The organism is Brucella sp. HL-2 (genome assembly GCF_025846885.2).
GTDB classification, from domain to species: Bacteria; Pseudomonadota; Alphaproteobacteria; order Rhizobiales; family Rhizobiaceae; genus Brucella; species Brucella quorumnocens.
Genome location: NZ_JAOYTK010000001.1, coordinates 1 through 56869 on the forward strand (window position 1 = coordinate 1; position 56869 = coordinate 56869).

Below are 56869 nucleotides of genomic sequence, written 5' to 3' on the forward strand. Positions count from 1 at the left end.
TCAACTGCAATCTCGTCAAAAGGGTTCATCGACATCTTCACGTTCGATAGCTCAACGCCCGAACCATCACCCTTAACACGGATCTTTACGTTGTAATCTACAACCCGCTTTACTGCGACAAGGACTTTCATCCGCGATTACCTCTTCAATGACTTTTGCGGCACGACTATGCCGCCGTGAATCTTTGCCCGCATGTCAGAATCCGACATGAAAACGTTGCTGACAGAAACGCCGCGAAACCAGCACTCCCCCGCAACATCAGGAACCGGCACGAAACCTAAAGACGGTTGACGTGCACGTCAATCGCGGATGGGCGGCAATATCGATTTAAATGAATTTATTCTGACAGATAGTCATTCCGTTTTTGCACTAACGTTTGTCAGGTCTCGTCTTGTTCGTCGGATGCCCTTTGATACTTTTCTTTTACGCTCATCTCCTCGCATTTTCGTGGCGTTTACAAGCCCGGACTCATGCGCTAGGAGAGCCGTGTAAACATCCGGTCGCAGCCTACCCGGTCAAAACAAGGACTCAAACTATGAAGACGCTTGTCATCTGCTCCGGCGGATTGGACTCCGTTTCGCTTGCGCATAAAATCGCGGCGGAACATCAACTCACTGGCCTCATCTCCTTCGATTATGGCCAGCGGCACAAAAAAGAACTGAACTTTGCGGAAGCCTGCGCAAAGCGGCTCAACGTGCCCCATCAGATCATCGATATTCGCCCCATTGGCGCGAGCCTCACCGGTTCGGCCCTGACAGACGATATCGATGTGCCCGACGGTCATTATGCCGAGGAAACGATGAAAGTAACCGTCGTTCCCAACCGCAATGCCATCATGCTGGCCATCGCCTTCGGTGTGGCAGCAGCACAGAAAGCCGATGCCGTGGCGCTTGCCGTTCACGGTGGCGATCATTTTATCTATCCCGATTGTCGTCCTGGATTTATCGACGCTTTTCAGAGCATGCAAAACCATGCGCTGGAAGGTTATGCCGATATTCGGGTGCTTGCGCCCTATGTGCACAAGTCAAAAAGCGACATCGTTCTTGATGGTGCAAAATACCGAGCGCCATTTGAAGCGACATGGTCCTGCTATAAGGGCGGCGAGCATCATTGCGGGCGTTGCGGCACCTGTGTCGAACGTCGCGAGGCATTCCATCTGGCTTGCATCAACGACCCCACACACTATGAGGATGCCAACTTCTGGCGCGCAGCAATTGAGAAGAGGAACGGCTGATGTTTCGCATCACCAAGGAATTCCATTTCTCCGCTTCGCATCAATTGACCGAACTTCCCGCCGACCATCAATGTGCGCGGCTGCATGGGCACAACTACATCGTTGAAGTCGAACTCTCCGCCGCCGATCTCAACGCATATGGTTTTGTGCGCGATTATCACGAGTTGGCCCCACTCAAGCGCTATATTGATGATGAACTCGATCACCGCCATCTCAATGATGTGCTCGGGCATCATCGTGTGACGGCGGAGTTTCTGGCGCGCCATCTTTACGACTGGTGCAAGGTCCGCTGGCAGGAAGTCACAGCTGTAAGGGTCAGCGAAACGCCAAAGACATGGGCAGAATATCGGCCCGAGTATCGGCCATGAAGACCGATACCGAAATCCGCATCAGCGAGATATTCGGTCCAACCATTCAGGGCGAAGGCTTGTTGAGCGGTGAACCGACTGTTTTCGTGCGCACGGGCGGCTGCGACTACCGCTGCGCATGGTGTGACAGTTTGCACGCTGTTGAAAGCCGCTTTCGCCATGACTGGAAACCGATGAGCGTTGATGCCATATGGCGCGAAGTGACGACACTTTCAGGTGAAAAGCCAATAACAGTGTCACTTTCCGGCGGCAACCCAGCCATCCAGCCTTTGGGACAGCTGATCGATCTTGGTCACGCACAGGGTTATCGCTTTGCACTCGAAACACAGGGATCGGTAGCAAAGGACTGGTTTTCCAGGCTCGATACGCTCGTTCTGAGCCCAAAACCGCCTTCAAGCGGCATGGAGACGGATTGGGATGCGCTTGCCGCTTCCATCGATGCGGCAGGCTCAAAGCCAAAGACTGTGCTTAAATTCGTTATCTTCGATGATGCGGATTATGCTTTTGCAAAAGCTGCATCGGCTCGTCATCCGCATTTGGCAGTTTATCTTCAACCAGGCAATCACACGCCGCCGCCGCCCGAGGATGACGATGCACGGATCGATATGGACGGCATCATGCGCCGCATGGAATGGCTGATCGACAAGGTGATGCAGGATCGCTGGTTCGAGGCGCACGTCCTGCCCCAGCTTCATGTATTGATCTGGGGCAACAAACGCGGCGTTTAAAAATCAGCGGTTAGCGCCGGGCACCCACAGCACATCACTCGCGCCGTTATCATTGACGGCGCGGGCGGCGACAAAGAGGAAATCGGAGAGGCGGTTGATATACTGCAGCGCTTCTTTCGAGACCACCTCGCCCTCAGTCTTTGCAAGCTGTACCATCAGCCTCTCAGCACGACGCGAAACGGTGCGTGCCAGATGCAGTGCCGCAGAAGCAGGCGAACCACCCGGCAGAATGAACGAACGCAGCGGAGGAATATCCGCATTCAGATAATCAATATCTGATTCAAGCCGTGTAACCTGCGATGCAGCGATACGCAGCGGCTCATAAGCAGGTGGCTGACCGTCATCGGGCGTTGAAAGATCGGCACCAAGATCGAACAGGTCATTCTGGATGCGCATAAGCATCACATCGATATGCCCATGCTCTGCACCAGTCGTATGAAGCCGAACCAGGCCAATACAGGCATTGGTTTCGTCAACCGTGCCGTAGGATTCAACGCGCAGATCGGATTTCAGCCTGCGCGGACCCGAGGTCAGGCCTGTTGTCCCATCATCGCCTGTGCGTGTATAAATCTTGTTGAGTTTGACCATTTTTACTGCCCACTCGTCTGGCGCGCGAAATAAACGGCTGCGACGATCAGCACGATCGCGACGAACTGCAAAAAGACTCGCAGCTGCATCATTTTGTTGGAGAAGTTGCCGTCACCGCCGCGCATCATATTACGCAGGCCGATAATCAGCACAATTGCCACCGCGAACATGGCCACCATGGCCGCAGCCTTGAACAGAAAGTCCATTTATTTCTCTCCCATAATCCGCCATCTCTGTTTTTAAGACTGGGCTTGTTTGTTTCAAGACTGGTCGGACAGCATTCGATAGAGCCAGCGCGACGGCAGCAGGCGTCGTGCCAGAATACCCAGTTTCGCAGGTCGTGTAACCGCGTAATGCGGACGCGGCTTAGGCGCCTCCAAAGCATGCACAAGTACCGCGTAAACCGCCTCTGGGCCAAGCTTGTTTTTAGACTTCGTACCGCCATCATCGAGTTTCGCCATCTGACGCTGATAAAGCTCGCGATGCACGGAATGCTCGAGATCAATATTGGCGCGCGCATGCATGGCTGCATTATAGGTGAACTGCGAGGCAATCGGCCCCGGTTCAATCATCGAAACCTCAATACCGGAGTCTTCCAGTTCCATCCGCTGCGCGAGCATCAAACCCTCAAGCGCAAATTTCGATGCCACATAAGCACCGCGCCATTTCATCGGCACAAGCCCAAGAATGGAAGAACAATGCACAATGCGGCCATACCCCTGTGCCCGCATCACTGGAACGATACGACGTGTCAGATCATGCCAGCCGAAGAAATTTGCTTCAAACTGCGCACGTAATGCTTCAACCGGCAGATCCTCAATTGCCCCCGGCTGCGCATAGGCACCATTGTTGAAAAGAGCGTCCAGCTTGCCATCCGTCGCACGCAAAACTTCATCGACCAGCACTTCAATCGACTGCGGCTCGGTGTAATCAAGATAGAAAGCCTCAAGCCCCTTGGCTGTGAGTGCCGCAATATCTTCATCCTTGCGTGCAGTCGCAAACACGCGCCATCCGGCCTTATGCAAAGCCTCGGCACAATAGGCACCGATACCGGAAGAGCAGCCGGTGACGATAATGCTGCGCTTTTCGCTCTCTGGAGCCATCAACCTGTTCCTCGCGGTCGCGTTTTCGCAACAGTGCTTGATTCGTGCCCGGTTTAAAATCGCTACAGCATCGGCCATAAAATCGGAATCAATTTTATGGAAGCACGATGCGTAGATTCAATAGCACAGAGCGACCTTTGTGAGCCCAAAGAGGGCGCGAGGCGCTCTATGCCCTTGCAATGTCGAATCTAATACTAGATTTAAGGGCGCTTGGGTCGTTTGTCGGTTTACCGAAGGGAAAAATCTGCGGATGCGAAAAATCAGACGTTTTATCCGTCAGATCACTTTCGATGTTTATGGGCATTTCAGCACAGACGATGGCTGGGCATTCGCCTCGCATATCGCCCTTTCAGGCCTTATGGCTCTGTTCCCGTTTCTGATCTTTGCAACCTCACTCGCCAGCTTTCTCGGCACTAAAGAATTCGCCAATACGGCGGTACACGTCGTTTTTGACATGTGGCCATCCAACATTGCCGGCCCTATCGCCAATGAGGTGACGAACGTTCTGACAGTGCAGCGCGGTGGATTGTTGACGGTCAGTGTGATCGCTGCCGCCTATTTTGCCTCCAATGGCGTGGAAGCACTGCGCATGTCACTCAATCGCGCCTATCGCGTAACTGACCAGCGCTCGATCATTTTCTGCCGCCTGCAAAGCCTGGGCTTTGTACTCCTTGGCACAATCAGTCTCATGGCGATCAGCTTTCTGCTGGTTCTGGCACCGCTAGCCGTGCGCCTTGCCGAGCAATGGTTTCCAGATATCGCACCCTTCACAGGCACGATTGCAATATGGCGCTATACGATTGCCGTGATTGTTCTGGTGCTTGCGCTCTTTATCGTGCACATCTGGTTGCCTGCCGGGCGCCGGCGTCTGAGCGACATTCTGCCGGGCATTGGGATCACACTCGTTGCATGGCTTGCTGCCGCAACCGCCTTCGCAAAGTATCTCGAAACATTTGCAAGCTACGTCACCACCTATGCGGGCCTTGCCTCGATCATGGTGGCGATCGTCTTTCTCTACATGCTCTCGGCCATCTTCATCATCGGCGCAGAAATCAATGCCGCGATCATGAATTTCCGCAAACGCGAGCAGCAGCCCGATCTTATCGACGCAAAGTAGTCAGAGCCACGCCGAACGTGGTTACCACCATGCCTGCAATCTGGATCGGGCCAAGCGTTTCACCGAAAATCAGATAGGCCATGATCGCAGCCGTACCTGGTACGAGATAAAACAGCGATGCCACCTTCGACATGGCACCTTCGCGGATCATCACCAGAAGCGCCAGAATGGCACCTATGGAAATGGCAAGTGTCAGCCAGACCAACGCAAAGATAAGCTCCGGCGACCAGATCATCACGCGTGTTTCAAATGCGAAAGCCCCGATCGCGGTCAAAGCCGCTGCTGCGATATATTGCACAGCAGTGCCAGCCTTAAGATCGCCTGCAGTTCCAAAGCGCTTTTGCCAAACCGTACCTGTGCTGATAGCCAGAACAGCCACAAAGGCCGCGAACAGGCTTTGCGGATCAACGCCATTACCGGCAGAAAACTTCGGCCAAACCACCATGGCAACGCCCAGAAAGCCAACGAGAAGGCCCAGCCATTGCCGCCCGCTCGCACGCTCTCCCAGAAGAAGCGCTGCAATCAGCGTGGTCAGCATGGGCTGCAGACCTGCAACAAGTCCGGACATGCCTGCGGGCAATCCGTGATGCACAGCCCAAAAAAGCGCTGAAAGATAAACGCCATGAATAAGGCAGCCGGTAATGGCGGCGTGCATCAAAACCTTGCCTCTTGGCCAGACGCTGTGGCTTGCCGATGCCCAGAGGATCATGATGGTGGCTGCAATAGAAAACCGCACCGCCATGAAAGTGAACGGCTCCGCATAGGGCATGGAGAGCCCGGCACCGATAAAGCCGGTAGCCCAGAGCAGGACAAACATGATGGGAAAAAAGCGGGTGGCCATGACAGAGTCTTTCTTGTTTGCGGCCTGCTCTAATCTGGTTGGAGCCATTGTGCCATCACATAAATCTGATTGCTGCGATCAATTTGCCAAATGCGTCTCATCGACTTATGAAACGGCATGGACGCTCAAAACGACACAATCCGCATTCTCGTTGATGCCGACGCCTGCCCGGTGAAGGCTGAAATCTATCGTGTTGCCGAACGCCATGGCTTGCCCGTGGTTCTCGTCGCCAACAGCTATATCGCCATCCCGCGCGACGCAGAACGCGTTGAGCGTGTGGTGGTTTCCGACAAGCTTGATGCAGCCGATGACTGGATTGCAGAAAATTCCCGACCGGGCACGGTTGTGATCACTGCGGATATCCCGCTCGCGAGCCGGTCGATTGCAATGGGTGCGGCGGTTATTGCGCCTAATGGAAAAGTGCACACGACAAGCACCATCGGCAATACGCTCGCCACCCGTAACTTGATGGATTCGCTGCGTTCCGCAGGCGAAATCACGCGTGGCCCGGCACCATTTTCACCAAAAGATCGCTCGGCATTCTTGTCGGCGCTCGAACTGGTCATCGTCCAGCTCAAGCGTTCGGGATTCAAATCAGCTTGACCGTATGGAAGCGGTCGCAATGCCGGCACCGACGAGCATCGTTCCGCCAGCACGGTTGAAGATGCGCAAGGCACGCTCATTTGCAAAGAAGCGCCGCGCCCGTGTGGCGACCAGCGCATAAGCGAAGGCATTGAGAAATGCGAGCACGAGGAACGTGCTTTCAAAGACCAGCATCTGCGTCATGAAAGCGGCATGGGGGCTGAGGAACTGCGGCAGGAAAGCCACAAAAAACGTGATGCTTTTAGGATTAAGTGCTGTCACCAGCCACGCATGGAGCAGCATTTTTACTGGCTTTACCTGATCATGTCGCGCTTTGGCGTCCATGGTTCCGCCAGCGCGAAACAGCTTTATGCCGAGCCAGATGAGATAGGCAGCGCCAGCCCATTTGACGGCGGTAAAAATCGTGGCTGATGCTGCAAGCAATGCACCAACCCCCAGCATTGAAAGCGTCATAGCGGTGAAATCACCAAGAGCGACACCGATAGCCATAGGAAGTGCTGCTTTCCAGCCTTGCCCAAGCGCATAGGACACTACCAGCAAAACCGTGGGTCCCGGAATAATAAGAAGCACGACAGATGCGGCAGAAAATGCCAGCCAGACTTCAACGCTCATGAGCAACTTCCTCTCTCTTAAAAAGAGGAAGCCACTGAATGCGATACTTGTCTATCTAAAGTTTCTGCGCAGCCTCGATCAGCTTGATTGCGTCGGGACTATCCCAAGGCGCAGGCCCGTTCATGGAGGCAATCTGACAACCTTCCTTATCGACCAGCAGTGTCACCGGAAGGCCAAATGCCAGATTCTTGCGCTTCAACTCATTGAAGCTCGACATGGTCGCGTCACGGTTCAGGCTCAGGCTCTTGATGCCGATCTCTTCAAGAAACTTTTTCGGCTTTTCGTCGGAACCTGTATCGATATTGATGGCAACGACATCAAAATCGCTGCCGCCCTTTGCTGCCTGAAGATTGTCGAGTTCCGGCATTTCTTCACGGCATGGCGCACACCAAGTCGCCCAGAGATTAACAAGAAGCGTTTTGCCCTTATAATCACCAAGCGTCATTTGTTTGCCGTCAGGTCCGGTGAAAGCGATATGGGCAACCGAAATCGGCTTTTCCGCCGCACGCATGGCAGCGACACTTCCAGTTGCGGCGGCATCAAGGCTCTTGAGCGAATCTGCTTTCAACGCACATTGTGCGGAAGCCTCATCACTTTGAGCAGAAACAGAGCTTGCGGCTGAAACATTGCTATCAGATGCATTGCCAGAAGGCCGTTCCATCACGTATACCGCCCCGATACCGGCAATGACACCGGCAAGAGCTGCAAGAAGGACGATCTTCCGATTTCCTGGCTTTGCCTTATCGTTGTTTTCTGCCATCTCGCGTCACTTTTCCTTAAGTCATGTATCCGAGGCATACGAGCATGAGCGAACAAAAATCAAGCAATCAGATGTGGGGCGGCCGTTTTGCCTCAGGACCCGATGCGATCATGGAAGAGATCAATGCATCGATCGGCTTTGACCGCAAGCTCTATGCGCAGGATATTCAGGGCTCGCTCGCCCATGCTGCCATGCTTGCAAAGACTGGCATCATTGCGGCAGACGACCATAAAAAGATTGAAGAAGGCCTGAAAACCATCCTCAAGGAAATCGAGGACGGCAAATTCACCTTCTCGCGCAAGCTTGAAGACATTCACATGAATATCGAAGCGCGCCTTGCCGATCTGATTGGCGCATCTGCAGGGCGTCTGCACACGGCTCGCTCGCGCAACGATCAGGTGGCGGTTGATTTCCGCCTCTGGGTCAAGCAGGAAATGCAGAAGACCGCTGTGGCTCTTAAAGGTCTGATCGAAGCTTTCCTTGAGCGTGCAGAAGAACATGCCGCAACCGTCATGCCGGGCTTCACGCATCTTCAGACAGCGCAGCCCGTGACTTTCGGTCATCATTGCATGGCCTATGTGGAAATGTTTGGTCGCGATTTATCCCGCGTGCGCGATGCGATTGAACGCATGGACGAATCGCCTTTGGGTGCGGCAGCGCTTGCTGGAACCGGCTTCCCGATTGATCGTCATATGACGGCGAAAGAACTCGGTTTCCGTGAGCCAACCCGCAACTCGCTCGATAGTGTTTCCGACCGTGACTACGCTCTGGAATTCCTGTCACTCGCAGCCATCTGCGCGGGTCACTTGTCACGCCTTGCCGAAGAAATCGTCATCTGGTCGACGCCACAGTTCAATTTCGTTCGCCTGTCCGATGCCTTCTCGACCGGCTCGTCGATCATGCCGCAGAAGAAAAACCCGGACGCGGCCGAACTCGTCCGCGCCAAGACCGGCCGTATCAACGGCTCGCTTGTTGCACTTCTCACCATCATGAAGGGTCTGCCGCTCGCCTATTCCAAAGATATGCAGGAAGACAAGGAACAGGTTTTCGACGCTGCTGAAAATCTGGAACTCGCAATTGCTGCAATGAGCGGCATGGTGCGCGACCTAACCATCAATGTTGCAAGCATGAAGAAGGCCGCAGGCTCGGGTTATTCGACCGCAACCGATCTGGCTGACTGGCTGGTGCGAGAGCTTGGCCTTCCATTCCGCGATGCTCACCACGTCACTGGCCGCGCCGTGGCTCTGGCTGAAAGCAAAAAGGTCGATCTCTCGAAGCTTTCGCTTGAAGACCTGCAATCGATCAATCCGGGCATTACCGATGCGATCTTCGGTTATCTGACGGTTGAAAAGTCAGTCAAGAGCCGCCAGTCCTTCGGCGGAACCGCGCCCCAGGAAGTGCGCCGTCAGATCCGTTACTGGAAAAAGCGCATCACCAAGGCATAAGCGATACGATCTTAGTGACATCACTCTTGAAGGAGTGATTTCACTTTCAGATATTTTGGGTTAGACCTGACCCATAGTACAAATTCCGGGAACCAAAGCTGATGACAGGCCGCTCCGCCACTTCCTCCGTGCTTCTGATCGTAGCCCTTGCAGTCACACTTGCTGCTTGCGGACGCAAAGGCCCACTTGAGCCACCGCCTGCGCAGCTCATCACCAATGAACAGGGCCGCACAGTCGAGAAACCGAAGGAAGACAAACCCTTCATCCTCGACAAAATTCTTTAGTTCACATTTCGATCTGATTTTTACAGATCGGCGCTCTAAAGTCTTTTACACAAAGCATAATTTTATCGATCCTCGTTTCACAGGGGTCCAATTATGCTCTAACCTCTGATCAAGCTGGGACTGTTTCCCGTGAATCATTTTGAATATCGCGACGGCGTTCTTCACGCTGAAAACGTAAGCCTGCCTGAAATCGCTAAAGAGGTCGGCACGCCTTTCTATGTCTATTCCCGTGCCACCATCGAGCGCCATTTCCGCGTCTTCAGCGAAGCTTTTGCGGATATGGAAACGCTGGTGACCTATGCGTTGAAAGCCAATTCCAATCTGGCGGTTCTCAAAACCCTCGCCAAGCTTGGCGCCGGTGCCGACACGGTTTCCGAAGGTGAAATTCGCCGTGCGCTGGCCGCAGGCATTCCGGCAAACAAGATCGTGTTTTCAGGCGTTGGCAAAACGCCGCATGAAATGGATTTCGCGCTCGAAGCTGGCATCTATTGCTTCAATGTCGAGTCCGAACCTGAGCTGGAAATTCTTTCAGCGCGCGCCGTCAAGGCTGGCAAAGTTGCATCTGTATCCTTGCGTATCAATCCGGATGTCGATGCCAAGACCCATGCAAAGATTTCGACCGGAAAGTCCGAAAACAAGTTCGGCATTCCACGCGTCAAAGCCCGTCAGGCCTATGCACGTGCTGCAAGCCTGCCCGGTATCGATGTGGTCGGCATCGATATGCATATCGGCAGCCAAATCATTGATCTCGAACCTTTCGACAATGCTTTTGCTCTGATGGCTCAGATCGTGAAAGAACTGCAGGCCGACGGTCATAATATTCGCCATGTCGATGTCGGTGGTGGTTTGGGCATTCCTTATCGCACCGATAACAACCCGCCGCCACTGCCGGTGGCCTATGCAGAAATCGTCGCAAAACATATCAAGCCGCTGGGCCTCAAAACCGTGTTTGAGCCGGGTCGACTGATTGTCGGCAATGCCGGTCTTCTGATGACGGAGGTGATTTTCGTGAAAGAAGGCGATGCCAAGAACTTCGTGATCGTCGATGCGGCAATGAACGATCTCATTCGCCCGACCCTTTACGAAGCTTTCCACGACATCAAGCCAGTCAAAGAAACCAAGGATAACGCCCCACGCATTCGCGCCGACTTTGTCGGCCCTGTTTGCGAAACGGGCGATTATCTCGGCCTTGACCGTGAAGTGGCGAAGCCTGCTCCAGGAGATCTGATTGCTGTTTGCACGACGGGCGCCTATGGCGCAGTTCTGTCGAGCACCTACAACAGCCGCCTTCTGATCCCCGAAGTGCTGGTCGATGGTGATCGCTATCACGTCATTCGTCCACGCCGGACCTATGAAGAACTTCTTGCGCTCGATTCCGTGCCCGAGTGGCTATAAAATAGGGCTTAAGCCTCGTCTTTGCCATGATGCGTGTTATTCTATGAACAATCCATAGGCGTTACACGCATCAGAAAGTCCAGATGACACAGCAGAAAAAAAACAGCGAAGACTTGCCGATCCGCAAGCGCGATGCGTTTTTCCGCCTGTTTTCCGGCGAAGGTGCTGCTTTGCGCCGCCTTCACCTGAAAAGCTTTCTGACGATCAGCTTCGAGAGGCTCTGGCCTCTTTTGCTTCCCCTGATTCTGCTGATTGCCCTTTTTGCAAGCCTGAGCTGGTTTGGACTTTTTTCGCTGATGCCACGTTGGCTGCATATCGGCGTACTGGGGCTCTTTGCTCTAGCTGGTCTTGTTGCCCTTTATCTGCCTTTCCGTTTTCGCTTACCCAATGAAGACGACATCACGACTCGTATTGAGGACGTGAACGGTCTGATCCACGAGCCGCTGGCAGTCCAAACCGGACAAATGGCAACTGGCACCAACGATCCCTTTGCTGTCGCTCTTTGGCAGGAACACAAGCGCCGCATGGCTGAGCGCCTGAAAAACCTGCAATCAGGCTTACCACGTCCGCACATTCCAGAACGTGATCCATTTGCGCTCCGCTCTATTGTTGCTCTGCTGTTTGTGACCGCTTCCGCTTATAGTCTTAGCCCAAACAGCGGGCGCATTGCCGATGCGTTTCATATCCGCGCGGGTAGCCCTACAGCCGTTGCACGCGTCGACGCCTGGGTAACGCCGCCACGCTATACCGGCCGTGCGCCGGTGTTTCTGAGCACAACCATTGATGAAGCGAATGTCGGAAAACCGATCACCGTTCCGCAAGGCAGTATCGTCAATATCCGCGTTATTGGCGGCAGTTCGGAACGATTGACCACAACGGATTCCACCGGCCATCGCAGCGAGATACAACCCGTCGCACCTCAGAACGAGCCTAAAGAGGGCGAGACGGTTGCGACAGAGCAGCAGGCACTTGTCGATGGCAGCCGCAACTTCCGCTATGATTTGCAACAGGACCAGACGCTGAGCTTATCCGGCACCGATGCGCGCTGGACCTTTGCAGTCACACCAGACAATGCGCCGACCATTCGGTTTACCAAAGAACCGGGCCATGCGCTAAATGGCACGTTGCAGCTTTCCTATGAAATCACCGACGATTACGGTCCGGCCAAGGCCTATGGTGAAATCGTTCCTCTCGATATGGATCACGAAGACGAGGAAGTCGCCCCTCTCTACGATGCGCCGGATCTGCCGCTCGCATTACCGCGTCGCGGAACGAAAGAAGCAACCACTGCCAAAGATCTAACCGAGCATCCGTGGGCTGGTCAGGAAGTGGCGCTCACGCTTGTTGTGACAGATGCAAACGGCAAGTCTGGTCGCAGTGAAACCAAGATCATGAAGCTGCCGGAGCGCCCCTTCTCCAATCCGCTTGCAAAAGCTGTTGTGGAGCAACGGCGCATACTCGCATTCGATGGCACCCAGCGTGACCATGTCCGGGACATGCTTTCGGCCCTCATGCTGCGCCCCGAGGAAACGATCAAGAACAGCGCCCATTTTCTGGGTCTTGTGACGATCGGCACGCGACTTCGTCTTGCGACTGGCGACGATGCGCTGCGCGATACAGCGGATTATATGTGGCAGGTAGCACTTGGCATTGAAGACGGCAATTTGTCGGCAGCTGAGAAGCGTCTGCGCCAGGCACAGGAAGCGCTGCGCAATGCGCTGCAGAATGGCGCTTCGCAGGAAGAAATTGCTAAACTTTCCGCAGAACTGCGCAAGGCAATGCAGGATTTCCTGCGTGAATTTGCCCAGCGTCAACAGCAGAATCCCAATGCTCGCAATGCGCCTCTCGATCCAAATGCACGTGTGCTGACCGAAAAAGATTTGCAGCGCATGATGGATCAGATTGAAAATCTGGCACGTCAGGGATCGCGTGATCAGGCGGAACAGCTTCTGTCGCAGTTGCAGGATATGATGAATAATCTGCAACAGGGCCAGCCGGGGCAACCGAGCCAGCAAGGCCAGGGTCAGGGGCAGGCCAATCAGATGCAGCAGCAGATGAACAAGCTCGGCGATCTGATGCGGCGCCAGCAGCAGATGATGAACGAGACTTTCAATCTCGATCAGAAGATGCAGCAGCAGTATAACAACAGCGAAGGCGAGTTTGGCGACGAAGACCAGATGCCGGGCGATGATGGCACGATGGGGCGCGGTGAATCACAACAAGGTGAATCACAGCAGGGCGAATCGCAGCAAAATGGCCAGCAGGGCGGAACACCGTCCGAAATGGCGGAGGCCATGCGCAAGCTTCAACAGCAGCAGCAACAGCTCCAGCAGGAATTGCAGAAGTTCAACGAAGACCTTAAAGGCATGGGCATAGATCCTAATCAGGATTTCTCCGACGCGGGGAAATCGATGGGCAACGCCGCCGATGCGCTTGGCCGTAGCGAAGGCTCGGAAGCGAGCGATCAGCAGGGTAGCGCGCTCGATGCTCTACGCCGGGGTGGCCGCGACATGATGCAAAAAATGCAGCAAGCCATGGGTCAGGAGGGTCAGGGACAAAGCGGGCAGAATGGCCAGAACGGTCGCGATCCGCTTGGCCGCCAGCAAGGCAATGGCATGTCAGACGAAGATGGTGTCAAGATTCCGGGTGAAATCGATATCCAGCGCGCCCGTGAAATTCTCGATGAAATCCGCCGCAAGCTTGGCAATGCACTGACGCCACAGATGGAGAAGGAATATCTCCAGCGCCTCTTGCAGTTCGACTAGAGCGCATCCCGAAAAGTGTGAAACGGTTTTCGGACAAAGATGCGCGTTAAAACATATATTAGAGCCAAAAGTGCGAAGCGGTTCTGCGTAAAAATGCACGTGAATATCGCGGTCATTCCTTCACATGGCCCACATAGGGCAGCTGCCGGAACGAATGCGCTACGTCCATACCGTAGCCGACGACAAAATAGTCGGGGCATTCAAAGGCAACAAAATCCGCATTGAGATCAACCTTGCGACGCACGCTTTTGTCGAGCAACACAGCAATGCTGACGCTGCGCGCACCGCGCTCTAGCATCAGTTCACGCACGAATTTGAGCGTCTTGCCCGATTCGAGAATATCGTCGATCAGCAGCACATCGCGATCATGCACATCGCTGTCGATGTCGCGCAACAGGCGCACTTCGGTGCTGGTCGTGCCCTTGCCGTAGCTTGAAACGGTGATGAATTCGACATCCGGTTCAACTCCGGCATCGTGCATCGCACGAATGAGATCAGCTGCGAAAATGAACGAGCCTTTAAGGATCGAAATCGTCAGCAGATTATGAAACTTGTGGCCGGCGATATCCTTCGCAAGCTCGAGATTGCGCGCGGCAATTTCTTCCGAGCTGAACAACACATCGATTGTTTTGCCGCCGACTTCAGGCATCTACCGCTTCTCCTGCTAAATAAGCCTAACATAGCTTTGAAAGGCACGCTCTATATCATGCTTTCAGAGAAATGCACCATTTTGGATTGTACCCTTCCAGAACAATCAAACGAAGCATAAGCATTTGCCATTTCATTGATTTGTTATAGCGTGGCCATCATGCATCCAGACATTATCGAACTGCGCTCCTTTTACGACACAACGCTTGGCCATTTGACCGAGCGATCCATCCGCATGGCGCTGGCCGCACTTTGGGGACGTGTGCCGGGTGAGCGGCTTATTGGCCTTGGTTATAGCCTGCCCTATCTGGATCGTTTCAGCACTGATACGGAACGCAGCTTTGCCTTCATGCCTGCCGGGCAAGGCGCGACAGCCTGGCCCTCCTCGGAAAAATCGACAACGGCCTTGGTTTTTGATGAAGAACTGCCTTTGCCTGATTCCTCCATTGATCGCATTCTGATGGTCCACGCTCTGGAGTATGCAGAAAATGCCGCTGAAACACTTAAAGAGATGTGGCGGGTGCTTGCACCGAACGGCAGGTTGGTGATCGTGGTGCCAAACCGGCGTGGCGTCTGGGCACGTCTTGACCGAACACCGTTTGGTAGCGGTCGCCCCTATAGCCGCACACAGCTGACGGCCTTGCTGCGCGAAGCCAACTTCACCGTGAACACCATCAGCAATGCGCTGCACTTTCCACCTGTAAAGCGTCGATGGATGATGCGCCCCTGTATGGCGATTGAAGGTTTGGGGCGGAAGCTCTGGCCGCTTTTTTCAGGCGTTCTGGTGGTGGAGGCACAGAAGCGGCTCTATCAGGGCCTGCCCGTCGCCCAGCGCTCTTCGCGGCGTGTCTTTGTGCCTGTGCTTGCACCGCATGGCTCGCCGGTCAGCGGCTTGAGAAAAGCCTCATCAAAAGAACTCAAAAAATAACTCTGCAGCCTTTCGAGCCAAGGTTTTTCTCGACTTGAACGCGGCGGCGGTTTATGCCCGCTGCGTAACCTTAAACACAGTCCTTTTGGCGGAGCCAAAATCATGACCAATATGCAGAACCTCTCCCGTCCCCAGCCCAAGGCAGGCCTGCTCGATATCGCAGCCTATGTGCCCGGCAAGGAACATGTTGAAGGCGTCGCAAAGGTCTATAAGCTCTCATCCAACGAGACCCCCATCGGCCCCAGCCCCCATGCGGTCGAGGCCTATCGACACTGGGCCGAGCATCTCGCGGCATATCCCGACGGTCAGGCCATAGCGCTGCGTGAAGCAATCGCTGAATCTCAGGGCCTCAACATCGGCAACATCATCTGCGGCAATGGTTCGGATGAACTACTCGGCCTCATCTGTCAGACCTATCTGGCACCGGGCGATGAAGCGATCATCACTGAACATGGCTTTGCGGTCTATAAGATCCAGACGCTGGGCGCAGGCGCAACACCTGTAACCGTCAGGGAAAAGGACGAACGCATCGATGTCGATGCTATCCTTGCTGGTGTTACACCGCGCACCAAGATCGTGTTCATCGCCAATCCAGCAAACCCGACCGGCACCTATCTGCCGTTTGAGGAAGTGCGTCGCCTCCATGCTGGTCTGCCAAAGCACGTCCTGCTGGTGCTTGATGCTGCTTATGCTGAATATGTGCGCCGCAACGATTACGAATCTGGCCTTGAACTGGTTTCGTCCAACGAAAACGTCGTAATGACCCGTACCTTCTCGAAGATTCATGGTCTGCCGGGTCTGCGCATCGGCTGGATGTATGCACCACTGCACGTCATTGATGCAGTCAACCGCATACGCGGCCCGTTCAACATGAACTCGGCGGCGATTGCTGCAGGTACGGCCGCAATCCGCGACCGCGCCCATGTCGTGAAATCGGTTGAATATAACGAGAAGTGGCTGTCGTGGCTGACCGATGAATTCACCAAGCTTGGGCTTCGTGTCACGCCATCGGTAACGAACTTCCTTCTCATGCATTTCCCCGACGATGCTGACCATTCGGCAGACAAGGCGGATGAATGGCTTTCCAGGCGCGGCTATATCCTGCGTCGTGTCGGCGGCTATGGCTTCCCGAATGCGCTGCGCATGACGGTGGGCACTGAAGAAGCCAATCGTGGCGTTGTGGACGCTCTTACCGAGTTTTTGAAATAAGACGATGTCCACAATCCATTTTGATAAAGTCGCGCTCATCGGTATCGGCCTTATAGGCTCATCGTTGGCGCGCGTTATCCGTCGCGAAGGCTTGGCCAGTCATATCGCCATCGCCACGCGCAGTGCCGAAACATTGAAGCGCGCCGAGGAACTAAACCTCGGCGACAGCTATTCAACCGATAGTGCGGAAGCAGTCAAAGATGCCGATCTGGTCATCGTGTCGGTGCCGGTCGGCTCGTCTGGCACAGTTGCCAAGCAGATTGCAGGCAACCTGAAGCCAGGCGCTATCGTCACCGATGTCGGCTCGACCAAAGCATCGGTCATTGCGCAGATGCAGCCGGTGCTGCCGGAGAATGTGCATTTCATTCCGGGCCATCCACTGGCAGGAACTGAATATTCGGGCCCTGATGCAGGCTTTGCTGAGCTGTTCACCAATCGCTGGTGCATTCTTACGCCCTTGCCCGACACCGATCAGGCAGCCATCGATAAGCTTTCTGCCTTCTGGACGGCTTGCGGTTCGCGTCTTGATCAAATGGACCCTCAGCATCACGATCTGGTGCTGGCCATCGTCTCGCACCTGCCGCATATCATCGCCTATAATATCGTCGGCACAGCCAGCGATCTGGAACAGGTGACGAAATCAGAAGTCATCAAATATTCGGCTTCCGGTTTCCGTGATTTCACGCGTCTGGCTGCTTCCGATCCAACCATGTGGCGTGATGTCTGCCTGCACAACAAGGACGCGATTCTTGAAATGCTGGCACGGTTCTCGGAAGATCTGGCATCCCTGCAGCGCTCAATCCGCTGGGGCGACGGCGAGGCTCTGTTTGACCTCTTCACCCGCACGCGTGCTGTGCGTCGTGGCATTATCGACGCGGGTCAGGAAGTCGATGCGCCGGACTTCGGTCGTCAGGCAGCCGCACATCCAAGCGAACAGAAGTAGGAACTAGTGGTCTGATTCCGACATTTGCATCCCTCGGATACAGGCATTGGACAAATGTCGGAATCAAGAAGACCACTAGCAAGTCTATGAATCTAGTGGATTTTTCGAATTTGACGTTTGAAACAGCGTATGTGTCACTTGGGATTAAAACGTCAAATTCAATCCACTGGGCTTTATAGGCTGGGCACTCGACCGAGCGGAATAAATCCAGCACTAGCTCTTCCCTTTCGAACGGCAATCTCAATAACGGGATTGCCGTTTTCGTCTTTCGGCATAGCGGAAAGAGCAAAAAGAACGGTGGCGATATTGCCGCCCTGCTCAGGGAAAACCGTCTGTCCAGCCTGTGCGAAGGATTGCGGATTGATCATCGTAACCTTCAGGTCCGCATCAATCTCCCCTTCCATATCGACCGAAAACGGACCCGCGACCGAAAGCACTGCCCCGTTTGGCATAGACAGGAATGCTTGATTGATCACACCGTTATGACCGCGCATCCGTTCATTGAATTGCGAAGGGCTCGGCGCGAGGAAGGTTGCAGCATCGGCAATCTCTATATCGACCAGTCCGTCAATCTCGGGGCTTTTGGCATTGCCAATCACATAGGGTTCAAGCTTTAGGGCTGCAAAGCGTCCATTGATCTTGAGTTGGTTGTCTTCGCTGCTCATGCGGAAGTTCATCTGCTCAAGCTTGCTGACCAGCTCTGTAGTTGTCGTTTCCGTGCGCACACCGACGCTGACGTCCCGCGCATTCAACTCGATCTCGGTCGGAAATGGACGTGCGAGACGCGTGTTGGAGGTGAACTTGCTCCAGTTGACCTCAAGAGGCTGGATACCGGGAAACTCGACAAAGGCCGGGCCAGATAATTCGTTGCTCAGCGAACGTGGTGCATAAACCGGAGAACCTGACGTAAAGCGGCCTGCACGCAGCGACATGCCTTCGGAAGGCTTTCGCCATGAAATGCTGGCGCAAACCACATTTACGCGCAGCGGATAACCGCCGGTATGCAGGTTTTCGCATTGAACACCGATCCCTTGCGATGCAAGCTTAGCCATATCGGCCTTAGCGCGCGCTTCGACCTTGTCCGCAACGTAGAACCAGCCGGCCGTATAGGCTGCAATAAGCACCAGAGCGATAACCGCGATGGTAATTGGGCGCTTTCTGGATTTCACGGGTTCAATTCCAGCATGCGCCATTGAAAAAGCCTCTTTCAATCAGATACTTGGTTGCGTTGACAAAGCACGGGGCATTTTCGGGCCCAAACCATCATCATCTGTTCTGCTGTCCCCAACAGGTGGCTATATTATGGCAGGATTGAGTCTTGTGAAGTTCCGTCGATCAAAAAATGCGGGATATCCTGAGATTACCGATAAAAACTCGCCATAATTGAACATATATTGATTCCCATCATGACAAGGCGCACTGACGATCAGCTAATGAACGACTTCTGGGTATTCGGTTACGGCTCACTCATGTGGCGGCCCGGTTTTGCCCATGTCGAAACCATGCGCGCGCGCCTGCATGGATATCGTCGCAGCCTTTGTATTTATTCCCATGTCCATCGCGGAACGCCTGACCATCCTGGCCTTGTGCTGGGTCTGGACGCTGGCGGCTCCTGCCTCGGCATCGCCTTCCGTGTACCCGGCGATATGACAGACGAAGTCATGGTCTATTTGCGCGAACGCGAAATGTCCAACCAGGTCTATCACGAAAAATGGCTTCGCCTTCGGCTAGCGGACGGGCGCGATGTGCAGGCTGTAACCTATGTCGCCGACCGACGGCATATCCAATATGCCGGTTCGCTCAAAGCCGAGGATGCTGCAGCAATCGTTGCTTCCGCACAGGGCGATTCCGGTGCCAATGTTGACTATGTTTCCAACACGCTTGAGCATCTGCGCAATATGCGTGTGCGGGATCATGCGCTTGAACATGTCAACGATCTGATCTGCAACAAAGTGAACAGGCAAAAGCACGACGCAGCCTGATCAACTCTGTCTGGATCGACGAAAGTGATCGACCAGTGCCTCTTTGCCGTTCACGATCATGATGCCCGTTATCACAAATGCCGTGCCCACCACGAAACTGATTTCAATCGGCTCACCCAAAATGATCGCGCCAAAGATCACTCCGAAAGTGGGTGTCATGAAGGAGAGCGAACCCAGTTGGGATGCGCGGTAAATCCGCAAGAGCTGAAACCAGATCAGAAACACCGCAAAAGACACAATGACGGACTGAAACGCGAAGCTGCCCATCAGCATAGTGGTCCAGTTGATCTTCACTTGCCCCATGAGGAATGCGGCAACCGACAGGGTCACGAAGGCGGTTAGAAGCTGATAGAGCAAGGTCTGCTTCGCTGGCAGTGCTGCAAGACGTGAACCACGCACCACAACAGTCGTTGCGCCCCACGCCACCCCCGCGAGCAGGCAAAGCCCATCGCCAATAACCATGGCGTGGAAATCACCATGGACGGCCTCACCACGAACAAGGAATGCTATCGCGATGCCTGCAAAGGCAATGCCGATGCCGCCCCATTGTATGGTCGTCAGGCGCTCTGATGGCACCAGAAGATGCAAACCGAGTGCCGCGAAGAGTGGTGCCGTATAAAGCAAAACCACGGCATGAGCGGCTGAGGTTAGTCGCAACCCCTCCCCTAGAAACAGATATTCAAGCGCAAACAGCAAACCGACCAGCAGACCCGGTTTCCAGATCCCATTGGTAATGGTCAATGTTTCACGCCGCGCGATCATAATAGCGGCGATTAATGTAGCCCCTACGCCCGACCGCAAAGCGATCTGGAACAATGGCGAAATATCCGCAGCCGTCAATTTCAACAGCACCTGCTGCAAGCCGAGGCTGATACCAACAAGAAGCATCATTCCAAACGCGTGCGTGTCGACGGGCTTACGCTCCATTGTCCGAATCCTCGTGATTAATCCGAACAATGGGTGTACGCTTGTCATGTATAGAGCATATAGCTTGAAACTGACAAACCTTAGCGCAGGATTGCCATAATGGCGGTAATAGCTCTCGAAGCCACGCATCAACCTCCCTTCACGGAAACCTTGCCGGAGCGGCTGTTCTTTCGAACAGCCTGCATGCCACCGGCTGCTCGCTATCCCATGCATCGCCACGATTGGGGAGAGTTCGTCTATTCCTTCACTGGAGTAATGGAAGTGCGTATTGGCGACAGCCATCTGCTCGCCCCGCCGCAATATGGAATATGGCTTCCACCGCATATCGAGCATCAAGGGCTCAATCGTCAGGAAGTATGCTACTGCTCGCTCTATGTGACCGAAGAGCTTTGCGCCGATCTTCCAGCCAAGGCCTGCGCGCTCAACCTCAATCCACTGATCCGCACTTTGCTTGAACATCTGCGTATGAAGAAGCCATCGCAACCACAGCAACCGCAGGAAACACGACTGCTGCATACGCTGCTCGACCAGCTGGCGATTGCTCCATGTGCGGGTTCCTATCTGCCTTCGAGCACGGACCCAGCCCTCCAAAAGATATTGTCGATCCTTGAAGATGATCCAAGTGACAATCGCACCCTTCACACTCTTGCGAAGATCGCTAATACGTCCGAAAGAACGCTGATGCGTCGCTGCAAACAGGAGCTGGGCATGAGCTTCCCTGAATGGAAACAGCGTTTAAGGACGTTGAAAGCCATGCCGCTGCTCGAAAAGGGGGCAAAAGTCGAACATGTGGCGCTTGACCTTGGCTATGCCAGCGCATCGGCTTTCATCGCCATGTTCCGCAAATTGATGGGTATCACCCCCGACGAATATCGCAGGCAAATCGGTGCCTGAACGGACATAGCGAAAAACTCTAGCGGCAACTGTAGCAAACTGCCCCTGATTTCTCCTGCAAGCAGACAGGAGATATTAAAGTTGCATTGCTTGCACGGCTTGCCCTTGTTCTTGCCCAAAGCAACCGCTACATCTCGGCTAAAGCATCGCTCCGGAGCCTGCCTGGATTAGGACAGTACGATGCAAAGATTCAAAGGGTTGGAGCGGTTTTCCTGGGTCAGTTTAAGATCTGTGCCGCTCCGATTGCCAAGGAGACCTTTATGATCGCATTGTTTCGCACCATTGATCTGGCGCTCGATATCTATACTTGGATTATTATCGCTAGTGCCGTTTTCTCATGGCTCTATGCGTTCAACGTCGTCAATTCTTCCAACCGTTTCGTGGCTTCAATCGGCGAGTTTCTTTATAAGGTAACTGAACCGGTCCTGCGCCCGCTCCGCAATATCCTGCCCAATCTCGGCGGCATCGATATTTCGCCTATCGTCGTCCTGCTGATTATCTTCTTCATCCGTCAGTTCATGTGGACGACGCTGCTTCCTGCACTTCTGTAAGAAGCCCATACCTAACCAGACAAACACAAACGCCCGGACTTTCATCCGGGCGTTTTTGTTTAAACATATAAGGCAGATTACTTGCCCTTGGCGCGTTCAATCGCTTCAACGATGAACTTGCGTGCGTAATCTTCATCGCCCCAGTCACCGATCTTAACCCACTTGCCGGGCTCCAGATCCTTGTAGTGCTCAAAGAAGTGCGCAATCTGCTTCAAGGTGATTTCCGGAAGATCGGAATAATCATGTACCTTTGCATAACGCTGTGTCAGGTTTGGCGAAGGAACTGCAATGATCTTCTCGTCCTTGCCGGAATTGTCTTCCATGACCAGAACGCCGATTGGGCGAACATTGATCACGCAGCCAGGAACCAGCGGACGAGTGTTGCAAACCAGAACGTCAATCGGGTCGCCATCTTCCGAAAGTGTGTGCGGCACGAAGCCGTAATTACCCGGATAGGTCATAGGAGTGTAGAGGAAGCGGTCCACAATCAGGGCGCCAGCCTTCTTGTCCATCTCGTACTTGATCGGCTGTCCACCGACCGGCACTTCGATAATAACGTTGACGTCTTCTGGCGGATTGTTGCCGATGGAGATAGCATCAATATTCATGATGGGTCCTTTCGTGTCGCGCTCTGATAACGGGTTTCATGTTTCCGCGCAAGAAAAACGAAAGTTCAACAAAACGCGACGAATTGTCGTTCTCTTGAATGGAATAGAGCGCGATCAGGTTATTTGTTCGTTTTAGTGATTATTCACCCAGTTCTTTCAGCCGTTGAACAGCTGTTGGTGGCATGGGCGGCGCGTTGGTGTCGCGACTTGCTGCTACCAGAAGTTCGTCACAGGCCGTTTCCGTTGTATCGATCAAGCGACGTAAGAATTCTTCCTTCTCGAGTCCTGCCGGAATAAGCGGCAGCACACGGCAACGAATAGTTCCCGGAAAACGCAGGAACTTACGACGTGGCCAGTAAAGCCCGGCATTGTGCGCTATCGGCAGAACCGGAAGGTTCAGCGCTTCATAGAGATGCACGATGCCATATTTATACTGCGGTGGTGCGCCCGGCGAACGGCGCGTTCCTTCAGGATAGATGAGAATCTGCCGACCTTCGGCAATGGCCTTCTGCGCGCCTTTCGTAATGGAATGCAGCGCCTTGACGCGCGACCCGCGATCAACTGGGATCATTTCCATCTTCGCGACATACCAGCCAAAGAGCGGTATCCGCATCAGCTCACGCTTGAGGATCAAAACCGGATCATCGAGCTGCGGCAAAAAAGCATAAGTGTCCCAGGCCGACTGATGCTTGGGCGCCACGATATAAGCACCCTCAGGAATATTCTCTAGGCCCTCAATCACATAATCGGTGCCTGCAATGTATTTCTGAAGCCACAAGTTAACCCGTGCCCAGGTTTTGGGAACAATCCAGGCCTTCTTGCGGGGAAGCAGAAAATAGAACGGCGTATAGAGGATCATTTGCACGAGAGTGCCGATGTAGAAGGCGATATTGAACAGAATGGAGCGCAGATAGAGAAGCATCGTATCGGCGAAAACCTTGGTTATGCCTGTTCAACGCATCAGTTTGAGGCGAATAGATCAGGTAAAAGAAACTGGGAGCTTTTCCAAGAAAGCAGCGGCACCGATATATCAGGAAGCTGAGCATTTTCCATAAGGAAATCTCAACGCCCGACGATCAATTCAGCGTCACTTTATTAGGAGGATTCGAATGTGCTTCCGAAAATCTTGGCTCCCCCAACGCGAAGAGCAGCCCCCAGATATTTGACATATTCAATGAAAAGAACCCTGAGCGTATCGCCTTCTGCCACCCAGCTATGAGCGCGCTTTTCGCCATTCACCACAGGATAAGGCACAAATTCTACATCCTGCATCCGGTATGACATCTCAAGAATGCTGCGCGGGATATGGTAATTATTGGTAACGACGATCACACGATGATAGTTGTTTGCGCGGATCCAGCGTTCGCTTTCAGTCGCATTTCCCACTGTATTGAGCGCGGAACGGTCAAGATCGACGCAACAGTCGAACAGGCTTTGTTCGGTATGTGTGGCACGTTGTAGCGATTTTTCCGTGGTGGACGGATGAACGCCACTGATCAACAAACGCTTGCCCTGTTTTCCTTTTAGAAGATCAAGCGCTGCCTGTATGCGTGACTGTCCGCCTGTCAGCACGACAATCGCGTCAGCAGGCTCACCCAACACAGGCGACTGCATACTGGTTACCTTCTCGCTGAAGGCCACAAAGCCAATCAGAAAGGCGACAAGAGCCAGAAAAAGCACAATGGAAATAGGCTGGAGTCGTCGAAATACACGCATTAGGACAGACCATATGAATTTACCAACGACCAAGGCAAGCAGGGATGGCGAAAGTACCGACGGCGCATCCGTTGTGCGGCTGCGGCGCCACACCACAGCGCCAATATGCGCTTCGGCCTTTGCTTCTCTGCCTGCCACTGCATCAACGCTTTCCGAACGCCCCGCCGATACCGTTTGCTGAACCTTGCGTTCACTCACCTTGTTATCATAGCCATCATTGCGGCGATAACTCGGAAAGTTGCCGGAAATTCGTGATTTCCGATCGGTATTAGCAAATAAAGCGGTCATTCGGCCCGTACTCCCGGGCCATCCATCGTAGAAAGCTGGCGAATAACCGTCAGACGGCTTGTGAGCATCGTCAGCACACTCACCAGAATGATGATCGCAGCCGCGCCAATATAGCCGTCACGTCCAATGGCAAAATTGCCAAACATCGCAGCGGCCTGATCCGCAGCCGGTGTCCCCATATGTCGCGACGCCCACCATGAGAAGACGAAAAACACAAACATGGCAGCCATGCCACCAAACAGCGCGCCTTTAAGAGCTGTGCGGAAGAAATGCCATTCAAATTCGCGCGCGACGAATTTCGATTCTGCGCCAATGAAATGAAGAACCTCGATGATATGACCGTTACCGGACATGGCGCCCCGGGTGGCAAAGATAACTGTCAGAACGGTTGCTGCCACCACAAGCGACAAGACGCCTGTACCAATCAGCACCGTCGTATTGGCCATCGAAACAAGTCTGTCGACCCATGTGCGATGGTCGTCAAAACTTGCGCTCGGAATGGCGCGGGTAATTTCAGCGCGCATGGTTTCAAAATCCGGCGGTGTGTTCTCGTCGATGGTGACAACGACCAGACGCGGAACCGGCAATTCATCAATGTTAAGGCCACTGCCAAGCCATGGCTCAAGCAAGCGTGCGGTCGCATCCTTGTCGATGATGCTGGTATCTTTCACGCCCGCAAAGCCGCGCGCAATGCCGCTCGCGTCCTGCAGTGCCTTGTCCATATCAAGTCCGTCAACCGGACGGATTTGGATGGTCGCCTCGCGCGCAATCTGGCTTTGCCATTGTGCCGCCGAAGCACGCACCAAAGTCACGCCACCAAGGGTGAGACAGGCAAGAAATGTCATGATCGCGATCACAATCACCAGCGCCGTACCCGTCACGCTTCCATCAGGCACGATTGGACTTGGACCTTGCCGCTTCCTGCGTTTACCGATGCGGACCATCAGCATATCCTTGAGGTCTTCAAAGCGTATGTACAGGTCGTCCATGACCTTCCGGAGAGCACTTTGCCAGTCTTTGTCAGCTTCAATCATAGATGTCGAGCCGCCCATGTTCGAGGACCATGCGCCGTGCATTGACCTGGTCCATCAAAGAAAGATCATGCGTCGCAATGATGACAGCGGTGCCTGAGCGGTTAAGCTCGGCAAAAAGCCGCAACAAGCGTTTCGCCAGCGGCGGATCGACATTGCCTGTCGGCTCATCCGCGAGCAGCAGTTCGGGTTGGTCGATCAATGCGCGTGCGATGGCTGCGCGCTGTTTTTCACCGCCAGAAAGTACCGGCGGCAGCACATTCATACGGTCGCCAAGCCCGACCCAGTGCAGCAGTTCCTCAACCTCATGCCGATAAGTCGCCTCTTCCTTGCCACGTACACGCAGCGGAAGCGCTACATTCTCATAGGTCGTCATATGATCGAGCAGCCGGAAATCCTGGAATACAATCCCGATTCGCCGACGCAAAAGCGGCACTTCCTTATGATCGAGCCGCGCAACGTCCTTACCGAAAATATTGATCAGCCCGCGCGTCGGCTTCAGCGCCATAAACAGCAGACGCAGCAATGATGTCTTGCCTGCACCCGAGGGGCCGGTCAGGAACTGGAATGAGCGCGGCGGAATATGAAAGCTGACATCCTTGAGGATCTCTGGCCCCATTCCATATCTCAGGCCGACATTCTCGAAACGTATCACCGGTGTGCTTCTCTAAATTGTCCGCATTCCGATTGGGGCTACGGATGAAATCGATATCAAGATGACCTTTAACCTCCATGGTTAATGTGAGGTTAATGTGCGGTTATTTCAGGCACAATCATCTATAAAAATTGCGCGAGCATTGTGTTTTTATAACGCAGAACATTCAGGCAATTGTTGGAATGAGCGCAACAAAGCCCGCTGCGATCCGACAAGTGCCAAATCGGCTGCATCCTGATTGAAAAAATTAAAGCATGTGAGCCACAAAAGAAAAACGGCTTTGCTTATCGAAATTATTAAAAAACAAATAGTTAGAGCGGCTCTAACGATTTACTCTGAATTGGAACCGCTCTAACGTGAACGAATGCTACTCCCAGCAGCCGAGATTGCGGCCTTTCAGATTGTGGGAATCGATATCAGTCACGAGGCGCGCATCTTCACGCAGCAGAACCATTGTCGTGCGCTGCTTGAGGTCGATCCTTTGCCAGCCGGCACATTCCTTCGGCATAGGCGGAGCGCTATCGATCCTGACGGTTTCAGACCATGCTGTGGCCGTGCAACCGGATAATACCGCACCAACGGCGACGACCATCACGGATTGCAGAATCGACCTGCATGTTCGCGCCTCAATCTGAATATTCAAGGCTGGCAACTCCCTATAATGCCCCACGAAACACCCACTTTGCCGAGATCGTTCTCATCGCAATTATTTGCATGAACAAGTTTCTTATAACGCGCGTGGCGCTGCGGCCGCAATATACAAGACAAAACCAAGCATGATTTAAATTAAGGCCAAAAAGCGTCCAATTTATGGGCTTTTCGGGTCGTTTTGAAAGTTTGGAACCATTTAAAAGAACATTCTAATACAAATTGAAATCAACGTGAAATTTACTGTGATCATTGCAATATCTGACAAATATCACAATCCTATCGCCCAATTATGCACGATTGATGTAAGAAAAACTCGACTGTATATTTAGTCATCTGATTCGCACTGGCATTTATCACTACACCAACACTGGGGACTTCCATGTTGAACAAACTGTCTGCGGAATTTTTCGGAACATTCTGGCTCGTCTTCGGTGGTTGCGGCAGCGCGATCTTCGCTGCGGCCTATCCTGAATTGGGCATTGGCTTTGCTGGCGTTGCTCTCGCCTTCGGTCTGACCGTTCTGACGATGGCTTATGCCGTCGGCGGCATTTCCGGCGGCCACTTCAATCCAGCCGTCTCGCTCGGCCTTCTGGTTGCCGGACGTTTCCCAGCAAAAGACCTCATTCCTTACTGGGTTGCACAGGTTCTTGGCGGCGTTGCTGCGGCAGCGGTTCTTTATCTCATAGCAACTGGCAAGACTGGCTTCACAGCGGGTGGCTTTGCATCCAACGGCTATGGTGAGCTATCACCCGGCGGCTATAGCCTCACAGCGGCATTGATTGCTGAAATCGTACTGACGGCGTTCTTCCTCATCGTCATTCTCGGTTCGACTTCATCAACCGCACCATCGGGCTTTGCACCGATTGCCATCGGTCTTTCTCTGACCCTGATCCACCTGATCTCGATCCCGATCAGCAATACATCGGTCAATCCAGCCCGTTCTGCAGCTGCGGCCCTGTTTGCAGAAACTGGCGCTCTTGGTCAGCTCTGGCTGTTCTGGGTGGCTCCACTTGTTGGTGCAGCGATTGGCGCCATCATCTGGAAAGGTCTGCTCGGTAAAGACTGATCAGCAAACACAATACACAATCATCGAAAAGGCCGGTTTATATCGGCCTTTTTGCTTTTTCCGATCAGTAACAGACGGAAAATACTCCGCTTATGTTGCAGAACCGTGGGATTCTCCAAGAAAAAGTGATCATTGCCCGCTAAAAATTGCGGTAAGAAGAAATTCCCTTTTACAGATGTCCTGAGCAATGTCCCCCAGCACCGATGCTTCCCATGCGGACCGCTATGCCGCATTCCGCCATACTTCATTCAAAAAATATTGGGCCGCACGCTTTCTGAGCGCGTTCGCTGTCCAGATCGTTAGTGTTTCTGTCGGCTGGCAAATTTATGATCAGACCCGCGATGCTTTCAATCTCGGTATGGTCGGGCTGGTACAGTTCCTGCCCGCATTGCTGCTTGTGCTGTTCACAGGTGCCGCAGCCGATCGCTTTGGCCGACGGCTCGTCATGGGGCTTTCGCTCATTCTTGAAAGCGTGGTCACAGCAATATTGCTCGTCCTGACGCTCACCGGACTGTTTGAACCGCTGACCGTCTTTGCAGCCTTGCTGATCTTTGGCGTTGCTCGCGCGTTCCTCGGACCATCGTCTGCCTCCCTCGTGGTCAACCTGGTTCCGACTGAGGATTTCGCCAATGCCGTTTCTTGGAATGCATCGGCATGGCAAGTGGCGACCATTGTCGGCCCGGTTGCAGGTGGATTGCTCTATGGCGTCTCACACTTCGCTGCCTATAGCGTGGCGACCGTATTCCTGATCGCTGGTTCTATCCTGATCTTCTCCATCCCGAAGCCCAAACAGCATACAACCACAGAAGAACGCTCGCTCTCCACCATGCTTGCAGGCTTCCGCTATATCTGGAAAGAGAAGATCGTTCTCGGTGCCATCTCGCTCGATCTCTTTGCGGTTCTGCTTGGGGGCACTGTTGCGCTTCTACCGATCTATGCGCGCGATATTCTCGACCTCGGCCCTTGGGGGCTTGGTCTTCTGCGCTCCGCTCCAGGCATTGGTGCCGTTCTCACGGCAATCTGGCTTGCTGGCCATCCGATTCGCGATCATGCCGGACGTGTAATGTTCGTCTTTGTCGCTCTGTTCGGCTTGTTCAACATCATCTTCGGCGTTTCGACACTGACATGGCTTTCGATCGTCGCTCTCGCCTTGGCGGGTGCTGCTGATATGATCAGCGTCTATATCCGTGAAACCTTGATGCAGCTATGGACGCCCGACCATGTGCGCGGTCGTGTCAACGCGGTCAACATGGTGTTTGTGGGCGCTTCAAACGAGTTGGGTGAATTCCGTGCTGGCTTGATGGCTGCCGCCATTGGCGCAGTTCCTGCGGTGGTGATTGGCGGCGTTGGGTCGATCGCCGTCGCAGCGGCCTGGGCCGTGATGTTCCCGCAATTGCGTAAAGCACGCAATCTTCAGGGCAGAACTTGATTTCTGAGCGTGTCAGACCTCTGGCACGCTCTTATTGGCTGCATGGACACGCGCTTCGATCATATTGCGATCTTGTTCGGTGATGCCAATGAGATGGGCAATGCGCCACATCACATCGGCTTCCACTTCACTGACGATCCCATCCGCGTAAACAAGCTCCCACATTAAGGCCACGAAATCGACGCGGGCCTGATAATCGAGATGGCGCTTCAGCACGGAAGTGAAATCTGAGAGGCTGATCGATTCCTGATCAGCTTCTTCCGCAGCCTTGATCAGTTTTTTAAGCGCATCGCCTTTGAGGCCATATTTCTGCGAAAGCATAGCCGAGAGTTTTGCGCGCTCGCTTTCACGCGTTTCACCGTCCGCATCCATGATGTGAAACAGCAGGGCAGCCGCCGCAAGTCTTGGATCGGTATCGGAAAATTTCTCGCCACGCTCACGAAAACCGTTGCCCGGCAATTCTTTCAGAAAATCCAGCAAACGCTCGAACATTCACCCTCGCCACAGAAACACTTATGCATCGGCAAGCCGACGCTCTTTAGAAGCATTGAAAGTAGCGAGCTGGTCACAAGGCACAAGACAACAAACTGACTTAGCCGCGTTTCAACAGCTCAAGGCGGTGTCGCCGTGGTCTTTAGGCAACATTTTGCCCCCCTGAAAGCACCGAAAGTGCCCGTGTTTATCATATCGGCGTTACGCACTCCGTCTTCCCATCAAAGCTGAATCATAAATCAGCCAGTGAACGGATTTCCCAACGACGGCGGTTTCCACATTTCAGACTAATGCTTTAGAACAGTCGCAGCCCGTTCTGTGTCTTCTGGGATGACTTGCTTTCATCCACACCGGGATCATCGACAATGATATGCGCTGTGCGGTTTTTCACAGTGTCGGTATCGTCTTCAGCACGTTCTGGTGAAACGGCATCAATCACAGCTGACTTTTCGACCTCAGCGATTTTTGGTGGCGACGGTGCGGTTTTCACCTTTACCGGCTCGGCTTCCGGCACAACCACTTCCGCCTCGACAACATCTTCGAACTTTGGCTGAGGTTTTATCTGAGGTTTCTCCACCGGCACGATTGCCCGGCTTTCCCCAACGTGATCAGCCACCGCTTTAGCGATTTCCGGCTTTCCCACTTCGATCAATGGCGAGAGCTGCTCGACTGGCACTTTCCATTCAAAGCTGTTGAGACGACCTGTTACCGGAGACACCGGCGACCATTGCTCAGAAACATAACCATCTGCCGTCCATGCAGGATCGCGCGGCGCTTTAACAGCCTGCGCAAGCCACTGCCGTACCTTGCCCTGATCGCCTGTCTCAGCCTCTTCAATGTCCGCAAGCAGCAGATAACCGCTTTCACGCGGAGAGCCACGCAACACCTGTTCTGCATTGTCACGCGCAAGACGATATTCACCTGCCTCGTAAGCAGCACGCGCCAGTGCCAGACTGCCTTCAGCATTGTTTGAACGCAACGTCACCAGATGTTTCGCTCGTTTCAAACGGTCCTGCACCGTGTCGCCTGCGCGACCATAAACATAGGTCGAGGCAATATCAGGATGCGGTGAACGCTTCCACGCGGCTTCAAGAATTTTCGAGCCTTTGCGTACTTCGCCGTCGGCAAACAGCGCGCGTGCAGCAACAATGGCCGCAGGCACAAGTTCAGGCGCAAGCTTATTGGCTTCAAGCGCGATGGCCTTAGCATGTGCATGATCCACATCAACCGTCGCCATCGCCTTGGCTGTGAGAAGCGCTGCGCGCTCCTTCTTCACCACATCTTTGCTGTGAGCGAGTGCCTGTTTACGGGCATCCACCAATTTCAATGCACCGTCCCAATCGCCTTCAGAGCAAAGCTGGCCCATGACGGCAGAGGATGCCCATTCAAGCTGTGGTGCGTCTTTTGCAGCTTCTGCCGCATAATGACGAGCGGCCTCGCGCGCGCCGACGCGTTGCGCTTCGATATAAAGACCGCGCAGACCAAGCAGCTTGGTTTCCGGGTCTTCAATCATGGCTTCAAAGCCCTTGCGGGCGTCATCGGTGCGGCCTTCGAGCATTGCTGTCTGGGCTTCAAGAAGCTTGATCAATGGCTCCTGATCAGAGTTCAAAAGCTTGGCTGCTTGCTTGTTCATGCGGCGTGCCGCTTCCGCGTCACCTGCACCGGCCGCAATCAATCCGGTCGACAGGGACTGATAACCCCGGTCGCGTTTGCGGGCACGGAAATGACGGCGCAGTGTATAAGGCGACTGGATGATGCTCTTGATGAGCCACCAAAGGATCAGAATAACAGCAACAATCGCCACCACACCGGCAGCGGCCGTGATCAGCGGCACATTGTAATGATTGCCTGCAAAAGTGACGTCGAGCTCACCCGGACGATCTGCGAGCCACGAAAAGCCAAATCCAAGAACGACGACAATAGCGAAGTAAAATATCACACGCAGCATGGACGACGCCTCCTTAGTTTGGCGCCGTGGCGTCTGTTGCGGTTTTTGGCTTGAGGCTGTCGGTCACAAGACGCTGGATCAATGCATCGGCATTGTGCCGCGCTTTCATCTGGCTTGCGAACTCTTCTGACGCAGCCTTCGCATCAGCAGGCAGCTGCTCCCATTCGGAGATTGCCCGTTCAAGATCACCGGCATGAAGTGCCGCCTCCATACGTGCTGTGGTGGGGCCAACGCCGATGCCGCTCACATTTCCCGCGACAGGGCGCACGCTAACGAGACCTTTGGCGCTGGCCACCAGTTGATCCCAAACGCCTGCATCGGCAGGTAGCTTGTTTTCTGTGGCGATTATGTTGTTTGCAACAGGCCCGAACCATGCGTTGAGATCGGCAATGGTCGGAACACCTCTATCAGCAAAACTACGCAATCCTTCGACCGACTTATCCTGCTGTGCCACAGATGCATAAGTCTCAAGTTCGGCCTTGAACGAACCACCGCGATCAATCGCTGTCTTCAGTGCATTGGCCGCAATAAGCGCCGATGCATCGGGTTGGCGCGCACTCTCGCTCACCTTGTCCTGAAGCGAGACGAGTTTTTGCTCAAGGCTGGAGATCGTGCCGCTATTGCCCGAAACTCCCGCTGCGGCCTGATCGGCCTGATTCTTCGCATCACTCAGTTGCTGCTCAAGCGATACGAGACGTTCGGTCAACGCTGAAACATCAGCGGGAGCAGAACCGCCTTCCCCTGCCTTTGGCAGCGCCGCAAACTGCTGTTGAATTTCGGTGAGGCTTCCGGCAACAGCTTCCGCTTTGATTTCTGCCGCTTCGACATTCTTCTGCAAATCGGCAAGTTGCGTCTTGCTGGCATCATCCAAAGGCGCTGGCGCTGGATTGGTACGCAGATCCGCAATCTGTTGTTCCATACGCGCCAATTGTTCGGCAGTTACGCGAGATCCCGGCGAAGGCACCACATTGCCCCATTGCAAAGCAAGAAGTCCCCCAAGAGCGATCACGCCACCAGCGACACCCGCCAGAAGATAAGCGCCGCTTGAGCCAGATTTCTTTTCCGACACTGGCGGCACTGATGCAGTGGTGCGCGGGGCTTCCCTCGAGCCTTCAGGCTTAACACCGGCTCTAAAGGGAGGCTTTTCCACTTTGGATTCAAATTTTGGAGTAGCAGCGGCGGCGGGTTTTGGATCGGTCATCTTCGAGAAATCCCCTACTGGCTCGGCTGCCGGTGTCGCCTGAAGTGTCGCCTGTGGTTTTGCCGCTTCGTCAACGCGTTTAACATCTGACGGATCGAGATTGATCGTCACGGGCTGACGGGCCGGTTTGGAATGTCGCGGAGTGCCGGATTTCGCCATGGGTCCTCTCGTAGTGCAAAGAATGTCTCTAAAGCTTATCAGATAAAATCACGAGATGAAGGAAGGTTGCGCGCAAAAGAGTCAAAGTTTGGAAAACAAACGAAAAATACCGCTCTCATCAGGATGATCCGCAATCAGTGCCTGCGCGCGCCATTCCTCTGGCAAGCAATCGGCAACACGCCCCGAAATGCATAGAAACCGCGTTTTTACGTCAAACTGCGCGCCAGCTTTCTGCATCAGTTCAACAAACAATTTTGCAGCGACAGCAGAATAAACCAGCACCGCGACAAAAGGACCTTTGTCGAGGGCGGTTTTGATTTCATTGACTGAATAGTCGATTGTCTCGATGCCATAGACATCGCGGACTATCATAGTAAGGTCCGTCTTCGACACCTGATGTTCGAAGACGGGCTGGCGCACAAGTCCTGCGAGATAAAGAACCTCTGCGCCTTTCGGCAAAACTTCCGCCATCTTCGCAGCCAGGCGTACAGCATCACCGCCGCCTTCAATCACAGTCCGAAAACCTGCTTCCTGTGCGGCACGCGCTGTACCCTCACCAACAGCAAACAATGGTAAAGTTTTCAACGGTTGAAGTTGTTCATTTGGCACATGCCGAAACGCATTGGCACTCGTCACGACAAGCGCGTCAAACAGCTGATTCTTGATCGAAAATTCAAGCGCGACCGTACGGCTAACCGGCAGAGAAACAGGCGAAAACCCAAGATCGGCAAGCTTTGCCGCCGTCAATGACACCGACGGTTCTGGCCGTGTGATCAAAACACGCCCCCCGGTCATAGTCTTCCGCTGTTCCGCCAATGTTACTCCCAACCCTCAAAGAACTTTGCACCGGCCTGCGCACGCACGCGCTTGGCCGCATCCGATCCAAGTTCAGCGGCATCGGCGGCAGAACCTTCTGCCGTCACTTCATGCGCCTCGCGACCATCAGGTGTCAGGATAATTCCACGGAAAGAGACTTTGTCGCCGTCAACAATCGCAAGGCCCGCTATCGGCGTTCGGCAGGAACCATCAAGGGTCGCCAGAAATGCGCGTTCACAGGCAAGTGCTACATGCGTGTCACGATGCGCCAGCGGCTTCAGCAATGTATCGATCTTTTCGTCGCCAATACGGCTTTCGATGCCTATAGCGCCCTGCCCGGGTGCAGGCAGGAAAGTTTCAGGGTCCAGAATATCGGTAATCACATCGGCGAGGTCCAGTCGCTTCAATCCGGCACAAGCGAGCAATGTGCCATCCACTTCGCCTTCTTCAAGCTTGCGAAGACGCGTCTGGACATTGCCACGGAACATCACCACTTGAATGTCAGGACGCAGGCGCTTGATCATTGCCTGACGACGCAGCGACGACGAACCCACAACCGCACCCTGCGGCAGATCGAGAAAGCGCTTTGATGTGCGGCCAACAAAAGCATCACGCGGATCTTCGCGCTCAAGAAATGCAGAAAGATGAAGACCTTCCGGCAGAACAGTCGGCATATCCTTGGTAGAATGGACAGCAAGATCGATGCGACCATCTTTCAGTGCCGCTTCAATCTCTTCGGTAAACAGGCCCTTGCCACCGATCTGCGACAAGGAGCGATCCTGAATGCGATCACCAGCAGTGGACATTGGTACGATTTCGATGGCGTCTTCGGTGAAACCATGCGCTTCAATCAGCCGGGAGCGTGTTTCATAGGCCTGAGCGAGAGCAAGCTTGCTGCCCCGAGTGCCGATCTTCAAGCTGCCAATCTTCAAGGATGCTGTTTGCATATCGTGCCGTCCATGATACCGGGTTTCCGGAAAATATTACGTGAAATTATGAGACAGGCAGGGTCTAACCGCAAATGCGCATTCTTGGAATAGAGACAAGTTGCGACGAAACAGCCGCCGCCATCGTTGAACGCGACGATAACGGTAAAGGCCATATTTTGTCCAATGTGGTGCTCAGCCAGATCGCCGAACACGAACCCTATGGCGGCGTGGTGCCAGAGATCGCCGCACGCGCCCATGTCGAAGCGCTTGATCAGCTGGTAGAACGCGCACTCAAAGACGCCAACCTAACTCTCGATGAAGTCGATGCGATTGCCGCAACAGCCGGTCCCGGTCTCATTGGCGGGTTGATTGTCGGTCTGATGACCGCCAAAGCCATGGCCATGGCTGCAAACAAGCCATTCTATGCGGTCAATCATCTGGAAGGCCACGCGCTTACCGCACGATTGACCGACAATCTTCCGTTTCCCTATCTGCTACTCTTGGTTTCCGGTGGCCACACGCAAATGGTTCTCGTGCGTGGTTTGGGTGATTATTCGCGCCTCGGCACGACAATCGATGATGCGCTAGGCGAGGCCTTCGACAAGACGGCCAAATTGCTCAGCCTGCCTTATCCGGGTGGTCCTGCTGTTGAACGCATGGCATTGCAAGGCAACCCCAAGCGTTTTCCATTGCCAAGGCCGCTTAAGGGCGAAGCACGGCTCGACTTCTCCTTCTCGGGCCTCAAGACCGCTGTGCGCCAGACCGCAACAGAGCTGGCTCCGCTTTCTGATCGGGACGTGGCCGACATCTGCGCATCTTTTCAGGATGCGGTCGCAGACACTTTGTCGGATCGCGTCAAGCGGTCGCTGGAACGGTTCAAGCAAGAGTTTCCCGACTGCGCAACACCTTCCCTGATCGTTGCAGGCGGTGTCGCCGCCAACAAGACATTACGCGCGTCGCTTGAAGCGCTTTGCAGCAAGTATGGTTTCAGCTTCATAGCGCCTCCGCTCAATCTTTGTACCGACAATGCGGCGATGATCGCCTGGGCAGGTGCGGAACGTGCCGCAACCAAGGGCCCCGATTCGCTCAGTCTCGCACCACGCTCGCGCTGGCCACTTGATGAGAAATCTGCGCCCATGTTTGGCACGGGACGTCGTGGGGCAAAAGCATGAGTGAGCGCGCTAAGATTGCCGTCCTTGGTGGCGGCGCATGGGGAACGGCACTTGCAGCCATGGCAGCCATCAGCCGCCACGATACATGGCTTTATGCCCGTGATACCAAAACGGTTGAACATGTAAACAATGAGCGCCGCAACCCTGCTTATCTGGGCGAGATCGAATTGCCGGAAGGCATTCGCGCGAGCACGGACGCCAAAGCGGTTTTCCAAGATGCCGACATCGTTCTAGTCGTTGTACCGGCACAGGTAATGCGTAAAGGGCTGCAGGAACTAAGCCCCCTTATTCCGCAATCAGCACCCGTCATTCTCTGCGCCAAGGGCATTGAGCGCGAGACCGGGCGCCTTATGTCGGAAGTGGTGGCTGAAGTTCTGCCCAATCACACAATAGGCGCTCTTTCCGGCCCGAGTTTCGCAACCGATGTGGCGCGAGGCCTGCCAACAGCTGTGACTATCGCTTGCGAAGATGCTGCGATTGCAGACCAGCTTGCGGCAACGCTTTCCGGCCCAGCTTTTCGCTGCTACTCCACCACGGATCTCAAGGGCGTTGAAATCGGCGGTGCGCTTAAAAACGTTCTGGCTTTGGCCGCAGGCGCTGCCATCGGGCGCGGCTATGGTGCCAGCGCTCAGGCAGCACTCGTAACCCGCGGCTTTGCCGAATTGCGCCGTGTTGCGCAGGCTATGGGTGCAAAGCCTGAAACCATCATGGGGCTTTCAGGCCTAGGCGATCTGATGCTGACCTGTTCTTCGTCACAATCGCGCAATTATTCATACGGGCTTGCTATCGGTCGCGGTGAAGACCTTACCAATCGTCCACTGGCCGAAGGCGTGGCTACAGCCCCAATCGCTGCCGAACTCTGCAAAAAACATGAGGTCCCTGCCCCGATTATAACAGCGGTTGCAGCGCTTCTTGCTGGAAAAATCACCATCGATGAGGCCGTGATGGCCCTTCTCAACAGACCACTCAAGACCGAGGATTAAGGCATTTGAGCCAAAAGTGCGAAGCGGTTTTGTGTAGGATAATGCTCAAACAAAAAGGTTAGCGAACGATGCTTTTTGCTCTTCTATGCAACGACAAGCCCGACCATCTGCAGGTGCGCCTTGATACGCGCCCGGCCCATCTCGACTATCTCAAGGGCCTTGGCGATGGATTGAAATTCGCAGGCCCCTTCCTTGGTGAAGATGGCAAACCAAATGGTAGCCTCGTTGTCGTTGAAACAGCGGACAAGGCAGAAGCCGAAAAGATCGCCGCCAATGATCCCTATGCGCTGGCAGGCCTGTTTGCCGATGTGGCCGTTCGTCCATGGAATTGGGCCATCAACAATCCCGCAAACGCTTGAAGGTAACATGATGGCTTACTGGCTGTTCAAGTCCGAACCGTTCAAATGGTCATGGGAAATGCAGAAAGCCCGTGGCGAAAAAGGCGAGCAGTGGGACGGCGTGCGCAACTATCTGGCACGTAACAACATGCGCGCCATGAAAATTGGCGACAGAGGTTTCTTCTACCATTCCAACGAAGGTCTGGAAGTGGTGGGCATTGTCGAAATCTGTGCTCTTTCGCATCCTGACAGCACCACCGATGATCCGCGCTGGGACTGCGTGGATATCAAGGCTGTGCGCGATGTGCCGAAGCCCGTCACGCTGAAAGATGTGAAAGCCAATCCAAAGCTCGAGAAGATGGCGCTTGTCACTTCCATGCGCCTTTCGGTTCAACCAGTGACCGAAGACGAATGGATCGAAGTTTGCCGCATGGGTGGGCTGGACGCCAAAGACATCTGATGCATGTCTTTCTCCCAAAACCGGTTTCCACTTTTGGGAGACATGCTTGATGCTTGATCCGGCAAAGAAGGGCGCGCGCGATTTCATACTGGCCAATACTGGTCTGCAAACGCCGCCCCATGTGCCGGAAATCCAGCTCTATCTGGCCGACGAAGCTCACGACCTCTGGCATCGAACCGAGGAAGAACTGGCAACCATCGGCCTGCCGCCTCCCTTCTGGGCTTTTGCCTGGGCGGGCGGTCAGGGCGTTGCCCGCTATATTCTCGACCATCCGCATGCAGTCGCAGGCAAAACCGTACTGGATTTCGCATCCGGCTCAGGTCTTGTTGCCATTGCAGCAATGAAAGTGGGCGCTACAAGGGTTTTAGCTTCAGACATTGATCCTTTTGCGCTTCCAGCCATCGAAATCAATGCAGCAGCAAACAGTGTTGTCATCACACCGACACTCATCGATTTGATCGATCAGGATCACGGCTGGGACGTGGTGCTTGCGGGCGACGTGTTTTATGACAAACCGCTCGCTGATCGTCTGACCCCATGGTTTTCAAAGCTCTCAGCTCGTGGTGCCCGCATCATCGTCGGTGATCCCGGCCGCGCCTATCTGCCGAAGGAGCGGCTCGAACAGCTTGCCGTCTATACGGTGCCTGTCACGCGTGCGCTTGAGGATGCAGAGGTCAAGCGCACGACGGTCTGGGCATTTATTTAGCTAAGCAAACCTCTTTGCACCCGCCACGCACAGCACAACTACACCAGCGGTCAACACCATGCCCATGCTCACCGGTTCACCGGCAATGGATGCGGCCAACATCAAACCGAAGAACGGTTGCAGCAACTGAAGCTGTCCCACTGCCGCAGCACCGCCCTGTGCAAGCCCGCGATACCAGAAGAAAAAGCCTATCAGCATCGAAAACAGCGTGACATAGGCAAGCCCGCCCCATGCCATCGCACCGATACCGGACCAAGTTTCAGGACGCGTCAGGATGCTGAGTGGCATCATCACCGGCAGTGAGAAGACCAGCGCCCAGCAGATCACCTGCCAACCACCCAGCCTGCGCGAAAGGCTCGCACCTTCTGCATAACCAAGTCCACAAACAATGATTGCACCGAGCATCAAGACATCGCCGAGCAGTGAGGACTGGCTGCCTTGCCCATAAGCGTAGGATGCAACGATGAGGCCCCCTGCGACGGAAAACAGCCAGAACAGAGGGCGCGGATTTTCACCACCGCGCAGCACGGCAAACAAAGCCGTCGATAAAGGCAGCAGACCGATAAAGACAATCGCGTGAGCGGACGTCATATGTTGCAGCGCAATGCCTGTCAGTAACGGGAAGCCAACCACCACACCAAGCGCTACGACGATCAGCGAAATAACGTCATTGCGACGCGGGAAAGGCTCACGGAAAGCGAGCAGAAGTATCAAGCCCAGAAGACCTGCAATCGTCGCTCGTGCCATGGTCAGGAAGGTCGGGTCGATATCGATTACCGCCAGACGTGTCGCAGGCAACGACCCGCTGAAAATGAGAACCCCCAGAAATCCGTTAATCCAACCCGCTGTCTTGTTCATTGTGTCTTTTCGATCTTTTGCAATTTTGTATAGATGATTCCGGTACAGTGCCGTGAAATTGGCCAAATAATCAGAGACAATTACCGGACAATTTTGGTAAACTGTACTGATACGAAGGATGGTACAGATGATTTCGACGGGCCTTTTGCGCAGTCTTGAGGCTGTAGAGGCCGCCTATCTCGGCGGACAAAGCGAGCGCAGTGATGAAAAAGACACGACAGAGAAGATGTCGCTCGTTGAAAAGGTCATGACCATCATTCGCGACCGTATTGCGGCCATGAGTCTGGCGCCTGGTGCACGACTGCCGTCGATCCGCCGTTTGGCTGAAACCATGCATGTGTCGAAATCAACCGTTGTCGAAGCCTATGATCGTCTGGTGGCGGAAGGTATCATTCAATCGCGCCGTGGTGCAGGTTTCTATGTTTCCGAACGCGCACGCCAGCCTTTCACCGTGGCGGCAAACATGCCCCAGCAGGACCGGCAGATTGATCCTTTCTGGGTCATGCGGCAATCGCTTGAAGCTGACAGCGAGACTTATAAGCCGGGTTGCGGCTGGCTACCCGATGAATGGCTGCCCCTGGAAGGCATTCGTCGCGCCATGCGGGCGATGGCACGCGATGAGAACAGCAATCTCACCACCTATGGTGAGCCGCTTGGCTTCCGCCCTTTGCGAAACCATCTGGCACGCAAATTGTCCGAACAGGGGATCGATATGTCCAGCGGGGATATATTGCTGACCGATTCCGGCACCCATGCCATCGACCTCATCTGCCGCTTTCTGTTGCAGCCCGGCGATACAGTGCTGGTGGATGATCCCTGCTATTTCAATTTTCAGGCGGTGCTTCTCTCTCACCGGGTAAAAATCATAGGTATTCCCTATACCCATAATGGCCCAGACCTTGAGGCCTTCGCCAAAGCTGCAGAAGAGCAGGCGCCAAAGCTCTATATTTCCAATGCCGGGCTACACAATCCAACCGGCGGCACCATGACGCCCGCCATTGCACACCGACTGCTCAAGCTTGCAGAAATGCATGACATCACGCTGGTCGAAGACAATATTTTTGGCGATTTTCATCCGTCTCCCACGCCATTGCTTGCTGAACTCGACGGCTTTGATCGGGTACTGCATATCGGCAGTTTCTCGAAAACTCTCTCGGCTGCGGCACGTGTTGGCTATATTGCCGGTCGTCGTGACTGGATCGACGGCCTGACCGATCTCAAGCTTGCCAGCACATTTGCGGGCAACACGGTTTCAGCACAGATTGTGCATTCTCTTCTCACCGATGGCACTTATCGGCGCCACATCGATGGCCTGCGTGCAAAGCTTGCAGATGCCATGACCATGGCTGCCAAAAGGCTCAAGGTGACAGGGCTTGAACTCTGGACCGAGCCGCAGGGCGGCATGTTTCTCTGGGCACGATTGCCCGAAGGGATGGACTCCGGCCAGATCGCGGCTTATGCGCTCAAAAAAGGTGTTCTGCTTGCACCCGGCGATGTGTTCAGCCCATCACGCAGTGCAACCCGCTATCTGCGTTTCAATGTTGCGCAATCGATAGAGCCCTATATCTTTGCCGTTCTGAGCGATGCGATGCGCGAAGCATCAGCATGATTGCATTCACCCGCTCACATCGAAAACAACTTCAACCAAAAGCAATGCAGTCAGTTGACCCGTGAAGGATATACTCGCCCCCTGTCTTTGAGGAGAGACATCGGGAGGGATAAACGTGAATACACACCCAACAGGGATGGTGGCCAGTCCACGTCCCGAAGATGAAAAACTATCTGTTGCGGCCAATCTCGCTTATGGCTTCCAGCATGTTCTGACCATGTATGGCGGCATCGTTGCGGTGCCGCTCATTATCGGTCAGGCGGCGGGCCTCAGCCCCAGTGAGATCGGTCTGCTGATTACCGCCTCGCTGTTTGCGGGCGGTGTGGCAACCGTTTTGCAAACCATCGGCATTCCGTTTTTCGGCTGCCAGCTTCCGCTGGTTCAGGGCGTATCATTCGCCGGTGTCGCAACAATGGTCGCCATCGTCACATCTGCCCAAACAGGAGAAGCCGGGCTTCAAGTGGTACTCGGTGCGGTGATGGCTGCATCTCTGATCGGCTTTCTCATTACGCCGATATTCTCGCGCGTCACACGCTTCTTTCCACCGCTTGTCACCGGCATTGTGATTACAACCATCGGCCTCACATTGATGCCGGTTGCCGCACGCTGGGCAATGGGTGGGAACAGCAAAGCGCCAGACTTCGGCAGCATGGGCAATATCGGCCTTGCCGGGCTTACGCTTCTGATCGTGCTGCTGTTGAGCAAGATCGGCAATGCCACGATTTCACGCCTTTCAATCCTGCTCGCCATGGTTATTGGTACGGGCATTGCTTGGGCGCTCGGCATGACCGATTTTTCCCGTGTATCTGAAGGGCCCGTGATGGCACTGCCTGAGATCTTCCACTTTGGATGGCCGATTTTCAGCATTGCTGCGACACTGTCGATGTTCATCGTCATCATCGTTACGCTGGTGGAAACATCTGCCGATATTCTGGCGGTAGGCGATATTCTGGAAACCAAGGTCGATTCGCGCCGTCTGGGCGATGGTCTGCGTGCCGATATGGCATCAAGCATTCTTGCACCTGTGGTCGGCTCGTTCACACAAAGTGCTTTCGCACAGAATGTTGGCCTTGTGGCCGTAACCGGTGTGAAAAGTCGTTATGTGGTGGCAACGGGTGGTCTCATTCTGATCACGCTGGGTCTTCTGCCTGTGATGGGACGCGTGATTGCCTGTGTGCCGCCTGCGGTGCTGGGTGGTGCCGGTATCGTGCTGTTTGGTACAGTCGCTGCAAGCGGCATCCGTACGCTTTCAAAGGTCGATTATCAGAACAACATCAATCTGATCATTGTGGCGACCTCCATCGGTTTCGGAATGATCCCGATTGCAGCGCCGGAATTCTACCATCAGTTCCCGGCTTGGTTTGAAACCATTTTCCATTCAGGTATCAGCTCCGCCGCTTTGATGGCAATCGCACTCAACCTGATGTTCAACGAATTCAAAGGCGGCAATTCAGACCAGATGTCAGTTTTTGCTGAAGGCACCGAACGCATCATTCGCCACCATCAAATCGCAGAGCTGCATGACGGCGATTACATCCTCAATGGTAAGCTCTACGATGCCGAGGGCAATGAAGTGAAGATCGTGCCTGCGGCGGCGCACTAAAGCATTTGTGCCAAAAGTGCGAAGCGGGTTTGCGTTGATAATGCATAAGATAAAAATTAGAGCGCATCGCGCTCTAATCAGCGCAGGACGCGGATAACAGTTCTGTTGGTCAAATGCGGCAAGAGGCGCGCCATGTCGGCGCGCTTCAATGCTATACAGCCTTCAGTCGGGCTGAAGCCTGAACGACTGAGATGGAAGAAAATCGCGCTGCCGCAGCCACGCCTGCGCGGGTTGATGTTCCAGTCCATGACAATACAGACATCATAGACATCGTCATTGCGCCACATGTTCTCATGACTTGCCTTGAAGGGCAGATTGACGGGACGATTATAATTGGCGTCATTTGGCGCATCGCACCAGCCATCCAGTTTGCGGACACGTCTCAAGGGCAGACGGGATAAAGGCAGCTGCCCTGCATCGCCGCGTCGATAGCCGTAAAGCAATCGCATGGACGAAAGCGGCGTTGCGCCGTCGCCCTCGCGCTTAAAAGCACTGATTCCCCCCTTGCCAAGCGCACATTCGAGCACCAAATTGCCAGCAGCAAGCAGGCCGCGCGTCTTATGGCCGGGCTTTGCCCGTACGTCGATGATGCCAATTCCGCGGCTTTTTTGATTTCTGGTCAAGCCTGCCTCCTCAAATGCTGACTGCTTGAAAACTTTTGGTGCTATACCCGAAAAGCTCTCGCGTTTTTTCACGGCTTCAACTTATCGCCATTAAATGTCATAAAACACGAACAACTATTTGAATCAAAGAGTAACGAGGACAGGCATGACAGGTCGTACAATACTGGTTGTGGACGATGACGAAGATCTCCGCTCCATCCTCGTCGAACAGCTGGAGCTGTGCGAAGAGTTCCAGATCGTTCAGGAAGACAACGCCACAAAAGGCATTCAGACCGCTCGCAATGGCGTCGTCGATTTGCTGATCATGGATGTCGGTCTGCCGGATATGGACGGTCGCGAAGCGGTAAAGCTTCTGCGCAAAGGCGGCTTCAAGGCCCCGATCATCATGTTGACGGGTCACGATACGGAATCGGACACGATCCTCGGCCTTGAATCGGGCGCGAATGATTATGTCACCAAGCCTTTCAAGTTTGCTGTACTCCTTGCTCGTATCCGTGCGCAGTTGCGCCAGCACGAGCAGAGCGAAGACGCGACTTTCATCGTCGGACCTTACACCTTCAAGCCGGGCCAGAAGCTGCTTCTCGATGAGAAGGGCAGCAAGATCCGCCTGACTGAAAAGGAAGCGGCGATCATCAAGTATCTCTATCGTGCAGGTGACAAGGTTATCGGCCGCGATGTGCTGCTTGAGGAAGTGTGGGGCTATAATTCCGGTGTCACGACCCACACACTGGAAACCCATGTCTACCGCCTGCGCCAGAAAATCGAGAAGGATCCGTCAAATGCGTCGCTTCTGGTTACAGAAAGCGGGGGATACAAACTTGTCCCATGATGGACAGCGCCTGATGCGGGTGTATTGACAAGCTATGGCGCTCGATGACGATATTCGCATTCTCGGCTCAGTAGGCCTGTTCGAGTCATTCACTCCCGAACAGTTGCGTCTGCTCGCCTTTGGAGCAGAACGACTGGTGCTGCGCGCCGGTCGTGAGCTCTTCCGCGAAGGCCAAAGCGCTGACTGCGGCTATATCGTCGTATCTGGCAACATCACCTTGTTTCACGATGCAGACGAAGGGCGGATCACGATCCGCCCCGTCGGCCCCGGCGCGATGCTGGGCGAAATGGCGCTGATTGCGCAAACCACACGCCTTAGCGGTGCCATGGCTGAAGAGGAGACGGAAGTTATCCGCATCAGCCGCGCCATTTTCCGGCGCATTCTGGAAGAATATCCGGAAGCTGCAGCCTCGCTGCATGCACATATCAGCCAAAATCTGCTGCAATTGATCAGCGATATTGAAAAAGTGGGCCCGCGCCTTGGCGGCGACGACTAAAGCGCGGCGCGCTTTAAGTCTTTATTTATACGCATGTTTTTATCCCGAAAGTGAGAACCGGTTTTGCGTGAGGATAATGCGTAGAAACAACAGTTAGAGCGGTTCCAACGATTCAGTCTTAACCGGAACCGCTCAAATTATAACTGTAGCTCCCGCTCGATGCCGATGGCGTCAAGGAAGGCCTGATCGTGGCTCACCAACAGCAACCCGCCCTCATAGTCATTCAAGGCCGCTTCCAGCGCTTCTGTGGAATCGAGATCAAGGTGGTTGGTCGGTTCATCGAGAATCAACAGTTCAGGTTTGAGCGTACCGCCCAGAACACAAGCAAGAGCTGCGCGTAGCGATTCGCCACCGCTTAAGCCTCCTGCAAGACGCGATACACTTTCACCACGAAACGAAAACCGCGCAAGTGCTGCATGGGCATCATTATCGCTGGCCCCTTTGTTTAATCGTCGGAAATTCTCATAAAGCGTCGCATCGCGATCTATCAGGCTCATCTGCTGATCAAACATCGCAATGCGCACAAAGCGCCGGATCTCCCCCGCAATGGGTTGCAAATCCCCGGTAATCAAACGTAACAACGAGGTTTTGCCTGCACCATTTGCGCCACGAATGACGATACGCTCCGGTCCGACAATCTTGAGCGAGAAATCATGAATGACCGGGTGTTCCCGCACCGGCCCGCCAAAAACGTTCTGCATTTCCAGAACCACACGCCCGGAGGGTGAAAGCGATGCCTCGATGTCAAAACGCATGGGCTTGACGCGTTCGGCCTTTGCTTCCGCTTCGCGCAACTGGTTTTGAGCACGATCTGCATTGCGTTCAGCAAGCACATCGCCGCGGCCGCCGGTTTTCTGTGCACGATCCTCTCGGGCATCAAGCAGCAACTTGCTCATGCCTGCATCAGCACGCGACTTGCGCCCTCGTGCATCGCTCTTCGCCTGCCGTTCTGCAGCTTCCTGCGCCTTGAGCCTGACCTGCTTTAAATCGCGCTGAGCAACCTCCAGATCGCGAGCAGCCCCTTCCCGTTCCTGGTCCTTGCGTGCGTGGTAAAAATCCCAATTGCCTCCATAGAGCGTTAGAGCACCTTGCGAAAGCTCAGCTATCGTATCAATGGTCCGCAACAATTCACGATCATGACTGACGACGACTGCAGCGCCCTGCCACTTTGCAAGCATGTCGGCTACTGCCTGACGCCCATCACGATCAAGATTATTGGTCGGTTCATCCAGCAATATGAGATCGGGTTCTTGAAACAAAAGGGCTGCAAGTGCTGCGCGCGTCTGCTGCCCACCGCTTAATTCGGAGAGCGAGGTTTGCGGTTCAAGCGATAGCCCGAACATCTGCAAAGCTTCATCAAAGCGATGCGACAACAACCAGTCTGCCTGTTCGAAATCCGTATCCGTGCCCGCGCCCGCTTCAATACGCGCTAGCCTATCAAAAGCATCGCACGCACCAAACAGATCGGCCAGAGTACGCTCGCCATTGCTGCCGATATTTTGCGCGAGCACGCCAATCCTGCCGCTTCGAGTAACAGTTCCGCTTGTGGACTTCAAATCACCGCTCATGATTTTCAGAAGCGTGGATTTACCGATACCATTGCGCCCGACAAGGCCGATGCGGCCTTCGGTGACGCTGAAATTAATACCGGAAAAAAGACTACGGCCATCAGCCGTGACGCAGGAAACATCCTGAAGAGTAAGAAGAGAAGACATCGCAAGCCCTGTAAAAACTGATAAATCTGATCGTTTGAAAAAGTGCTGTATGATCCATTGCTCTTTTGTCCTTTTCTGAACTTCATTTTTCTCGAATAGTTTTTTAGAGCGCGATGACGCGCTGAATACCTATCGTATCAAGAAATGCCTGATCATGGCTGACCACCAGAAGCGCGCCATCGAAAGCGTTGAGTGCAGTTTCCATCGTTTCGATAGACGCAATATCGAGATGGTTGGTTGGCTCGTCCAGTATGAGCAACTGTGGCGGCTCTGTTCCCCCAAGTGTTGCTGCAAGCCCGGCCCTCAGCAACTCGCCACCGCTTAACTCTTTAGCCAAACGAAGGGCCACATCTCCTCGAAAAGCAAATCGCGCCAAAGCCGCACGAGCATCATTATCATTGCAGCTTGGATTGAGGTTGCGATAGTTCCAGAACAGGCTTTTCGTCCGGTCGAGAAGCTTAAGCTGCTGATCGAGAAAGATGATATGCGCGTTTCTTTCAATCTCGCCCTCCAGAGGCCTTAGCTCGCCTGCGATCAACCGCAACAATGAGGTCTTACCGGTCCCGTTACGCCCTGTAACTGCGATTCGTTCTGGCCCCATAATTGTCAGCGAAAGCTTCTGGATAACCGGGAAATCCGGTGCCGGACCTCCCGTCAGCTTATCAAGTTTCAGCAGTACCTTACTCGCAGGCACTTCGGCTGACTTTATCTCAAAACCAAACGGGGTCAGCCGCTCAATCTGTTCCTCAGCAGCCTGAACAAATTGTTTCGCCTTATCAAGCTGGCGCGATGAGATCGTGCTTGCATCCATATTCCGCGCACCAGCAGCGCGGTTCTTCAAGGCGTGGATTGCGCCCCGATCCGCGCCACTCTTCAATCCTTGAGCAACGGAGCGAACAGACCCATGCACACGCGTTTGAAGTTTGCGCTGCGCTTCTTTTTCAATCTGCTTTTCTTGGTGCTGGGCAAAATTCAGGTCGCGTTTCACAACCTCTAGCTCTGCGGCTTTCCGGGCCGCGTAAAAGTCCCAGTTTCCGCCATAAAAATTCATTCCCAACGACGTCAGTTCTGCAATCCGATCCATCTCGCGCAGCAATTCGCGATCATGGCTAACCACAACAGCGCCGCCACGCCAACCGCGCAGCAGACCAATCACGGCCTGCCGTCCGTCACGATCAAGATTGTTTGTCGGTTCATCCAGCAAAATCAGATCAGGGCTCTGAAATATCAAAGCTGCCAGTGCCGCACGTGTTTGTTGCCCGCCACTCAACGCAGCAAGTCTTGTTTCAGGAATTATATCCGGCAGACCTAACTGTTTCAGTGCGCGGTAAAAACGTTGCGGAAGCAACCAATCCGCGGTGCTGATATCATCATCGCTGGCAACGCCCGCCTCTATGCGGGCAAGTATATCAAACTCATCGCGCACGCAGAAGAGATCGACCAGCGTATCTGCAAGTCCAGACGAGATGTCTTGTCGAAGAACACCAATCGTGCAATTCGCACTTACAGAGCCGCTCATTGGCGGCACGGCACCGCTAATTATATGCAGAAGCGTAGACTTGCCGACACCGTTGCGTCCGACAAGACCAATACGCTCTGCATCAATGCTGAGATCGATGGATTGAAAAAGAAGACGACCGTCAGTCGTTGCGCAGGAAATATCGTGAATTGTGAATAGAGCCATCATGACGAACCATAGAAACATTGAAGACACTGGTTATGAGAAACAGTGCGTTCTGGTTCATCGATTTGAGCTCCTATTAAAGCATTTATAGAAAAAGTGCGAAGCGGTTTTGCATAGGATAATGCGAAAGAAAATAGATAGAGCGGTTCCAACGACTAAGTCTTAACTTGAACCGCTCTGATATTCGTTCGCCGCCTTAATAATAGGTATATGCGGCCAAACATTGTTCACTAGCGTCAGATTACAGAGCCGTTGCTCTGTAATAGCTTATTACCATTGATCTTAATCCAGATCAAATGTCGCGATGACAGGCACGTGGTCCGAAGGACGCTCCCAGCCGCGCGCCTCACGCAGAATTTGCAGCTCCTTCATATGAGCTTCGAGATCAGCGGAGCCCCAGATGTGGTCAAGTCTGCGACCACGGTCAGCGGCGTCCCAATCCTTGGCGCGATAACTCCACCATGTATAAATCTTCTGGTCTGCTGGAATGACCTGACGCATCAGATCGCTCCAGCCACCCTTCACACGCAGATCTTCCAGCGTTGTGGTCTCAATCGGTGTGTGGCTGACGATCTTGAGAAGCTGTTTGTGCGACCAGACATCGTTTTCGAGTGGCGCGATATTGAGATCGCCCACCAGGATCGACGAATTTCCGTCCTGCCTGTCTGCCACAATCGCTCGCATTTCCTCAAGAAAACCGAGCTTATGCACAAATTTTGGATTAATTACCGGGTCCGGCTCATCACCGCCCGCAGGTACGTAGAAATTATGGATACGCAGCTTTTTGTCGCCGGCTGAAACAACCGCGCTGAGATGGCGACAGTCGCCCATTTCGCAAAAACCGATCTTCTCGACATCGCTCAGCGGGCGCTTGGAAATAGTTGCAACGCCATGATAGCCCTTCTGACCACTGATCGCGATATGCTCATAACCAAGCGCACGAAAACCCTTGGAAGGGAATTGATCGTCCGGGCATTTGGTTTCCTGCAGACACAGAACATCAGGCTGATAATCGCTCAAGAACTGCTCGACCAGCGGCATGCGCAGGCGAACGGAATTGATGTTCCAGGTAGCAACAGAAAAGGTCATGGGAAAAAGACTCGCGGTCATCAAAAGATGGTCGCGAACCTAACCATTTATCCAAAAAATGCAAACATCAGGCAGCAACTAAAGCGCATCCCGAAAAGTGTGAAACGGTTTTCGGATAAGATGCGCGCAAAAACAGGCAGATAGAGCGAATCCAACGATTCAATTTTAACTGGAACCGCTCTAAGCTGACTATTACTGACCTTTTCGTTTCATCGCGATGCGCTGATAGTCGATCTTGAACATATCATCGGTGAAACGTACACCCGTACGCAGATTGAAGATCATCACCGTCGTATCAAGCCCCTGCGCATCGGTAATGGTCCACTGCTTGAGCTCGTAGGTCTTTGGCTCGAACATCAGCGTGATCTTGGAGCTGCCGAAAACTTTTTTGTCGCCTATAACCAGTGTAGTCATATCCGGGTCTTGCTTGACGCTCTGAAGGCGACCGCCACCAAGATCGATCTTGTCAGAAAGAAGCAGTTTTAGCGGCGTTGTGCCAAGCGCATACATATCCCAAGTGTCGAGCTTGCGATTGTTGATGACAACCTGATTGCCATCCGAAATTACCCGCACTGGCGAGTTGTTGTAATTGAAACGGATTTTGCCCGGACGCTCGATATAGAAAGTGCCGCCGGTCTGGTCGCCTTTGGGACCAAACTGCACGAACTCACCAGTCATTGTACGAACCGACGAAAAATGATCCGCAATCTGCTGAGCTGCGGCGGCGTTTCCCGCACCTTGCGCCTGCGCTGCAGCTGGCACAGCTGCACCAAGAACCAATGCTCCCAATCCGAGGAAGGCTGCGAAACGGCTGGCTTTCGCAAATACGGAAATGCGGGAGAACATCATCAGCAAACTCTCTGTTTTCATCATCTTCTCAAAATAATCCGGCAGTTAGGCACCAGTGTGGCAACTGATAAGCCGAAATACCTCGGCCTTAGTAGTCGTCTTCCGTTGGCACCAGTATCTCGCGCTTGCCTGCGTGATTGGCAGGCCCCACAATGCCCTCTTCCTCCATCCGTTCGATGATCGAAGCCGCACGGTTATAGCCAATGCCGAGGCGACGCTGGATATAGGAAGTCGAAGCCTTCTTATCGCGCAATACGACTGCAACTGCCTGATCATATGGATCGTCGGAATTTTCAAGGTTCGACGTTCCAGCTGGACCACCGCCTTCATCTTCATCGTCATCTTCGGTGATAGCATCGAGATATTCCGGCACGCCCTGAAGCTTGAGGTGCTGGACAACGCGTTCAACTTCATCGTCGCCGACAAATGGGCCATGCACACGCTGAATGCGTCCGCCGCCTGCCATGAACAGCATATCGCCCTGACCAAGCAATTGCTCGGCACCCTGCTCACCAAGAATCGTACGGCTGTCGATCTTGGACGTCACCTGGAAGGAAATTCGGGTCGGGAAGTTTGCCTTGATCGTACCGGTGATAACGTCGACCGACGGACGCTGTGTTGCCATGATGACGTGAATACCAGCCGCACGCGCCATCTGTGCAAGACGCTGCACCGTACCTTCGATGTCCTTGCCTGCAACCATCATCAAGTCAGCCATTTCGTCGATAATCACGACGATATACGGCATTGGTTCGAGATCGAGCTGTTCGGTTTCGTAGATCGCTTCGCCTGTATTGCGGTCAAAACCGGTCTGCACCGTGCGGGCGATCTGCTCGCCCTTCTTCTGCGCCTGACCGACACGCTGGTTGAAGCCGTCAATATTACGGACGCCGACTTTGGACATCTTGCGATAGCGGTCTTCCATTTCGCGCACGGTCCATTTGAGCGCGACAACGGCCTTTTTCGGATCGGTCACTACCGGGGTCAAGAGATGCGGAATACCATCATAGATGGAGAGTTCCAGCATCTTCGGATCGATCATGATCAGACGGCATTCCTGCGGCGTCATACGATAGAGCAGCGACAGGATCATAGTGTTGATCGCGACCGATTTGCCGGAACCCGTCGTACCGGCCACCAGCAAATGCGGCATCTTGGCAATATCGGCAATCACCGGCTCGCCATTGATGGTCTTACCGAGCGCAAGTGCCAGCTTGGATTTGGATTGCTCAAAGTCGCGGCTTGCCAGCATCTCGCGCAGATAAACCATTTCACGCTTCTGGTTCGGCAACTCGATGCCGATGACATTGCGACCCGGGACAACAGCGACGCGGGCAGCAATCGCGCTCATCGAGCGAGCGATGTCATCAGCCAGACCAATCACGCGGGATGATTTGATACCGGGTGCCGGTTCAAGTTCATAAAGCGTAACAACAGGCCCCGGTTTCACATTGATGATCTCGCCGCGCACGCCAAAATCTTCCAGCACACCTTCAAGCAGACGCGCATTCTGTTCGAGCGCATCCTTGGAAAGCGATGCATCGCGCTGAACCAATTTGGGTTCAGCCAGATAGTGCAGGGACGGCATTTCAAACGCGCCGCCTTCCTTCAGAAATGAGGGCTGTGCTTCGCGCTGAATACGCGCACCGCTCTTCGGTGCAGGCGCACGTTCGCCAACGCGCGCCTTGGAGCGTTGTGGCGGCGTATCATGCCATTCTTCACCTGCAAGCGGGGCAGCTTCCATGCCGCCATCAAAGTCGTCATCGGTATCGAATGGTGGTTGCTCGGAAGAAGCGCCGCCAAAGCCCGGCTCGCGACGTGCACTGTTTCGGGTTTCAGCGGTGCGGCGTACGCTGCGCATATCACCATATACGTCTTCGCGCGGCTTACGACGGTTGAGGCCAGTGAGTCGCTTGAAAGTCGCGGATACACTGAGCACCGTATGTGTCAGAGCACCAACATACTGCGACAGACCGCCTGAAGAGCTTTCGTCCTCGTCATCGTCACTATCTGCAAAATCATCTTCAACAGGGGCGCCGTGCGAAGCCCGTGTGTTGAGCAATGCCTCACGACGCCCCACAATTCCACTTGCAAACAGGCAAAGCCACAAAGCAGGCAAAGCAAGCACCAGCGCGATTCCCGATGCGATGGCACCTTGCGGGAATGCACCGAGAAACAACCCAGGCAGACGCAACATCATATCACCAAACACGCCGCCAAGACCAATAGGCATTGGCCAACTTTCCGGCACGGCAAAGCAGCTCGCGATGGCTGCAAACAGCAAAGCAGCACCCATCCATGCAAAGCTGCGCTTCACAACCCGGCTTATACCGCCGCGCGTCATGAGCAGCAGCGACCAGATGACCAGAGGAAGCAAAACCGGAACACTCGCAAGGCCGAAGAACTGCATTGCGAGATCGGAAAATACGGCACCGGGATAGCCAAGCGCGTTGGTTACGGGATTATCCGTGGCATGACTAAGACTGGGGTCAGCAACATTCCATGTCGCAAGCGCACCCACAGCCGCAGCGGTCAGCGAAAGCAACCCCAGCCCAAAGAGGATATAGAACTGCCTGCGGAAGATGTTGGCCAGTTTCAGCCTGTCTTCCGAAATCCGCTCGTCACGCAGCGGGTATGAGGGCGAATATCCTTGCCGCATAAAGCCTGTCCCGAACCATGTTTTATTGCCGTCTGGTTGTTAAGCCTCGGGCGCAATGAATCGGGGCGATCCTAACGGGGCGATGGTTAATTCCACATTAACCATGCAGGCTTCCACACAAAGAAATAACAGGAGAGATGCGAGAGAACAAAAAGTGGTAATGAAAAAGGCGCGGTTTCCCGCGCCTTTTTCCTGTTGAGACAAACCTGTTCTACTGAACAGACTCGCCGTGCAAAGCTATATCGAGGCCTTCCATTTCGGCCTGCTTACTTGGACGCAGCCCCATAACGGCCTTGACCACATAAAGGATGATTGCCGTTGCAACTGCTGTGTAGACAACGGTGATCGCAGCGCCAAAGAACTGCTTGCCAACGGTTGCACCTTCACCGGCTGCATTGATCGTCGCGTCAGCAAAGACACCCGTCAGGATCGCACCGACAAAACCGCCGACGCCATGGACACCGAATGCATCAAGCGAGTCGTCATAGCCAAGCGCATGCTTGATCTTGACGGCTGCAACATAACAGACGGCACCTGCGATGACGCCCAGAATGAGCGCACCCGTTGGATTGACGAAGCCAGCAGCAGGGGTAACCGCAACCAGGCCTGCAACAGCACCCGAAATAATGCCAAGAACACTTGGCTTACCGGCAATCGCCCATTCCGCAAACATCCAGGCGAGAGCCGCACCAGCGGTCGCAACCTGCGTGTTGAGCATGGCAACAGCTGCAAGGGAGTTTGCACCGGCAGCTGAACCCGCATTGAAGCCGAACCAACCAACCCACAGAAGGGCTGCACCGATAACCGAGAGAACGAGATTATGCGGCGCCATATTGGTTTGTCCGTAACCATCGCGCTTGCCAATGATGAGCGCTGCAACAAGGCCAGCAACACCGGCATTGATGTGAACAACCGTTCCGCCGGCAAAGTCGAGAACGCCGTCAGAACCGAGGAAGCCGCCGCCCCAAACCCAGTGAGCCACTGGGATATATACGATGAAGAGCCACAGCGTCAGGAAGACGAGCATGGACGAAAACTTCATGCGTTCAGCAAACGAGCCAGCAATAAGTGCTGGCGTGATGATCGCGAAGGTCATCTGGAAGACGATGAAGAGATATTCCGGAATGGTACCCGTGAGCGAGTCCATCGTCACGCCGGAGAAGAATGCCTTGGAGAGACCACCAATATAAGGGTTCATGGAGCCGCCATCCGTGAAGGCCAGCGAATAACCCGCGACCATCCATAGAACCGACATAAGGCAGGTGACGGCAAAGCTCTGCATGACCGTCGAAAGTACGTTTTTCTTGCGCACCATACCGCCGTAGAACAGCGCCAGGCCCGGGATGGTCATCATCAACACGAGCGCGGTTGAAGTCAGCATCCAGGCCGTATCGCCGGTATCAAGGGTCGGGGTCGGAGCGGTTGCGGCTGCATCCTGCGCCAGTGCCGTTCCTGCAAGAACGAGCAGTGCTGGCAAGGTGGCCAAAGCCGTTTGCTTGAATCTTCCTGTTATGAGCATCGAGTATCTCCGTCGAATGGCGGCTTCAAACGCGTCTGCGCTGAAAAGACCGGTTCAGACTGAGAGAAACAAAAATCGTGCCAGTTGCACTGGGCAGCCCCGCTCAAATACGTTTTTTCTTGTATTCACTGCGCAACAACGGATGGAAACATGGCGCTGATTACGGAGTTTTCGCCCAAAGTCCGGGCTTTTTGGTGAAGCTTGGAAGTTGCACCGAGTTCGCAAAAAATATCAGCATAAAAAAATTGAACGGCTTCCTGATGACAGAAAAACCGCTCTAAGTGATTCATCGGATTCAGCTTTTGCTTTTCATGCTGGATCAAGCCACTTCGTAAATGCATAAAATTTAATCGTCGACTTTATCGATGATTAAAATATAATCATTTATCTTTTTCGTGCACGCGAATAAGCCCTTCCTGAGCAACCGACGCAATCAAAAGACCGTCACGCGTATAAAGCGCGCCGCGATTGAAACCGCGCGCACCGGAAGCACTTGGCGTATCTTGCGTGTACAGCAGCCAGTCATCGAGCCGACAAGGGCGATGGAACCACATCGCGTGATCAAGGCTCGCCACCTGCAAATCGCGGTCGAAAATAGTGCGCCCATGCGGATGCAGCGACGTATCGAGCAGCGTCATATCTGACAGATAGGCAAGAATTGCCGCCTGTAATGCGCGATCGTCGGGCACGATGCCGCGCGCCCGCACCCATACATGCTGGCTGGGTGGGAGTTTTTCGCGTGAAAAATAATGCTTGAGCGAAACCGGCTTGATTTCAATCGGCCGCTCTTGCTCCCAGTATTTGCGCACGCCTGCAGGGGCCAGATGGAGATACTTTTCTTTCAGATCATGATCGCCCACCAATTGCTCCGGCATCGGCAGGTCTTTCGGCATATCGATCTGATGGCTCAAACCTTCTTCATCGATCTGGAAGGACGCAGACAAGGTGAATATCGCCTTGCCGTGCTGCTTGGCCAGCACACGGCGGGTATTGAAGCTGGAGCCGTCGCGAATACGGTCGACCTCATAGACAATCGGAATGGACGGGTCGCCGGGGCGCACGAAATATCCGTGCAGCGAATGGACCTGCCGATCAGGCTCGACCGTGCGCTGTGCAGCAATCAGCGCCTGACCGATCACCTGCCCGCCGAAAACGCGCTGCCAGCCAACCTGCGGGCTGTTGCCGCGGAAAAGATCCATTTCAAGCGTTTCAAGATCAAGCGTTACAAGCAGCTGCTGCATGGCCGCGGTTTGTTCGCTTTTCAATACACCCGGTTTCTCATTGTTGGGCTTTTCATTATTGGACCCAGTCTTTTCATTATCGGACATGGACAGCCTGTCTCCTGAAATCCTATATAGGCAATATATTCTCAGTGAACTGTTTGTGCCTGCACAAGAGAAACTGTCAAGTGGAAGCCTTTGCTTCACCGAAGGCTGATCTGAATATCCGAAAGGAACGAGCGATGTCTGCAGATAGCAATCAAAAGACAACCGACAAGAACGATCTCATCATCGCAGGTGGCGGCTATGTCGGGCTTGTGACTGCTGTTGCCGTCAAGTCTGCCGCTCCTCATCTTTCTGTGAAGGTTATTGACGGCGCCCCAGCTGGCGCATGGAAAAAAGATCCACGCGCGTCATCCATTGCTGCCGCTGCCTCTCGGATGCTCGACAAGCTTGGCTGCTGGCAGGAAATCGTCACCGACGCCCAGCCCATCACCGAAATGGTTGTCACCGATTCCCGTACATCCGATCCTGTCCGCCCTGTGTACCTCACCTTTGCAGGCGACGTTAACCCCGGTGAGCCGTTCGCGCATATGGTTGAAAACCGTGTTCTCAACACCGCACTTCACAAACAGGCAGATAAACTCGGCATCACCTTTATCGAAGGCATGAGTGTCGAGAATTTCGAAACCAATCCCGAATCCGTCACTGTCAAGCTGGCAAATGGCGAAACGCTCATCACACGCCTGCTGATTGCAGCCGACGGCGCAAAGTCGCGCCTGCGTGACATCGCTGGCATCAAGACGGTCAACTGGGATTATGACCAGTCCGGCATTGTCTGCAACGTCGCTCATGAACGTCCGCATGGGGGCCGCGCCGATGAACATTTCCTGCCTGCCGGTCCGTTCGCAATTCTCCCCCTTACCGGCAACCGCAGTTCGCTCGTGTGGACAGAACGCACGGCAGATGCCGAACGGCTGATTCGTGAAGACGATTTCATTTTCGAAGCCGAACTTGAGCAGCGTTTCGGCCATCGCCTTGGTGCACTGACAGTCGAAGGCCCGCGCCGCGCATTCCCGCTCGGACTTACACTGGCGCGTGAATTCGTGAAGCCACGATTTGCGCTGGTCGGTGACGCTGCGCACCGCATCCATCCGATTGCCGGCCAAGGCCTCAATCTTGGCTTCCGCGATGCTGCAGCCATTGCCGAAGTGATTGTCGAAACAGATCGGCTTGGGCTCGATATTGGCTCCTTTGCGGCCCTTGAACGCTATCAGGCTTGGCGTCGCTTCGACACCGTGCAGATGGGTGTCACAACCGATGTACTGACCAAGTTGTTCTCCAACGACAATCCCGCTATTCGCACGATCCGCGACATCGGCCTTGGCCTTGTTGACCGCGTGCCAAGCCTCAAATCCTTCTTCATCAAGCAGGCAGCTGGCCTTTCAGGCGATACGCCACGTCTTTTGCAGGGTGAAGCGATTTAGAGCATTTCCAGCAAAATTGGGAACCGGTTTTGCGTTCAGAAATGCGTCAAAACAAA

At 54.0% G+C, this 56869-nt stretch carries 56 protein-coding genes and 2 pseudogenes; 27 read left to right on the forward strand and 31 right to left on the reverse strand.

The window, feature by feature from the left end; genetic code table 11:
• A pseudogene (locus OIV19_RS00005) lies at positions 1-131 on the reverse strand (electron transfer flavoprotein subunit beta/FixA family protein); the annotation flags it as partial.
• 404 nt (positions 132-535) lie between these two features.
• Here OIV19_RS00005 and queC point away from each other — a divergent pair.
• Genes queC through queE form a run of 3 tightly spaced genes read left to right on the forward strand, consistent with a single transcriptional unit; the run spans position 536 to position 2330 of the window.
• Positions 536-1234, forward strand: coding sequence for a 7-cyano-7-deazaguanine synthase QueC (gene queC, locus OIV19_RS00010; protein ID WP_095447558.1), 699 nt, complete (start codon positions 536-538; stop codon positions 1232-1234).
• Positions 1234-1602, forward strand: coding sequence for a 6-carboxytetrahydropterin synthase QueD (gene queD, locus OIV19_RS00015; RefSeq protein WP_264230346.1), 369 nt, complete (start codon positions 1234-1236; stop codon positions 1600-1602). Before queC ends, queD begins: the two co-directional genes overlap by 1 nt.
• Positions 1599-2330 carry a 7-carboxy-7-deazaguanine synthase QueE gene (queE, locus tag OIV19_RS00020; protein WP_151092392.1) on the forward strand — a complete coding sequence of 244 codons (732 nt, stop codon included), beginning with the start codon at positions 1599-1601 and terminating at the stop codon, positions 2328-2330. The genes queD and queE overlap by 4 nt, the downstream gene beginning before the upstream one ends.
• Positions 2331-2333: 3 nt before the next feature.
• Here the strand turns inward: queE and OIV19_RS00025 are convergent, their stop codons facing one another.
• From OIV19_RS00025 to OIV19_RS00035, 3 genes are read right to left on the reverse strand one after another with little or no spacing between them, the layout of a single operon-like run.
• The gene (locus OIV19_RS00025) at positions 2334-2918 is read right to left on the reverse strand and encodes a cob(I)yrinic acid a,c-diamide adenosyltransferase (RefSeq protein ID WP_095447561.1); all 585 of its coding nucleotides are present in this window, start codon (positions 2916-2918) and stop codon (positions 2334-2336) included.
• Between the two features lie 2 nt (positions 2919-2920).
• Positions 2921-3124: a twin transmembrane helix small protein gene (locus tag OIV19_RS00030; RefSeq protein WP_024898593.1), complete on the reverse strand. Its 204-nt coding sequence runs from the start codon at positions 3122-3124 to the stop codon at positions 2921-2923.
• A 54-nt stretch (positions 3125-3178) separates the two neighbouring features.
• Positions 3179-4021 (reverse strand): SDR family oxidoreductase, encoded by an 843-nt coding sequence (locus tag OIV19_RS00035; protein WP_264230347.1) that lies wholly within the window; start codon positions 4019-4021, stop codon positions 3179-3181.
• Positions 4022-4271: 250 nt separating this feature from the next.
• On the opposite strand from OIV19_RS00035, the gene OIV19_RS00040 reads away from it, so the two are divergent.
• Positions 4272-5138, forward strand: coding sequence for a YihY/virulence factor BrkB family protein (locus OIV19_RS00040; RefSeq protein WP_095447563.1), 867 nt, complete (start codon positions 4272-4274; stop codon positions 5136-5138).
• Here the strand turns inward: OIV19_RS00040 and OIV19_RS00045 are convergent.
• A complete protein-coding gene (locus OIV19_RS00045) occupies positions 5122-5979 on the reverse strand; it encodes a DMT family transporter (RefSeq protein WP_264230348.1) in 858 nt (285 codons plus the stop codon). The genes OIV19_RS00040 and OIV19_RS00045 overlap by 17 nt on opposite strands.
• 117 nt (positions 5980-6096) lie before the next feature.
• Here OIV19_RS00045 and OIV19_RS00050 point away from each other — a divergent pair, with 117 nt between their 5' ends.
• Positions 6097-6582, forward strand: a complete 486-nt coding sequence (locus OIV19_RS00050; RefSeq protein ID WP_095447565.1) for a YaiI/YqxD family protein — start codon at positions 6097-6099, stop codon at positions 6580-6582.
• On the opposite strand, the gene OIV19_RS00055 is transcribed toward OIV19_RS00050, so the two are convergent.
• Together OIV19_RS00055 and tlpA are read right to left on the reverse strand one after the other, a co-directional pair.
• Positions 6574-7194: a LysE family translocator gene (locus tag OIV19_RS00055; RefSeq protein ID WP_264230349.1), complete on the reverse strand. Its 621-nt coding sequence runs from the start codon at positions 7192-7194 to the stop codon at positions 6574-6576. The two genes, OIV19_RS00050 and OIV19_RS00055, sit on opposite strands and share 9 nt — an antisense overlap.
• Positions 7195-7249: 55 nt before the next feature.
• On the reverse strand, positions 7250-7954 hold the full coding sequence (gene tlpA / locus OIV19_RS00060; protein ID WP_095447567.1) for a thiol:disulfide interchange protein TlpA: 705 nt from the start codon (positions 7952-7954) through the stop codon (positions 7250-7252).
• Positions 7955-7998: 44 nt separating this feature from the next.
• Here tlpA and argH point away from each other — a divergent pair, with 44 nt between their 5' ends.
• The 4 genes from argH to OIV19_RS00080 all read left to right on the forward strand — a co-directional run bounded on the left by argH (position 7999) and on the right by OIV19_RS00080 (position 13843).
• On the forward strand, positions 7999-9399 hold the full coding sequence (argH, locus tag OIV19_RS00065) for an argininosuccinate lyase (protein WP_095447568.1): 1401 nt from the start codon (positions 7999-8001) through the stop codon (positions 9397-9399).
• Positions 9400-9500: 101 nt separating this feature from the next.
• On the forward strand, positions 9501-9683 hold the full coding sequence (gene lptM / locus OIV19_RS00070; protein ID WP_095447569.1) for an LPS translocon maturation chaperone LptM: 183 nt from the start codon (positions 9501-9503) through the stop codon (positions 9681-9683).
• Between the two features lie 129 nt (positions 9684-9812).
• Complete coding sequence (lysA, locus tag OIV19_RS00075; protein ID WP_264230350.1) at positions 9813-11078, forward strand: diaminopimelate decarboxylase; 1266 nt, start codon at positions 9813-9815, stop codon at positions 11076-11078.
• A gap of 83 nt (positions 11079-11161) precedes the next feature.
• Positions 11162-13843: a TIGR02302 family protein gene (locus tag OIV19_RS00080; protein WP_264230351.1), complete on the forward strand. Its 2682-nt coding sequence runs from the start codon at positions 11162-11164 to the stop codon at positions 13841-13843.
• 112 nt (positions 13844-13955) lie between these two features.
• Here the strand turns inward: OIV19_RS00080 and hpt are convergent, their stop codons facing one another.
• Positions 13956-14492, reverse strand: a complete 537-nt coding sequence (gene hpt / locus OIV19_RS00085; RefSeq protein WP_095447572.1) for a hypoxanthine phosphoribosyltransferase — start codon at positions 14490-14492, stop codon at positions 13956-13958.
• 159 nt (positions 14493-14651) lie between these two features.
• Between hpt and OIV19_RS00090 the strand changes: the two genes are divergently transcribed.
• From OIV19_RS00090 to OIV19_RS00100, 3 genes are all read left to right on the forward strand, one after another.
• The gene (locus OIV19_RS00090; protein WP_264230352.1) at positions 14652-15419 is read left to right on the forward strand and encodes a class I SAM-dependent methyltransferase; all 768 of its coding nucleotides are present in this window, start codon (positions 14652-14654) and stop codon (positions 15417-15419) included.
• Between the two features lie 102 nt (positions 15420-15521).
• The gene (gene hisC, locus OIV19_RS00095; protein ID WP_264230353.1) at positions 15522-16628 is read left to right on the forward strand and encodes a histidinol-phosphate transaminase; all 1107 of its coding nucleotides are present in this window, start codon (positions 15522-15524) and stop codon (positions 16626-16628) included.
• A gap of 4 nt (positions 16629-16632) precedes the next feature.
• Positions 16633-17571 carry a prephenate/arogenate dehydrogenase family protein gene (locus OIV19_RS00100; protein ID WP_095447574.1) on the forward strand — a complete coding sequence of 313 codons (939 nt, stop codon included), beginning with the start codon at positions 16633-16635 and terminating at the stop codon, positions 17569-17571.
• Between the two features lie 173 nt (positions 17572-17744).
• Here the strand turns inward: OIV19_RS00100 and OIV19_RS00105 are convergent, their stop codons facing one another.
• Entirely contained in the window at positions 17745-18764 is a 1020-nt protein-coding gene (locus OIV19_RS00105; RefSeq protein WP_151092408.1) for a DUF2125 domain-containing protein, read from the reverse strand.
• 240 nt (positions 18765-19004) lie between these two features.
• Between OIV19_RS00105 and OIV19_RS00110 the strand changes: the two genes are divergently transcribed.
• On the forward strand, positions 19005-19553 hold the full coding sequence (locus OIV19_RS00110; protein ID WP_191793335.1) for a gamma-glutamylcyclotransferase: 549 nt from the start codon (positions 19005-19007) through the stop codon (positions 19551-19553).
• Here the strand turns inward: OIV19_RS00110 and OIV19_RS00115 are convergent, their stop codons facing one another.
• Positions 19554-20480 (reverse strand): DMT family transporter, encoded by a 927-nt coding sequence (locus OIV19_RS00115; protein ID WP_264230355.1) that lies wholly within the window; start codon positions 20478-20480, stop codon positions 19554-19556.
• A 99-nt stretch (positions 20481-20579) separates the two neighbouring features.
• On the opposite strand from OIV19_RS00115, the gene OIV19_RS00120 reads away from it, so the two are divergent.
• Together OIV19_RS00120 and OIV19_RS00125 are read left to right on the forward strand one after the other, a co-directional pair.
• The gene (locus OIV19_RS00120; RefSeq protein ID WP_095447577.1) at positions 20580-21374 is read left to right on the forward strand and encodes an AraC family transcriptional regulator; all 795 of its coding nucleotides are present in this window, start codon (positions 20580-20582) and stop codon (positions 21372-21374) included.
• Between the two features lie 260 nt (positions 21375-21634).
• Positions 21635-21925 (forward strand): YggT family protein, encoded by a 291-nt coding sequence (locus tag OIV19_RS00125; RefSeq protein WP_007872091.1) that lies wholly within the window; start codon positions 21635-21637, stop codon positions 21923-21925.
• Positions 21926-22002: 77 nt separating this feature from the next.
• Here the strand turns inward: OIV19_RS00125 and ppa are convergent, their stop codons facing one another.
• The 6 genes from ppa to OIV19_RS00155 all read right to left on the reverse strand — a co-directional run bounded on the left by ppa (position 22003) and on the right by OIV19_RS00155 (position 26866).
• Positions 22003-22533, reverse strand: coding sequence for an inorganic diphosphatase (ppa, locus tag OIV19_RS00130; RefSeq protein WP_007872105.1), 531 nt, complete (start codon positions 22531-22533; stop codon positions 22003-22005).
• A 139-nt stretch (positions 22534-22672) separates the two neighbouring features.
• Positions 22673-23455 (reverse strand): lysophospholipid acyltransferase family protein, encoded by a 783-nt coding sequence (locus tag OIV19_RS00135; protein ID WP_095447578.1) that lies wholly within the window; start codon positions 23453-23455, stop codon positions 22673-22675.
• A 173-nt stretch (positions 23456-23628) separates the two neighbouring features.
• A complete protein-coding gene (locus tag OIV19_RS00140) occupies positions 23629-24537 on the reverse strand; it encodes a YdcF family protein (RefSeq protein WP_264230356.1) in 909 nt (302 codons plus the stop codon).
• Complete coding sequence (locus tag OIV19_RS00145; RefSeq protein ID WP_404901673.1) at positions 24534-25526, reverse strand: cell division protein FtsX; 993 nt, start codon at positions 25524-25526, stop codon at positions 24534-24536. Before OIV19_RS00145 ends, OIV19_RS00140 begins: the two co-directional genes overlap by 4 nt.
• Positions 25527-25563: 37 nt before the next feature.
• The gene (ftsE, locus tag OIV19_RS00150; RefSeq protein ID WP_024898570.1) at positions 25564-26187 is read right to left on the reverse strand and encodes a cell division ATP-binding protein FtsE; all 624 of its coding nucleotides are present in this window, start codon (positions 26185-26187) and stop codon (positions 25564-25566) included.
• A gap of 403 nt (positions 26188-26590) precedes the next feature.
• The gene (locus tag OIV19_RS00155) at positions 26591-26866 is read right to left on the reverse strand and encodes a hypothetical protein (protein ID WP_264230357.1); all 276 of its coding nucleotides are present in this window, start codon (positions 26864-26866) and stop codon (positions 26591-26593) included.
• Between the two features lie 387 nt (positions 26867-27253).
• Here OIV19_RS00155 and aqpZ point away from each other — a divergent pair, with 387 nt between their 5' ends.
• Entirely contained in the window at positions 27254-27940 is a 687-nt protein-coding gene (gene aqpZ, locus OIV19_RS00160) for an aquaporin Z (protein WP_095447582.1), read from the forward strand.
• A 187-nt stretch (positions 27941-28127) separates the two neighbouring features.
• The gene (locus tag OIV19_RS00165; RefSeq protein WP_095447583.1) at positions 28128-29369 is read left to right on the forward strand and encodes an MFS transporter; all 1242 of its coding nucleotides are present in this window, start codon (positions 28128-28130) and stop codon (positions 29367-29369) included.
• A 12-nt stretch (positions 29370-29381) separates the two neighbouring features.
• Here the strand turns inward: OIV19_RS00165 and OIV19_RS00170 are convergent, their stop codons facing one another.
• The 5 genes and pseudogenes from OIV19_RS00170 to hemC all read right to left on the reverse strand — a co-directional run bounded on the left by OIV19_RS00170 (position 29382) and on the right by hemC (position 34932).
• A complete protein-coding gene (locus OIV19_RS00170; RefSeq protein WP_095447584.1) occupies positions 29382-29861 on the reverse strand; it encodes a tellurite resistance TerB family protein in 480 nt (159 codons plus the stop codon).
• 621 nt (positions 29862-30482) lie between these two features.
• Positions 30483-31809 (reverse strand): annotated as a pseudogene (locus OIV19_RS00175) (heme biosynthesis protein HemY); the annotation flags it as partial.
• A 13-nt stretch (positions 31810-31822) separates the two neighbouring features.
• Positions 31823-33169, reverse strand: coding sequence for a mitofilin family membrane protein (locus OIV19_RS00180; protein ID WP_264230359.1), 1347 nt, complete (start codon positions 33167-33169; stop codon positions 31823-31825).
• A gap of 81 nt (positions 33170-33250) precedes the next feature.
• Complete coding sequence (locus OIV19_RS00185) at positions 33251-33964, reverse strand: uroporphyrinogen-III synthase (protein WP_264230642.1); 714 nt, start codon at positions 33962-33964, stop codon at positions 33251-33253.
• A 23-nt stretch (positions 33965-33987) separates the two neighbouring features.
• Complete coding sequence (gene hemC, locus OIV19_RS00190; protein ID WP_264230360.1) at positions 33988-34932, reverse strand: hydroxymethylbilane synthase; 945 nt, start codon at positions 34930-34932, stop codon at positions 33988-33990.
• Between the two features lie 74 nt (positions 34933-35006).
• Between hemC and tsaD the strand changes: the two genes are divergently transcribed.
• The 5 genes from tsaD (at position 35007) to OIV19_RS00215 (ending at position 38573) form a co-directional block, all read left to right on the forward strand.
• The gene (tsaD, locus tag OIV19_RS00195) at positions 35007-36086 is read left to right on the forward strand and encodes a tRNA (adenosine(37)-N6)-threonylcarbamoyltransferase complex transferase subunit TsaD (RefSeq protein WP_264230361.1); all 1080 of its coding nucleotides are present in this window, start codon (positions 35007-35009) and stop codon (positions 36084-36086) included.
• Positions 36083-37069, forward strand: a complete 987-nt coding sequence (locus OIV19_RS00200) for an NAD(P)H-dependent glycerol-3-phosphate dehydrogenase (protein WP_264230362.1) — start codon at positions 36083-36085, stop codon at positions 37067-37069. Before tsaD ends, OIV19_RS00200 begins: the two co-directional genes overlap by 4 nt.
• Before the next feature lie 68 nt (positions 37070-37137).
• Positions 37138-37428 carry a YciI-like protein gene (locus OIV19_RS00205; protein WP_095447591.1) on the forward strand — a complete coding sequence of 97 codons (291 nt, stop codon included), beginning with the start codon at positions 37138-37140 and terminating at the stop codon, positions 37426-37428.
• 10 nt (positions 37429-37438) lie between these two features.
• Entirely contained in the window at positions 37439-37867 is a 429-nt protein-coding gene (locus OIV19_RS00210) for an EVE domain-containing protein (RefSeq protein ID WP_095448001.1), read from the forward strand.
• A 49-nt stretch (positions 37868-37916) separates the two neighbouring features.
• Positions 37917-38573 carry a class I SAM-dependent methyltransferase gene (locus OIV19_RS00215; RefSeq protein WP_264230363.1) on the forward strand — a complete coding sequence of 219 codons (657 nt, stop codon included), beginning with the start codon at positions 37917-37919 and terminating at the stop codon, positions 38571-38573.
• Here OIV19_RS00215 and OIV19_RS00220 read toward each other — a convergent pair whose 3' ends face one another.
• Positions 38574-39431 carry a DMT family transporter gene (locus OIV19_RS00220; protein ID WP_264230364.1) on the reverse strand — a complete coding sequence of 286 codons (858 nt, stop codon included), beginning with the start codon at positions 39429-39431 and terminating at the stop codon, positions 38574-38576.
• 127 nt (positions 39432-39558) lie between these two features.
• On the opposite strand from OIV19_RS00220, the gene OIV19_RS00225 reads away from it, so the two are divergent.
• Together OIV19_RS00225 and OIV19_RS00230 are read left to right on the forward strand one after the other, a co-directional pair.
• Entirely contained in the window at positions 39559-41040 is a 1482-nt protein-coding gene (locus OIV19_RS00225) for an aminotransferase-like domain-containing protein (protein ID WP_264230365.1), read from the forward strand.
• 136 nt (positions 41041-41176) lie between these two features.
• Complete coding sequence (locus OIV19_RS00230) at positions 41177-42643, forward strand: nucleobase:cation symporter-2 family protein (RefSeq protein WP_095447595.1); 1467 nt, start codon at positions 41177-41179, stop codon at positions 42641-42643.
• A gap of 77 nt (positions 42644-42720) precedes the next feature.
• Here the strand turns inward: OIV19_RS00230 and OIV19_RS00235 are convergent, their stop codons facing one another.
• A complete protein-coding gene (locus OIV19_RS00235) occupies positions 42721-43266 on the reverse strand; it encodes a L,D-transpeptidase family protein (RefSeq protein WP_264230366.1) in 546 nt (181 codons plus the stop codon).
• Between the two features lie 145 nt (positions 43267-43411).
• Here OIV19_RS00235 and optR point away from each other — a divergent pair, with 145 nt between their 5' ends.
• Together optR and OIV19_RS00245 are read left to right on the forward strand one after the other, a co-directional pair.
• On the forward strand, positions 43412-44095 hold the full coding sequence (gene optR, locus OIV19_RS00240; protein ID WP_095447596.1) for a response regulator OptR: 684 nt from the start codon (positions 43412-43414) through the stop codon (positions 44093-44095).
• Between the two features lie 34 nt (positions 44096-44129).
• Positions 44130-44591 carry a cyclic nucleotide-binding domain-containing protein gene (locus OIV19_RS00245; RefSeq protein WP_264230367.1) on the forward strand — a complete coding sequence of 154 codons (462 nt, stop codon included), beginning with the start codon at positions 44130-44132 and terminating at the stop codon, positions 44589-44591.
• 137 nt (positions 44592-44728) lie between these two features.
• Here the strand turns inward: OIV19_RS00245 and OIV19_RS00250 are convergent, their stop codons facing one another.
• The 8 genes from OIV19_RS00250 to tesB form a co-directional block, all read right to left on the reverse strand.
• Complete coding sequence (locus tag OIV19_RS00250; RefSeq protein WP_264230368.1) at positions 44729-46306, reverse strand: ABC-F family ATP-binding cassette domain-containing protein; 1578 nt, start codon at positions 46304-46306, stop codon at positions 44729-44731.
• A 103-nt stretch (positions 46307-46409) separates the two neighbouring features.
• Positions 46410-47993, reverse strand: coding sequence for an ABC-F family ATP-binding cassette domain-containing protein (locus OIV19_RS00255; RefSeq protein ID WP_264230369.1), 1584 nt, complete (start codon positions 47991-47993; stop codon positions 46410-46412).
• Between the two features lie 279 nt (positions 47994-48272).
• Complete coding sequence (xth, locus tag OIV19_RS00260) at positions 48273-49079, reverse strand: exodeoxyribonuclease III (RefSeq protein ID WP_264230370.1); 807 nt, start codon at positions 49077-49079, stop codon at positions 48273-48275.
• A gap of 192 nt (positions 49080-49271) precedes the next feature.
• Complete coding sequence (locus OIV19_RS00265) at positions 49272-49928, reverse strand: outer membrane lipoprotein carrier protein LolA (protein ID WP_264230371.1); 657 nt, start codon at positions 49926-49928, stop codon at positions 49272-49274.
• Positions 49929-50016: 88 nt separating this feature from the next.
• Positions 50017-52587, reverse strand: a complete 2571-nt coding sequence (locus OIV19_RS00270; protein ID WP_264230372.1) for a DNA translocase FtsK — start codon at positions 52585-52587, stop codon at positions 50017-50019.
• Positions 52588-52798: 211 nt separating this feature from the next.
• On the reverse strand, positions 52799-54106 hold the full coding sequence (locus OIV19_RS00275; protein WP_264230373.1) for an ammonium transporter: 1308 nt from the start codon (positions 54104-54106) through the stop codon (positions 52799-52801).
• 125 nt (positions 54107-54231) lie between these two features.
• A complete protein-coding gene (locus OIV19_RS00280) occupies positions 54232-54429 on the reverse strand; it encodes a hypothetical protein (protein ID WP_095447602.1) in 198 nt (65 codons plus the stop codon).
• A gap of 57 nt (positions 54430-54486) precedes the next feature.
• Positions 54487-55347, reverse strand: coding sequence for an acyl-CoA thioesterase II (tesB, locus tag OIV19_RS00285; RefSeq protein WP_264230643.1), 861 nt, complete (start codon positions 55345-55347; stop codon positions 54487-54489).
• A 221-nt stretch (positions 55348-55568) separates the two neighbouring features.
• Between tesB and OIV19_RS00290 the strand changes: the two genes are divergently transcribed.
• Positions 55569-56813: a ubiquinone biosynthesis hydroxylase gene (locus OIV19_RS00290; protein ID WP_264230374.1), complete on the forward strand. Its 1245-nt coding sequence runs from the start codon at positions 55569-55571 to the stop codon at positions 56811-56813.
• The last annotated feature ends 56 nt before the right edge of the window (positions 56814-56869 follow it).

Bases quoted from the DNA above. Each gene is read 5' to 3' on its own strand.
- OIV19_RS00205 (WP_095447591.1), top strand. From the start codon at position 37,138: ATGCTTTTTGCTCTTCTATGCAACGACAAGCCCGACCATCTGCAGGTG.
- OIV19_RS00040 (WP_095447563.1), top strand. From the start codon at position 4,272: ATGCGAAAAATCAGACGTTTTATCCGTCAGATCACTTTCGATGTTTAT.
- OIV19_RS00125 (WP_007872091.1), top strand. From the start codon at position 21,635: ATGATCGCATTGTTTCGCACCATTGATCTGGCGCTCGATATCTATACT.
- OIV19_RS00245 (WP_264230367.1), top strand. From the start codon at position 44,130: ATGGCGCTCGATGACGATATTCGCATTCTCGGCTCAGTAGGCCTGTTC.
- OIV19_RS00210 (WP_095448001.1), top strand. From the start codon at position 37,439: ATGGCTTACTGGCTGTTCAAGTCCGAACCGTTCAAATGGTCATGGGAA.
- OIV19_RS00050 (WP_095447565.1), top strand. From the start codon at position 6,097: ATGGACGCTCAAAACGACACAATCCGCATTCTCGTTGATGCCGACGCC.
- OIV19_RS00290 (WP_264230374.1), top strand. From the start codon at position 55,569: ATGTCTGCAGATAGCAATCAAAAGACAACCGACAAGAACGATCTCATC.
- OIV19_RS00030 (WP_024898593.1), bottom strand. From the start codon at position 3,124: ATGGACTTTCTGTTCAAGGCTGCGGCCATGGTGGCCATGTTCGCGGTG.
- OIV19_RS00250 (WP_264230368.1), bottom strand. From the start codon at position 46,306: ATGTCTTCTCTTCTTACTCTTCAGGATGTTTCCTGCGTCACGGCTGAT.
- OIV19_RS00165 (WP_095447583.1), top strand. From the start codon at position 28,128: ATGTCCCCCAGCACCGATGCTTCCCATGCGGACCGCTATGCCGCATTC.
- ftsE (WP_024898570.1), bottom strand. From the start codon at position 26,187: ATGGGGCCAGAGATCCTCAAGGATGTCAGCTTTCATATTCCGCCGCGC.
- OIV19_RS00045 (WP_264230348.1), bottom strand. From the start codon at position 5,979: ATGGCCACCCGCTTTTTTCCCATCATGTTTGTCCTGCTCTGGGCTACC.
- xth (WP_264230370.1), bottom strand. From the start codon at position 49,079: ATGACCTTTTCTGTTGCTACCTGGAACATCAATTCCGTTCGCCTGCGC.
- OIV19_RS00090 (WP_264230352.1), top strand. From the start codon at position 14,652: ATGCATCCAGACATTATCGAACTGCGCTCCTTTTACGACACAACGCTT.
- OIV19_RS00265 (WP_264230371.1), bottom strand. From the start codon at position 49,928: ATGATGTTCTCCCGCATTTCCGTATTTGCGAAAGCCAGCCGTTTCGCA.
- OIV19_RS00080 (WP_264230351.1), top strand. From the start codon at position 11,162: ATGACACAGCAGAAAAAAAACAGCGAAGACTTGCCGATCCGCAAGCGC.
- queC (WP_095447558.1), top strand. From the start codon at position 536: ATGAAGACGCTTGTCATCTGCTCCGGCGGATTGGACTCCGTTTCGCTT.
- OIV19_RS00180 (WP_264230359.1), bottom strand. From the start codon at position 33,169: ATGGCGAAATCCGGCACTCCGCGACATTCCAAACCGGCCCGTCAGCCC.
- tesB (WP_264230643.1), bottom strand. From the start codon at position 55,347: ATGCAGCAGCTGCTTGTAACGCTTGATCTTGAAACGCTTGAAATGGAT.
- OIV19_RS00105 (WP_151092408.1), bottom strand. From the start codon at position 18,764: ATGGCGCATGCTGGAATTGAACCCGTGAAATCCAGAAAGCGCCCAATT.
- OIV19_RS00035 (WP_264230347.1), bottom strand. From the start codon at position 4,021: ATGGCTCCAGAGAGCGAAAAGCGCAGCATTATCGTCACCGGCTGCTCT.
- OIV19_RS00230 (WP_095447595.1), top strand. From the start codon at position 41,177: ATGGTGGCCAGTCCACGTCCCGAAGATGAAAAACTATCTGTTGCGGCC.
- OIV19_RS00220 (WP_264230364.1), bottom strand. From the start codon at position 39,431: ATGAACAAGACAGCGGGTTGGATTAACGGATTTCTGGGGGTTCTCATT.
- OIV19_RS00115 (WP_264230355.1), bottom strand. From the start codon at position 20,480: ATGGAGCGTAAGCCCGTCGACACGCACGCGTTTGGAATGATGCTTCTT.
- argH (WP_095447568.1), top strand. From the start codon at position 7,999: ATGAGCGAACAAAAATCAAGCAATCAGATGTGGGGCGGCCGTTTTGCC.
- hpt (WP_095447572.1), bottom strand. From the start codon at position 14,492: ATGCCTGAAGTCGGCGGCAAAACAATCGATGTGTTGTTCAGCTCGGAA.
- hemC (WP_264230360.1), bottom strand. From the start codon at position 34,932: ATGCAAACAGCATCCTTGAAGATTGGCAGCTTGAAGATCGGCACTCGG.
- OIV19_RS00100 (WP_095447574.1), top strand. From the start codon at position 16,633: ATGTCCACAATCCATTTTGATAAAGTCGCGCTCATCGGTATCGGCCTT.
- OIV19_RS00145 (WP_404901673.1), bottom strand. From the start codon at position 25,526: ATGGACGACCTGTACATACGCTTTGAAGACCTCAAGGATATGCTGATG.
- OIV19_RS00110 (WP_191793335.1), top strand. From the start codon at position 19,005: ATGAACGACTTCTGGGTATTCGGTTACGGCTCACTCATGTGGCGGCCC.
- tlpA (WP_095447567.1), bottom strand. From the start codon at position 7,954: ATGGCAGAAAACAACGATAAGGCAAAGCCAGGAAATCGGAAGATCGTC.
- queD (WP_264230346.1), top strand. From the start codon at position 1,234: ATGTTTCGCATCACCAAGGAATTCCATTTCTCCGCTTCGCATCAATTG.
- OIV19_RS00225 (WP_264230365.1), top strand. From the start codon at position 39,559: ATGATTTCGACGGGCCTTTTGCGCAGTCTTGAGGCTGTAGAGGCCGCC.
- queE (WP_151092392.1), top strand. From the start codon at position 1,599: ATGAAGACCGATACCGAAATCCGCATCAGCGAGATATTCGGTCCAACC.
- OIV19_RS00185 (WP_264230642.1), bottom strand. From the start codon at position 33,964: ATGACCGGGGGGCGTGTTTTGATCACACGGCCAGAACCGTCGGTGTCA.
- OIV19_RS00055 (WP_264230349.1), bottom strand. From the start codon at position 7,194: ATGAGCGTTGAAGTCTGGCTGGCATTTTCTGCCGCATCTGTCGTGCTT.
- optR (WP_095447596.1), top strand. From the start codon at position 43,412: ATGACAGGTCGTACAATACTGGTTGTGGACGATGACGAAGATCTCCGC.
- OIV19_RS00170 (WP_095447584.1), bottom strand. From the start codon at position 29,861: ATGTTCGAGCGTTTGCTGGATTTTCTGAAAGAATTGCCGGGCAACGGT.
- OIV19_RS00025 (WP_095447561.1), bottom strand. From the start codon at position 2,918: ATGGTCAAACTCAACAAGATTTATACACGCACAGGCGATGATGGGACA.
- OIV19_RS00215 (WP_264230363.1), top strand. From the start codon at position 37,917: ATGCTTGATCCGGCAAAGAAGGGCGCGCGCGATTTCATACTGGCCAAT.
- hisC (WP_264230353.1), top strand. From the start codon at position 15,522: ATGACCAATATGCAGAACCTCTCCCGTCCCCAGCCCAAGGCAGGCCTG.
- OIV19_RS00275 (WP_264230373.1), bottom strand. From the start codon at position 54,106: ATGCTCATAACAGGAAGATTCAAGCAAACGGCTTTGGCCACCTTGCCA.
- ppa (WP_007872105.1), bottom strand. From the start codon at position 22,533: ATGAATATTGATGCTATCTCCATCGGCAACAATCCGCCAGAAGACGTC.
- OIV19_RS00255 (WP_264230369.1), bottom strand. From the start codon at position 47,993: ATGATGGCTCTATTCACAATTCACGATATTTCCTGCGCAACGACTGAC.
- lptM (WP_095447569.1), top strand. From the start codon at position 9,501: ATGACAGGCCGCTCCGCCACTTCCTCCGTGCTTCTGATCGTAGCCCTT.
- tsaD (WP_264230361.1), top strand. From the start codon at position 35,007: ATGCGCATTCTTGGAATAGAGACAAGTTGCGACGAAACAGCCGCCGCC.
- OIV19_RS00135 (WP_095447578.1), bottom strand. From the start codon at position 23,455: ATGCTTCTCTATCTGCGCTCCATTCTGTTCAATATCGCCTTCTACATC.
- OIV19_RS00200 (WP_264230362.1), top strand. From the start codon at position 36,083: ATGAGTGAGCGCGCTAAGATTGCCGTCCTTGGTGGCGGCGCATGGGGA.
- OIV19_RS00140 (WP_264230356.1), bottom strand. From the start codon at position 24,537: ATGACCGCTTTATTTGCTAATACCGATCGGAAATCACGAATTTCCGGC.
- aqpZ (WP_095447582.1), top strand. From the start codon at position 27,254: ATGTTGAACAAACTGTCTGCGGAATTTTTCGGAACATTCTGGCTCGTC.
- OIV19_RS00270 (WP_264230372.1), bottom strand. From the start codon at position 52,587: ATGCGGCAAGGATATTCGCCCTCATACCCGCTGCGTGACGAGCGGATT.
- OIV19_RS00120 (WP_095447577.1), top strand. From the start codon at position 20,580: ATGGCGGTAATAGCTCTCGAAGCCACGCATCAACCTCCCTTCACGGAA.